This is a genomic window from Kitasatospora sp. NPDC096128, assembly GCF_040303105.1.
Lineage (GTDB): Bacteria > Actinomycetota > Actinomycetes > Streptomycetales > Streptomycetaceae > Kitasatospora.
This window is the reverse complement of the sequence record NZ_JBEOSP010000057.1, coordinates 1-42,969: the sequence shown is the minus strand read 5'-3', so window position 1 is coordinate 42,969 and position 42,969 is coordinate 1. Positions and strand designations below refer to the sequence as shown.

Annotated in this window: 41 protein-coding genes; 27 read left to right on the top strand and 14 right to left on the bottom strand. The window is 73.7% G+C overall.

Going from position 1 to position 42,969, the window contains the following annotated elements:
• The 3 genes from ABTY61_RS37345 to ABTY61_RS37335 all read left to right on the top strand — a co-directional run.
• The coding region (locus ABTY61_RS37345) for an acyl-CoA dehydrogenase family protein (protein WP_157849844.1) at window positions 1–96 on the top strand (96 nt) is incomplete at its 5' end.
• Between the two features lie 216 nt (window positions 97–312).
• Window positions 313–1,179: an oxidoreductase gene (locus tag ABTY61_RS37340; RefSeq protein WP_350509642.1), complete on the top strand. Its 867-nt coding sequence runs from the start codon at window positions 313–315 to the stop codon at window positions 1,177–1,179.
• 69 nt (window positions 1,180–1,248) lie between these two features.
• A complete protein-coding gene (locus ABTY61_RS37335) occupies window positions 1,249–1,728 on the top strand; it encodes a GNAT family N-acetyltransferase (RefSeq protein WP_350509641.1) in 480 nt (159 codons plus the stop codon).
• A gap of 47 nt (window positions 1,729–1,775) precedes the next feature.
• Here ABTY61_RS37335 and ABTY61_RS37330 read toward each other — a convergent pair whose 3' ends face one another.
• Entirely contained in the window at window positions 1,776–2,372 is a 597-nt protein-coding gene (locus tag ABTY61_RS37330; RefSeq protein WP_350509640.1) for an NAD(P)H-dependent oxidoreductase, read from the bottom strand.
• 137 nt (window positions 2,373–2,509) lie between these two features.
• On the opposite strand from ABTY61_RS37330, the gene ABTY61_RS37325 reads away from it, so the two are divergent.
• A complete protein-coding gene (locus tag ABTY61_RS37325; RefSeq protein ID WP_350509639.1) occupies window positions 2,510–2,959 on the top strand; it encodes a MarR family winged helix-turn-helix transcriptional regulator in 450 nt (149 codons plus the stop codon).
• A gap of 43 nt (window positions 2,960–3,002) precedes the next feature.
• Here the strand turns inward: ABTY61_RS37325 and ABTY61_RS37320 are convergent, their stop codons facing one another.
• Entirely contained in the window at window positions 3,003–3,419 is a 417-nt protein-coding gene (locus tag ABTY61_RS37320) for a MerR family transcriptional regulator (protein ID WP_350509638.1), read from the bottom strand.
• 67 nt (window positions 3,420–3,486) lie between these two features.
• Between ABTY61_RS37320 and ABTY61_RS37315 the strand changes: the two genes are divergently transcribed.
• The 3 genes from ABTY61_RS37315 (at window position 3,487) to ABTY61_RS37305 (ending at window position 5,297) form a co-directional block, all read left to right on the top strand.
• Window positions 3,487–3,735: a hypothetical protein gene (locus ABTY61_RS37315; RefSeq protein WP_350509637.1), complete on the top strand. Its 249-nt coding sequence runs from the start codon at window positions 3,487–3,489 to the stop codon at window positions 3,733–3,735.
• Between the two features lie 70 nt (window positions 3,736–3,805).
• Entirely contained in the window at window positions 3,806–4,306 is a 501-nt protein-coding gene (locus tag ABTY61_RS37310; protein ID WP_350509636.1) for a peptidylprolyl isomerase, read from the top strand.
• Window positions 4,307–4,475: 169 nt separating this feature from the next.
• The gene (locus tag ABTY61_RS37305; protein WP_350509635.1) at window positions 4,476–5,297 is read left to right on the top strand and encodes an arylamine N-acetyltransferase family protein; all 822 of its coding nucleotides are present in this window, start codon (window positions 4,476–4,478) and stop codon (window positions 5,295–5,297) included.
• A gap of 39 nt (window positions 5,298–5,336) precedes the next feature.
• On the opposite strand, the gene ABTY61_RS37300 is transcribed toward ABTY61_RS37305, so the two are convergent.
• The gene (locus ABTY61_RS37300) at window positions 5,337–6,617 is read right to left on the bottom strand and encodes an LCP family protein (protein WP_350509634.1); all 1,281 of its coding nucleotides are present in this window, start codon (window positions 6,615–6,617) and stop codon (window positions 5,337–5,339) included.
• Between the two features lie 179 nt (window positions 6,618–6,796).
• On the opposite strand from ABTY61_RS37300, the gene ABTY61_RS37295 reads away from it, so the two are divergent.
• From ABTY61_RS37295 to ABTY61_RS37265, 7 genes are all read left to right on the top strand, one after another.
• A complete protein-coding gene (locus ABTY61_RS37295; protein ID WP_350509645.1) occupies window positions 6,797–6,874 on the top strand; it encodes a putative leader peptide in 78 nt (25 codons plus the stop codon).
• Window positions 6,875–6,986: 112 nt separating this feature from the next.
• Complete coding sequence (ssuE, locus tag ABTY61_RS37290; protein ID WP_350509633.1) at window positions 6,987–7,541, top strand: NADPH-dependent FMN reductase; 555 nt, start codon at window positions 6,987–6,989, stop codon at window positions 7,539–7,541.
• Window positions 7,542–7,797: 256 nt separating this feature from the next.
• Window positions 7,798–8,583, top strand: coding sequence for an ABC transporter ATP-binding protein (locus tag ABTY61_RS37285; RefSeq protein ID WP_350509632.1), 786 nt, complete (start codon window positions 7,798–7,800; stop codon window positions 8,581–8,583).
• Between the two features lie 19 nt (window positions 8,584–8,602).
• Window positions 8,603–11,173, top strand: a complete 2,571-nt coding sequence (locus ABTY61_RS37280; protein WP_350509631.1) for an ABC transporter permease — start codon at window positions 8,603–8,605, stop codon at window positions 11,171–11,173.
• A gap of 132 nt (window positions 11,174–11,305) precedes the next feature.
• Complete coding sequence (locus ABTY61_RS37275) at window positions 11,306–13,291, top strand: hypothetical protein (protein ID WP_350509630.1); 1,986 nt, start codon at window positions 11,306–11,308, stop codon at window positions 13,289–13,291.
• A 171-nt stretch (window positions 13,292–13,462) separates the two neighbouring features.
• Window positions 13,463–14,503: a glycosyltransferase family 2 protein gene (locus tag ABTY61_RS37270; RefSeq protein WP_350509629.1), complete on the top strand. Its 1,041-nt coding sequence runs from the start codon at window positions 13,463–13,465 to the stop codon at window positions 14,501–14,503.
• Between the two features lie 27 nt (window positions 14,504–14,530).
• Window positions 14,531–15,145, top strand: a complete 615-nt coding sequence (locus ABTY61_RS37265) for an acyltransferase (protein ID WP_350509628.1) — start codon at window positions 14,531–14,533, stop codon at window positions 15,143–15,145.
• Here ABTY61_RS37265 and ABTY61_RS37260 read toward each other — a convergent pair whose 3' ends face one another.
• The 3 genes from ABTY61_RS37260 to ABTY61_RS37250 all read right to left on the bottom strand — a co-directional run bounded on the left by ABTY61_RS37260 (window position 15,146) and on the right by ABTY61_RS37250 (window position 18,847).
• The gene (locus ABTY61_RS37260; RefSeq protein WP_350509627.1) at window positions 15,146–16,663 is read right to left on the bottom strand and encodes an LCP family protein; all 1,518 of its coding nucleotides are present in this window, start codon (window positions 16,661–16,663) and stop codon (window positions 15,146–15,148) included. It abuts the gene before it with no gap.
• Window positions 16,664–16,802: 139 nt separating this feature from the next.
• Window positions 16,803–18,020 carry an LCP family protein gene (locus tag ABTY61_RS37255; RefSeq protein ID WP_350509626.1) on the bottom strand — a complete coding sequence of 406 codons (1,218 nt, stop codon included), beginning with the start codon at window positions 18,018–18,020 and terminating at the stop codon, window positions 16,803–16,805.
• Window positions 18,021–18,055: 35 nt separating this feature from the next.
• Window positions 18,056–18,847 carry a TIGR03089 family protein gene (locus tag ABTY61_RS37250; RefSeq protein ID WP_350509625.1) on the bottom strand — a complete coding sequence of 264 codons (792 nt, stop codon included), beginning with the start codon at window positions 18,845–18,847 and terminating at the stop codon, window positions 18,056–18,058.
• A gap of 104 nt (window positions 18,848–18,951) precedes the next feature.
• Between ABTY61_RS37250 and ABTY61_RS37245 the strand changes: the two genes are divergently transcribed.
• Both ABTY61_RS37245 and ABTY61_RS37240 read left to right on the top strand, forming a co-directional pair.
• Window positions 18,952–20,079 carry a peptidoglycan recognition protein family protein gene (locus tag ABTY61_RS37245; protein ID WP_350509624.1) on the top strand — a complete coding sequence of 376 codons (1,128 nt, stop codon included), beginning with the start codon at window positions 18,952–18,954 and terminating at the stop codon, window positions 20,077–20,079.
• A 46-nt stretch (window positions 20,080–20,125) separates the two neighbouring features.
• Window positions 20,126–21,046 (top strand): DNA-3-methyladenine glycosylase family protein, encoded by a 921-nt coding sequence (locus ABTY61_RS37240; protein ID WP_502895496.1) that lies wholly within the window; start codon window positions 20,126–20,128, stop codon window positions 21,044–21,046.
• Between the two features lie 72 nt (window positions 21,047–21,118).
• On the opposite strand, the gene ABTY61_RS37235 is transcribed toward ABTY61_RS37240, so the two are convergent.
• From ABTY61_RS37235 to ABTY61_RS37225, 3 genes are read right to left on the bottom strand one after another with little or no spacing between them, the layout of a single operon-like run.
• Window positions 21,119–22,426: a coenzyme F420-0:L-glutamate ligase gene (locus ABTY61_RS37235; RefSeq protein WP_350509623.1), complete on the bottom strand. Its 1,308-nt coding sequence runs from the start codon at window positions 22,424–22,426 to the stop codon at window positions 21,119–21,121.
• The gene (gene cofD, locus ABTY61_RS37230) at window positions 22,423–23,382 is read right to left on the bottom strand and encodes a 2-phospho-L-lactate transferase (RefSeq protein WP_350509622.1); all 960 of its coding nucleotides are present in this window, start codon (window positions 23,380–23,382) and stop codon (window positions 22,423–22,425) included. The genes ABTY61_RS37235 and cofD overlap by 4 nt, the downstream gene beginning before the upstream one ends.
• 41 nt (window positions 23,383–23,423) lie before the next feature.
• Window positions 23,424–24,056 carry a cysteine dioxygenase gene (locus ABTY61_RS37225; RefSeq protein ID WP_350509621.1) on the bottom strand — a complete coding sequence of 211 codons (633 nt, stop codon included), beginning with the start codon at window positions 24,054–24,056 and terminating at the stop codon, window positions 23,424–23,426.
• A 621-nt stretch (window positions 24,057–24,677) separates the two neighbouring features.
• Between ABTY61_RS37225 and ABTY61_RS37220 the strand changes: the two genes are divergently transcribed.
• The 3 genes from ABTY61_RS37220 (at window position 24,678) to ABTY61_RS37210 (ending at window position 30,820) form a co-directional block, all read left to right on the top strand.
• Window positions 24,678–24,950 carry a WhiB family transcriptional regulator gene (locus tag ABTY61_RS37220; protein ID WP_350509620.1) on the top strand — a complete coding sequence of 91 codons (273 nt, stop codon included), beginning with the start codon at window positions 24,678–24,680 and terminating at the stop codon, window positions 24,948–24,950.
• Between the two features lie 248 nt (window positions 24,951–25,198).
• Entirely contained in the window at window positions 25,199–29,110 is a 3,912-nt protein-coding gene (locus tag ABTY61_RS37215) for a glycosyltransferase (RefSeq protein WP_350509619.1), read from the top strand.
• Window positions 29,111–29,116: 6 nt separating this feature from the next.
• On the top strand, window positions 29,117–30,820 hold the full coding sequence (locus ABTY61_RS37210; RefSeq protein WP_350509618.1) for a DUF5719 family protein: 1,704 nt from the start codon (window positions 29,117–29,119) through the stop codon (window positions 30,818–30,820).
• Window positions 30,821–30,856: 36 nt separating this feature from the next.
• Here the strand turns inward: ABTY61_RS37210 and ABTY61_RS37205 are convergent, their stop codons facing one another.
• On the bottom strand, window positions 30,857–31,309 hold the full coding sequence (locus ABTY61_RS37205) for a metallopeptidase family protein (RefSeq protein ID WP_350509617.1): 453 nt from the start codon (window positions 31,307–31,309) through the stop codon (window positions 30,857–30,859).
• 164 nt (window positions 31,310–31,473) lie between these two features.
• Here ABTY61_RS37205 and ABTY61_RS37200 point away from each other — a divergent pair, with 164 nt between their 5' ends.
• From ABTY61_RS37200 to ahcY, 6 genes are all read left to right on the top strand, one after another.
• Complete coding sequence (locus ABTY61_RS37200) at window positions 31,474–31,917, top strand: DUF3499 domain-containing protein (RefSeq protein WP_350509643.1); 444 nt, start codon at window positions 31,474–31,476, stop codon at window positions 31,915–31,917.
• Window positions 31,918–32,056: 139 nt separating this feature from the next.
• Window positions 32,057–33,442, top strand: coding sequence for a phosphomannomutase/phosphoglucomutase (locus ABTY61_RS37195; protein ID WP_350509616.1), 1,386 nt, complete (start codon window positions 32,057–32,059; stop codon window positions 33,440–33,442).
• A 97-nt stretch (window positions 33,443–33,539) separates the two neighbouring features.
• Complete coding sequence (locus ABTY61_RS37190; protein ID WP_350509615.1) at window positions 33,540–33,722, top strand: Trm112 family protein; 183 nt, start codon at window positions 33,540–33,542, stop codon at window positions 33,720–33,722.
• 74 nt (window positions 33,723–33,796) lie between these two features.
• Window positions 33,797–35,050, top strand: coding sequence for an SIS domain-containing protein (locus tag ABTY61_RS37185; protein WP_350509614.1), 1,254 nt, complete (start codon window positions 33,797–33,799; stop codon window positions 35,048–35,050).
• Between the two features lie 18 nt (window positions 35,051–35,068).
• Window positions 35,069–36,046, top strand: coding sequence for a cation diffusion facilitator family transporter (locus tag ABTY61_RS37180; protein ID WP_350509613.1), 978 nt, complete (start codon window positions 35,069–35,071; stop codon window positions 36,044–36,046).
• Between the two features lie 374 nt (window positions 36,047–36,420).
• Window positions 36,421–37,869 carry an adenosylhomocysteinase gene (gene ahcY / locus ABTY61_RS37175; protein WP_350509612.1) on the top strand — a complete coding sequence of 483 codons (1,449 nt, stop codon included), beginning with the start codon at window positions 36,421–36,423 and terminating at the stop codon, window positions 37,867–37,869.
• A 71-nt stretch (window positions 37,870–37,940) separates the two neighbouring features.
• Here ahcY and ABTY61_RS37170 read toward each other — a convergent pair whose 3' ends face one another.
• Window positions 37,941–38,972, bottom strand: coding sequence for a hypothetical protein (locus ABTY61_RS37170; protein WP_350509611.1), 1,032 nt, complete (start codon window positions 38,970–38,972; stop codon window positions 37,941–37,943).
• Complete coding sequence (locus ABTY61_RS37165; protein WP_350509610.1) at window positions 38,969–39,481, bottom strand: SigE family RNA polymerase sigma factor; 513 nt, start codon at window positions 39,479–39,481, stop codon at window positions 38,969–38,971. The genes ABTY61_RS37170 and ABTY61_RS37165 overlap by 4 nt, the downstream gene beginning before the upstream one ends.
• A gap of 131 nt (window positions 39,482–39,612) precedes the next feature.
• Between ABTY61_RS37165 and ABTY61_RS37160 the strand changes: the two genes are divergently transcribed.
• On the top strand, window positions 39,613–40,242 hold the full coding sequence (locus ABTY61_RS37160) for a hypothetical protein (protein ID WP_350509609.1): 630 nt from the start codon (window positions 39,613–39,615) through the stop codon (window positions 40,240–40,242).
• Between the two features lie 81 nt (window positions 40,243–40,323).
• Here the strand turns inward: ABTY61_RS37160 and ABTY61_RS37155 are convergent, their stop codons facing one another.
• Complete coding sequence (locus ABTY61_RS37155) at window positions 40,324–41,334, bottom strand: RDD family protein (protein WP_350509608.1); 1,011 nt, start codon at window positions 41,332–41,334, stop codon at window positions 40,324–40,326.
• 243 nt (window positions 41,335–41,577) lie between these two features.
• Here ABTY61_RS37155 and ABTY61_RS37150 point away from each other — a divergent pair, with 243 nt between their 5' ends.
• Entirely contained in the window at window positions 41,578–42,582 is a 1,005-nt protein-coding gene (locus ABTY61_RS37150) for a stage II sporulation protein M (protein WP_350509607.1), read from the top strand.
• A gap of 166 nt (window positions 42,583–42,748) precedes the next feature.
• Here ABTY61_RS37150 and ABTY61_RS37145 read toward each other — a convergent pair.
• Window positions 42,749–42,969: hypothetical protein (locus ABTY61_RS37145; RefSeq protein WP_350509606.1), on the bottom strand; the 221-nt coding region annotated here is incomplete at its 5' end.

The window sequence follows — 42,969 nt, the reverse complement described above, 5'->3', positions numbered from 1 at the left end:
CCGGTGGAGCGGATGATGCGGGACGCGAAGATCACCCAGATCTACGAGGGCACCAACCAGGTCCAGCGGATCGTGATGGCCCGCAACCTGCCGTAGTCGACCGGCCCTTCGCAACGGCCCCTGACCGCCTCCGCGCGGTCGGGGGCCGTTCGCCGTCCGGCCACCCGTCCGGGCACCCGTCCGGCCACCCCTCCGCCCCTTCGGCCAGCTGTTCGTCCGGTGTCCAACTCTCCTGGACGAACGGGCTGTCGAATGTCATAAATGATCGTCAACTCGTTTGCCGAGCACGATCATTGCGGGAGACCACGGATCATGAGCAGCACCCCCGAGCAGCGCGCCGACGGCAAGGTCTGGCTGATCACCGGCGCCAACTCCGGCTTCGGCCAGGCCATCGCCGAGGCCGCGCTGGCGGCCGGCGACACCGTCGTCGCGGCCGCCCGCCGCCCCGAGACGCTGGCGGACCTGGCGGCCGCCCACCCCGGTCGGCTGGTGCCGGTGCGGCTGGACGTCACCGACCAGGAGGGGATCCCCGCCGTGGTCGCCGAGACCGTGCGGCAGCACGGCCGGATCGACGTCCTGGTCAACAATGCCGGGCGCGGCGTGATCGGTGCCGTCGAGGAGACCACCGACGGCGAGCTGCGCGAGCTCATGGAGCTGCACTTCTTCGGCCCGGCCGCGCTCACCCGGGCCGTGCTGCCGCACATGCGCGCCCAGGGCAGCGGCGCCGTGGTGCAGATGAGCAGCATGGGCGGCCGCTTCTCCTTCCCCGGCGTCGGCGCCTACTCGGCCACCAAGTTCGCCCTGGAGGGGCTGTCCGAGGCACTGGCCCAGGAGGTGGCCGGCTTCGGGATCAAGGTGCTGATCGTCGAGCCCGGGTCGTTCCGGACCGGCTTCGCGGGTGGCGGCGCGCTCGCCCAGTCCGCCCCGATCGAGGCCTACGAGCCGCTCGTCGGCCCGGTCCGCACCGGTCTGCCGGACTCCGACGGCAAGCAGCCGGGCGACCCGGTGAAGGCCGCCGAGGCGATCCTGGCCGCGCTGGCCGCCGAGCGGACCCCGCTGCGGCTGGCGCTCGGCACCGACGCCGTGGACGCGGTGCTCGGCAACCTGGACGGCGCCCGCCGGGAGGCCGAGGCCTGGGCGGCGGTCGGCCGCGGCACCGACTTCCCGGCCGGGGCCTGATCCCGCCCCGGCCGCGCACGGGGGAAAAGCGCGCGACGGCGGGCAGTCCGGCTCTCTAGGCTGCCCGCCGTGTCCGACAAGATCACCCTCGCCCGGCTCACCCCCGACAACATCGACGCCGCTCTCGCCCTGCGGGTCCGCCCCGACCAGGAGGGCCTGGTCGCACCGGTGGCGAAGTCGCTGGCCGAGGCGTACGTCCACGGGGACACGGCCTGGCCACGGCTGATCCTGGACGGCGGGCGGCCGGTCGGCTTCGTGATGGCCTTCTTCGACATCCGCTTCGACCCCGAGCGGCCCGGCGACCGCCCCCGCTCCGGCCTGTGGCGTCTGCTGGTCGACGCCGGGCAGCAGGGCGGCGGCTACGGCCGGTTCGCGGTCGAGCAGGTCTGCGCGGAGATCCGCCGCCGCGGCGGCGCCCGGGCGACGGTCACCTACCACCCTGGCCCGGACGGCCCGGCCGGGTTCTACGCCCGGCTGGGCTTCCGCCCGACCGGCGAGCTGAGCGGCGGCCAGGAGGTGGCGGAGGTCGAGCTCTCGGACGCGCCTTAGGGGGCGTCTGTTCGTCCGTTCGTCCGCTCGTCCGTTCGTCCGGCGGCTCAGTCGAGCAGCGCGGCCGCCTGCTCCCGGGCCTGCCGCAGCCAGCCGGTGCGTTCGGTGGCGTTGGAGTCGGTGACGGTGCGGAAGACCGTCCGCCGGACGTCGGTGACGCCGACGTACGGCAGCACGCAGGCCGCCCAGATCCGCTCCAGCGGGTCGCCGAACTCCTCGCGCTCCCGGATCCCGGGGGTGTCCGAGGTGTTCAGCACCAGGGCCCGCCCGGCGCGCAGCAGCCCGGCCGGCTCGCCGTCGGCGGTGCCGAGCTTGTACGCGACGCCGGGGACCAGCACCCGCTGCACCCAGCCGGTCAGGACGGCGGGCGGCATGCCCCACCAGTTGGGGTGGATCAGCACCAGGGCGTCCAGGGTGGCCACCTCGGCGCGGTGTGCGGCGAGTTGGGGGTCGGTGGTGGTCCCGGCGTCGGCGACCGTGCCGGTCTCCTCGGCGGTGAGCAGCGGGCCGAAGCCGTCGGCGTACAGGTCGTGCGCCCGGACCTCGCAGCCGCGCCCGCGCAGCTCGTCCACCACGGCCTCGTACAGGGCGTGGTTGAAGCTGCCCGGCCGCGGATGTGCCAGGTAGACCCCGATCCGGTTCATGTTCCGTCCCCCTCAGGCTGGTTGGAGGCCGATGCTACTGGCCCGCCGCTCCCGGGTGCGGCCTGCGGGCCGCGCGGTCCGCAGTGCCGTGCCCGGCACTGTGTGCACACGCACGCACCCTCGGTACGATGAACGGCATGGACCGCGCCGATCTCTCCCTGGGCCCCCTGTCGGAGCAGGACCACGCCTTCTACGGCCTGGTCTGGGCCGGCACCACCCTGGCCGCCCGGGTGGACCGGGAGCTCGCCCGGGTGCACGGGCTGCCGCTGTCCTGGTTCGAGGTGATGCTCTGGCTGGCCGGCCAGCAGGAGCCGGTGGCCGCCTCCGACCTCGGCGCCAAGACCATGCTCAGCCGCAGCCAGGTCTCCCGGGTGGTGGACGCCCTGGCCGGGCGCGGGCTGGTGGCCCGTACGCCCTCGGCCTCGGACGCGCGCTCGGTGCGGATCGAGCTGACCGAGCAGGGCCGCGCCCTGTTCGCGGAGGCGGACGCCACCCGGCGGGCCGCCCTGGCCCCGGTGTTCACCGACCGGCTGGACGCGGCGGACATCGCCGCCCTGGAGACGGTCTGGCGCAAGCTCAAGGCCTGAGTACGGCCACCCAGGCGGAGTGGCCCTGCCGGGGGCCGAGCCGCTACGCGGCGGCCGGTCGCTCGGTGGCCGACCGCTCGGTGGCCGGCTGCCCGGTGGCCGGCTGCCCGGTGGCGCCGGCGATCACCTCGTCCAGCACCTCGCGCGAGCGCAGCAGATCGGAGATCATCCGGTCGATCCGCTCCCGCTCCGAGGTGAGCTCCTCGACCAGCAGCGGGGTGGCGGTCTCGCTCGGGCCGCCGTCGGAGTCCCGCATGCAGGGGAGGATCTTGTAGATCGTGCGGCTGTTCAGCCCGGCGGCGAACAGCTCCTGGATGTGCACCACCCGGTCCACCGCCATCTCCGGGTACTCCCGGTGGCCGCCCTGGGTGCGCCGGGCGAGCAGCAGGCCCTGCTGCTCGTAGTACCGCAGCGAGCGCTCGCTCACGCCCGTGCGCCGGGCCAGTTCACCGATCCGCATGCCGTCACCCCGCCGTTCCGACCGAAGGCTTGAACCTGACACTGATGTTAGCTTCTACCGTTCCGGCATGACGACGAACGCGGAACCCGGCAGCCTCTTCCAGTCCACCCGACTCGGCCCGCTCGTGGCCACCTACTACCGGCAGCGCGCCGGCGCCGACCTGATCTCCTTCGGGCGCGGCTTCCTCGCCAATCCCGACCTGGTCGAGCGCCTGCGCGCCGGGGCCGCGCTCAATCCCGTCCGCGACGGGCCGGTGTACGCCGACGGTCCCGAGGGATACACCGACTGCCCGACGCTCGCCGGGCAACACGCCTAACACGCCGCCGTGACCTCGCGCCCTACGGGGGTGGCGCGCGACGTCCGGCCGCTCGTGCCATGATCCCTGCATGGGTTCCAACGTTTTCTTCGACATCACCATCAACGACGAGCCGGCCGGCCGCATCGTCTTCAAGCTGTACGACGACGTCGTGCCGAAGACCGCGCGCAACTTCCGTGAGCTGGCCACCGGCCAGAACGGCTTCGGCTACGAGGGCTCCGGCTTCCACCGCGTGATCCCCGCCTTCATGCTGCAGGGCGGTGACTTCACCAACCACAACGGCACCGGTGGCAAGAGCATCTACGGCGAGAAGTTCGCGGACGAGAACTTCCAGATCAAGCACACCCGCCCGGGCCTGCTGTCGATGGCCAACGCCGGCAAGAACACCAACGGCTCGCAGTTCTTCATCACCACCATCGTCACCGACTGGCTGGACGGCAAGCACGTCGTCTTCGGCGAGGTCGTCGAGGGCATGGACATCGTGAAGAAGATCGAGGGCCTCGGCTCGCAGAGCGGCCGCACCTCGGCCGCCATCAAGATCGCCAAGTCCGGCGTGGTCGAGACCGTCTGACCGCTGCCCTCCTGGGCCCCTGACGCACGCCACCGCCCCGGAGCGGGGAGTCGGATCCGCCGATCTCCCGCTCCGGGGCGGTGGTGTCTCCCGGGGTGTGCCCCAGGGCCGGAGTCCTAGGCCGAAGGACCGATGCCGGACGCCTGCCCGCCGGGTGGAGCATGGGCGGGTGGATGATGAAAAGGCGGACGATGAAAAGGCGTACGAGGGGCTGACCCCGGCCGTGCGGGCGGCCTACCTGGAGCGGATCGGGGTGCCGGATCCCGGGGCGCCGTCGGCTGCGGGCCTGGCCCGGCTACAGGAGGCCCATCTGCGGGCCGTCCCGTTCGAGAACCTGAGTGTCCACCTCGGCGAGCCGATCGTGCTGGACCCGGCGGCGCTGGTGGCGAAGGTCGTGGACCGGCGGCGCGGCGGCTTCTGCTACGAACTCAACGGCGCCTTCGCCGAGTTGCTGAGCTCGCTGGGGTACCGGGTGAGCCTGCTGGCCGCCCGGGGCCTCGGCGGGGAGCGGCCGGGCCCGCCCTTCGACCACCTGGCGCTGCGGGTCGACCTGGACGAACCCTGGCTGGTCGACGTGGGGTTCGGCCGGTTCACCCGGCTCCCGGTGCGCCTGGACGGGCGCGACGAGCAGTCCGACCCGCACGGCACGGTGCTGCTCCGGCCGCACGGCGGGCACGGCGACCTGGACGTCCTGCTGGACGGGGTGCCGCAGTACCGGATCGGCCGACGCCCGCACCCGCTGGCCGACTTCGTGCCGACCTGCTGGTGGCACGCCACCTCGCCGGAGTCCCACTTCGCCCGGGGCGCCACCTGCTCGGTGCTCACCGCGGACGGCGGCCGCACCACCCTCAGCGGCGGCACCCGCCTGGTCCGCACCGCCCCCGACGGCACCCGCACCGAGGAGCAACTCACCGACGCCGCCGCGCTGTCCGCGTACCGCGAGCACTTCGGCATCGCGCTCGACCGGCTGCCGGGGTCCGCCTCCGCCTGACGGGCGTAGGGGCCGGTCCGACGGACCGGCCTCGACGGCTTACTTGAACTCCGGCACCGCGGAGTCGTTCTTGAAGGCCTCGAAGACCTGCTTGGACTTGGTGGCGTCCCACTGCACCGCCGACTCGCCGGTCTTGGTGTGGTAGTCGGCGTTGCCGATCGGGACGGTCATGGTCTTGCCGCCGCCGCCGTTGACGTCCTTCATGGCGAGGAAGAGCGAGCCCAGGTCGGTCAGCCCGCAGTCGTCGTCGACGATCAGGGTGCCGAGCGCCGAGTCGACCAGCGGGTAGAAGGTGAACGGGTTGAGCACGGTGCCCGGGGAGGCGGCCTGGTGGGCGAGGGCGCCGAGGAACTTCTGCTGGTTGCGCATCCGGCCGAGGTCCTGGTCGGCCATCTGGTGGCGCTGGCGGACGAAGGCCAGGGCCTGGACGCCGTTGAGGGTCTGGTCGCCGGCCTTGAGGTCGAGGCCGGAGTCCCGGTCCTTGATGTCCTGGTCGATGTGCATCTGGACGCCGCCGACGGAGTCGACGATGCCGGCGAACCCGGCGAAGCCGATCTCGGCGTAGTGGTCGATGCGGATGCCGGTGTTCAGCTCGACGGTCTGCACCAGGAGCCGGCCGTTGCCGTTGGCGAAGGCCGAGTTGATCTTCGAGGTGGTGGCCTTGACGGTCTTTCCGGCGCCGGTCTTGAACTCGGGGATCGGCACCCAGGAGTCGCGCGGGATGCTCATCAGGGTGTTCCCGTTGTCCCCGATGTGCAGGATCATCATCGAGTCGCTGCGCTTGCCCTCGACGTCGTGGCCGGTGTGCATGGTGTCCATCTGGGACTCGCTGAGGCCCTCGCGGCTGTCGGAGCCGACGATCAGCCAGTTGGTGCCCTTGCCGGCGGCCGGGCGGCCCGGGTAGTCGGCCAGCACGTTCTCGTGGTTGAGCTTGGAGTCCGCCCAGAACCAGGTGGAGACGGCGGTCACCATGACGGCGATCAGCAGGCCGAAGACCGTCCACTTCACGATCCGCCGCCGCGGCCAGCGCCGGGCCTGCGCCCCGGTCGGCCGGGCACCGCCGGGTCCGCCCGGGCCGCCGGGCCGGCCCGGTCCGCCCGTCCCGCCGGGACCACCGGGGCCCGGTCGCCCGGGACCGCCGGGGGAAGCCTGCGGCGGGACGCCGCCGAGGCGGGACGGCTCCGGCTGCCGGGGGCCCGGTGCGCCGGCCCCGCGCGGGTTGAGGGAGGACGGCAGCGGCGGCTCGGACGCCGCACCGCCGCCGTTGCCTCCGTACGGGTTCCCGCCGCCGCCCGGGCGGCCCTCCTGCCACGTGTTCATGCCGTCGAGGATGCCCGACCCCGGTCGGGCTGACTCCCCCCGGGGGGCCTGCCGGGCCTCTTGTAGCAGTTTTGATGCACGTACCGGATCGTTCCGGCGTGAAACGCGCCGGTCACCTCCGTACCAGTTGCTGAAACGATTCTTGACCGGTCCGAACGCACCGTGTTTGCATTTCGGGCATGGATCAGAGTTGGGCACTCACGCGTCGGCGCCACGTCGACCTGCAGCGTGTGTCCGGTTCGCTCTGTCGCCGCTGAAGCGCGCCCGCCGAGACCGTCGATTCCCGTCGACACTCCGTCGACCCCCGTCGCAGCAGCCGAGCAGGGCCGCTGCGGAGCGTCGCCCCCGCTTCCAGCCAGAGGTGAACCCATGGCCACCGTCCTGTCCGTTTCCGGCTCCCCGTCCGCCACCTCCCGCACCACCCGGCTGCTGCGCCACATCGACGCGCGCCTGGTCGACCGCGGCCACCAGGTCATCCCCTTCGAGGCCCGCAGCCTGCCCGCGCAGGCCCTGCTGTCCGGCGACTTCGACCACCCCGGGATCGTCGCCGCCACCGAGCTGTTCGCCCGCGCCGACGGCATCGTCATCGGCACCCCGGTCTACAAGGCCGCCTACTCCGGCCTGCTCAAGGCCCTGCTCGACGTGCTCCCGCAGTACGCGCTGGCCGGCAAGGCCGTCCTGCCGCTGGCCACCGGCGGCTCGCCCGCGCACGTCCTCGCCGTGGACTACGCGCTGCGCCCGGTGCTCAGCTCGATGGGCGCCGGCCACATCACCCAGGGCTGGTTCGTGCTCGACCGCCACATCACCGTCGGGGAGGACGGCCGGACCCTCGTCGAGTGCGAGACCGACGCCCAGCTCGTCCCCGTGGTGGAGGGGTTCGCCGACGCCCTCGAACGGCTGGCCGCACCGGTGCTGACCGGCTGAGCCGCCGGCCGCCCGCCCCCGTACGGGGCGTCCCCGAGAAGACCCGCGGCGCCCCCTAGGGGGGAGGGGGTGCCGCACCCGTAGAACCTTGGTTGCAGCGCTTCATTCCGACGGAGGACGAGCCCGGCGGCACCGGCTCCTAACGTGGTTCCTACATCCCCGCCCCACAGAGCGCGGCCCGGCACGGTCGGGTCCGTGACCCGGCCGTGCCGGGAGGGTGGGGGTCGACGGGTGAGCCACTTCTTAGGAGACTCCAGTGACGACGGCAGCAGCCGTGTACGACCCCCAGCTTCCCGGCGGACCGTCCGCCGTCGCCGCCTCGGCCCGCCAGGTGACCAAGGCCTACGGTTCCGGCGAGACCAGGGTCACCGCGCTCGACGCGGTCGACGTGGACATCCAGCGCGGCCGCTTCACCGCGATCATGGGCCCCTCCGGCTCCGGCAAGTCCACCCTGATGCACTGCCTGGCCGGGCTGGACACGGTCACCAGCGGACAGATCCGGATCGGCGACACCGAGATCACCGGCCTCAAGGACAAGCAGCTGACCAGGCTGCGCCGGGACAAGATCGGCTTCATCTTCCAGGCGTTCAACCTGCTCCCGACCCTGAACGCGCTGGAGAACATCACGCTGCCGATGGACATCGCCGGACGCAGGCCCGACCAGGCCTGGCTGGACCAGGTGGTGGAGACCGTCGGCCTGGCCGGCCGGCTCAAGCACCGCCCGACCCAGCTCTCCGGCGGCCAGCAGCAGCGCGTCGCGGTGGCCCGGGCGCTGGCCGCCCGCCCCGAGATCATCTTCGGCGACGAGCCCACCGGGAACCTGGACTCCCGGGCCGGCGCCGAGGTGCTGACCTTCCTGCGCCGCTCGGTGGACGAGCTGGGCCAGACCATGGTCATGGTCACCCACGACCCGGTCGCCGCCGGCTACGCGGACCGCGTGCTCTTCCTGGCCGACGGCGTGATCGTCGACGAGATGCACGCGCCGACCGCCGACTCCGTCCTCGAACGCATGCGCCGTTTCGACGGCAAGCGCACCAGCTGAGCGGCGGGACGACGAAACCATGCTGCTCAAGACCTCACTGCGGAGCTTCTTCGCCCACAAGGGCCGGATGGCGCTCTCGCTCATCGCCGTCGTGCTGTCGGTCGCCTTCGTCTCCGGCACCCTGGTGTTCTCCAACACCGCCACCAGCACCTTCTCCAAACTGTTCGCCGCGACCGCCTCCGACGTCTCGGTCCAGCCGCCCAAGCCGGCCGAGGACGAGGAGCCGCAGGCCGGCGACAAGCCCGCCACCGTGCCGGCCGCGCTCGCCCAGCAGGTCGCCGCGCTGCCCGGCGTGAAGACCGCCGTCGGCCAGGTCATGGTCGGCAACGCGATCCTGGTCGACCCGGCCACCAACAAGCTGGTCGGCCCGACCAGCGGCGCGCCGACCCTGGTCGGCAACTGGACCGACACCCCGCGCAACGCGGTGCGGATCACCTCCGGGCACGTCCCGCAGAACTCCGGCGAACTGGTGCTGGACGCGGACACCGCCAAGAAGGCCAAGCTCGGCGTCGGCGACCGGATCCGGGTCGACAACGCGGGCGGCCGGCACCCGTACACGATCGTCGGCATCGCCACCTTCACCACCACCAACCCCGGTGCGGCGCTGGCCTTCCTGGACACCGCGACCGCCCAGCAGGTGCTGCTCGGCACGCAGGCCTACACCTCCGTCGAGGCCTTCGGCGACGGCAGCCGCGGCAACGACCAGCTCAAGGCCGACGCCCTCGCCAAGGTCGGCGGCGGCTACCAGGTCAAGACCGCGGCCGAGCAGAAGGACGAGAACACCAAGTCGATCGGCAGCGGCCTCGACTTCATGAAGTACGCGATGCTCGGGTTCGCCGGGATCTCGCTGATCGTCGGCGGCTTCCTGATCATCAACACCTTCTCGATGCTGGTCGCCCAGCGCACCCGCGAGATCGGCCTGCTGCGGGCCATCGGCGGCAGCCGGGCGCAGGTCAACGGCTCGGTGCTGGTCGAGGCGCTGATCCTGGGCGTGCTCGGCTCGACCCTCGGCGTGGCGGTCGGCCTGGGCGTCGCCGTCGGCCTGATCAAGCTGATGAACGCGATCGGCATGGACCTCAACGCGAGCGACCTGGTGATCGGGCCCGACGTCTTCGCCGCCGGGTACGCGGTCGGCATCCTGATCACCGTCGTCGCGGCCTGGATCCCGGCCCGCCGGGCCAGCCGGATCGCCCCGATGGCCGCCCTGCGCGACCACGGCACCCCGGCCGAGGCCCGCTCCAACCTCGTCCGGACGATCCTCGGCGTGCTGCTCACCGGCGCCGGCGCCGGCCTGCTGGTGCTCGCCGGCACGGCGGACCAGGCGGGCACCGGCGGGCAGCTCCTGGGCCTGGGCCTGCTGCTCACCCTGATCGGCTTCGTGGTGCTCGGCCCGCTGCTGGCCACCGTCGTCATCAAGGTGCTCGGCGCCCTGCTCCCGGCCCTGTTCGGGCCCTCCGGCAAGCTCGCCCAGCGCAACGCGATGCGCAACCCGCGCCGGACCGGCGCCACCGCCGCCGCCCTGATGATCGGGCTGGCGCTGGTGATCGGCTCCTCGGTGTTCAGCTCCTCGGCGGTCAGCTCGGCCAGCGCGCAGATCGACAAGTCGGTGGGCGTGGACTACATCATCTCGGGCGGCCGGACCCCGGTCACCGCCGAGATGATGGACGCGGTGCGCCGCACCCCGGGCATCGACCACGTCACCATCCAGGAGAACTTCCTGCGGGCCAAGGTCCAGCTGCCCGGCGGGCAGAGCGCCAAGACGGACCTGACGGCGGTGCCGGCCGACTTCTTCGGCACCGACTTCCACCCCACGGTCACCTCCGGCGCGGTGGACTCGGTCACCGGCGGCTCGCTCGGGATCGGCGAGAACTTCGCCAAGGACCACGGTCTCAAGGTCGGCGACCAGGTGACCGTCGACTACGGCAAGGGCCGCACCCAGACCCTGCCGGTGGGGGTGGTCTTCCAGAAGGGCGGGCTGCTGGGCGACGGCTCCTTCGTCGGCCTGGACACCATGACCAAGGTCGTTCCGGCCGCCGAGCAGCCGCCGGTCTGGACCTTCTTCGCCAAGGCCTCCTCCGGCACCGACGTCGCCAAGACGCTCACCGCCCTGGAGAGTGCGCTCCAGCAGTACCCGCAGCTGATGGTCAAGGACCAGGCGGGCTACAAGGAGCTGATGCAGTCCCAGATCAACACCCTGCTCTACCTGATCTACGGCCTGGTCGGCCTGTCGATCACCGTCGCGGTGCTCGGCGTGGTCAACACCCTGGCCCTGTCGGTGGTGGAGCGCACCCGCGAGATCGGCCTGCTGCGGGCGATCGGGATCTCCCGCCGCCAGCTGCGCCGGATGATCCGGCTGGAGTCCGTGGTGATCGCCCTGTTCGGCGCGGTGCTCGGCACCGGGCTGGGCCTGGCCTGGGGCGTCACCGCCCAGCGGGTGCTGCGGGACCAGGGCCTCGGGATGCTCTCCGTCCCGACCACCACGATCGTGGTGACGCTGGTCTCCTCGGTGGTGATCGGTCTGGTCGCCGCCCTCGTCCCGGCCTTCCGGGCCGGACGGATGAACGTCCTCGCGGCCATCGCGACGGACTGACCCGGCGACGGGGGACGTCGGGTCGACCCACGGGGGGAACGGGGGAACCGGGGGGGAACGGGGGAGGCGGGGGCCGGGTGCGCACGAGCACCCGGCCCCCGCCGTGCGCGAAGCCGCTGAGATGATCGTGCGATGTTCCCCTCGGACGCTCCGCCGTTGCCCAGCGCCGCGCCCCTCACCGCCGCGGCGGCCGCCAACTGGCGCGCCGCCCGCACGGCTTGGCGGCTGGACAGCCGCTGGCTCGCCCTCGCCCCGCTCGCCTTCCTGATCCTGGCCGCCGCCGTGGAGCCGGAGAACGCCGGCCGGTGCAACGACCAGGGCATCTGCCGGGATCCCTGGGGCGAGACCCTGGCGATCTGGACCGTACTGGCCGAGGCCGTCCTGCTGGCGGCGCGGATCCGCCCCCGGCTGCTGGTCCCGCCGGTCGCCCTGGCCCTGCTCTGGTACGTCCCGGACGGCCTGGTCACCCCGACCGCCCGCTGGTCGGCCGTCCTGCTGCACCTGCTGCTCACCGCCGTCCTGCTCCGGGCCGAGACCGGCCGCCGCAACGCCCGCCGGCAGCTGGACGAGCTGATGGCCCCGCCCGTCCCCTTCCCGTGGACGGCCGCCGGCGCGCCCTCGCCCGTCCGGAGCAACCCGCCGGTGGGGCGCCGCGTCCTCGGCGGCGGGCTGCTGCTGGTCGCCCTGGTGCTCCCGCTGTACGGCCTCTGGGCCCAGGCCCGGCAGGACGCCGCCTTCGAGCAGGCCGCCCGGGTCACCGCCACGGCGGGCGCCACCGACCAGGACGGGGTGCTGACCGTCCGCTTCCAGCCGCCCGGCGGCGGCCCGGAGCGCACCGCCGCCCTGGACGTCCGGTGGGCCCGGCAGCCGCAGCCCGGCGAGCCCGTCCCGCTGCAGGTCGACGGCGACTCCGTGCGCGCCGTCGGCGACGGGTACGACCTCTCCGACCAGCTGACCCTCGGCGGCCTGCTCGCCCTGTTCGGCGTCCTGCTGCTCGCCTCGGCCGCCGCCGCCGAGGCCCGCCGCACCCGGCCCGCCTTCGAGGGCTCGGCGCCCGCACTGGCCGTCCGGGTCCGCGCCGACGTCCGCGGCGACCTGCTGGTGCTGCCGCTGGACGGCCCGCCGGACGGGCCCGCGCTCTGGCGGGTGGTCGAGCGCGACCGCTACCGGTGGTCCCCGCACGGCCCGGACGACGAGGGTCCGGGCTGGGTGCCCGACGAGACGGAGGACGAGGACGAGGAGGACTGCCCCGGCCCGGCCCAGCTGTACGACGGGAGGGAGGAGGAGCACGGGGAGCTCTACTACCGCGCCACCCCCGCCCGGGCCGCCGAGCGGCCGGCCGGGCCCGGCGAACCCGTCCCCGCGGTGCTCTACCGGGGCCCGGACGGGCCCGACCGGCAGCTCCTGGTGCGCCCCGCCCTGCTGGACGGCGACCCGCAGTGGGGGGCCGCCGTGGCCGTGCCCGCCGCCAAGGCCCCGCGGCCGCACCGCAAGGCCACCCGCCTCCGCCAGGACGAGCTCGCCGTCGCCGCGCTCACCGCCGAGACGGTGGCCGCCGCCCCGGCCCCCGGACCGGAGGCCCGGCGGCTGGCCGCCCGCCGCTGGGAGATCCCGTCGGCCCTGCGGGTGCTGCCCGCCCCGGCGATGGCGCTGCTGCTCGCCGCCGCCGTGGTGTACCTGAGCGGGGACGACTGGTGGGAGGGGCTGGTGCGCCCGCTCTGGCTCGGCTCGTCGGCGATCCTCGCCGGCGCCCACGTGCTGTCCTGGCAGCTGGTCGCCGACCGGGACGGCCTGCGGGTGGCCACCGCGCTGCGCACCCGCAGCTACCGGTGGCAGCAGATCAGCGCGGCCGCCGTGCACCGCCACCGGCTGACCATCCGGCTGCGCGGCGGGGACGACCTGGCCATCGGCGGTCGGGCGCTGTTCCGGCTGGCCCGCCACCTCGACGAGCGGTACGACCCGGCGGAGCTGGCCCGCGCGGTCGCCACCGCCGCCCACCGCCCCGACCTGCGCCCGGACCGGGCGCTGCCGGACCGGCTGGGCAGCCCCCAGCACCTGGTGAACACCCTGTCGCTGGCCGGCTTCGTGCTGTTCACCGTCGTTCACCACGTGCTCTGAATCCGCCGTGAATCCATGCCGAACCTGCACCGTTCCCCCGCCGATTCGGGCCCGGGGGAACGGGGCGGTACGGTGAGCGTGATCACGGCGCCGGTGCCGCCCTCCGGGGAGCCGGGAGCCGCCGGACCGGGACAAGACGGATATGCGTCGACACCGGTACGGTTGGCCCCGATGAACACCAAGGCTGCTGAGGAGCTGCCGGCTGTTTCCGTGATCATGCCGGTGCTCAACGAGGAACGACACCTGCGCACGGCGGTCCGGCGCATCCTGGACCAGGACTACCCCGGACCGATGGAAGTGGTGCTCGCCCTCGGCCCCTCCACCGACCGCACCGCCGAGATCGCGGCCGAGCTGGTCGCCGAGGATCCGCGGGTGCGCACGGTGGCGAACCCCACCGGCCGCACCCCCGCGGGACTGAACGCCGCGATCCGGGCCTCGCGGTACCCGATAGTCGTACGGGTGGACGGCCACGGGCTGCTCACGCCCGGCTACATCGCCACCGCGGTCCGGCTGCTCGGCGAGATGGACGCCGCCAACGTCGGCGGCATCATGCACGCCGAGGGCGAGACCGAGTGGGAGAACGCGGTCGCGGCCGCGATGACCTCCAAGATCGGCGTCGGCAACGCGGCCTTCCACACCGGCGGCCTGGCCGGTCCGGCGGACACCGTGTACCTCGGGGTGTTCCGGCGCGAGGTGCTGGAGCGGCTCGGCGGCTACAACGAGGAGTTCATCCGCGCCCAGGACTGGGAGCTCAACTACCGGATCCGCCAGGGCGGCGGGCTGGTCTGGTTCACCCCGCAGCTGAAGGTGACGTACCGGCCGCGGCCGTCCGTCCGGGCGCTGGCCAAGCAGTACAAGGACTACGGCCGCTGGCGCCGGGTGGTCACCCGCTACCACCGCGGCTCGGTCAACCTGCGCTATCTGGCCCCGCCGAGCGCGCTGCTCGCGGTGGTCCTCGGCCTGGTGCTGGGCGCCGCCGTCCACCCGGCCTTCCTCGCGGTGCCCGGCGTCTACCTGCTGGGCATCCTCGGCGGCGCGGCGGTCGAGGGCCGCGGCCTGTCCTTCCGGGCCCGGGCGCTGCTCCCGGTGGCGCTCGCGACCATGCACCTCAGCTGGGGATTCGGCTTCATCACCTCGCCCCGCTCGCTGGCCCGCCGGGTGATAGGGAGCGTCGGCCCGTCCTCGAAGGACGTGCTCTCCCGGACCGGTTGACGCCCGGACCGGCTACCGTCGGTCCGCATGGGGACAGTTGAGGACGGTGCCGGCGCGGCCCGGATCGAGCCGGGCGCGGACGTCGACGAACGGGCCGCGATCGGCGCCGGGACGAGGGTCTGGCACCTCGCCCAGGTCCGCGAGGACGCGGTGGTCGGCGCGGACTGCGTGATCGGCCGCGGCGCGTACATCGGGCCGGGCGTGCGGATCGGGGACCGGGTCAAGGTCCAGAACCACGCGCTGGTGTACGAGCCGGCGGTGGTCGAGGACGGGGTGTTCATCGGCCCGGCCGCCGTGCTGACCAATGACCGCCACCCGCGCGCGGTCACCCCCGACGGCCGGCTCAAGGGCCGACTCGACTGGCACGCCGAACCGGTGACGCTCCGTCGGGGCTGCTCGATCGGCGGCCGCGCGGTGCTGGTCGCCGGGGTCACGGTCGGCCGTTGGGCGCTGGTCGCGGCCGGCGCCGTGGTGCACCGGGACGTCCCGGACTTCGCCCTGGTCGCCGGAGTGCCGGCCCGCCGGATCGGTTGGGTCGGCCGGGCCGGCGAGCCGCTCGACCCGGCGGGCCCGGGCCTGTGGAGCTGCCCCCGGACCGGCGAGCACTACCGCGAGACGGACGGAACCCTCAACCGGACGTAGCTACTTGGCGCACACGTCGACGTCGTCCGCCTGCACCCGCTGGAGGTCCTTCGGAGCCTCGGTGGCCTGCTGCGCCGGGGCCGCGAGGGCGTCCTTGCCGAGCACCAGCAGCAGCGGGTCCTTCGGGCCCGCCTTCGGGTCGGGCTTCACGGCGTCGGCGGGCAGCCCGAGGGCGGCGGCCAGCGCGGCCGCCTCGGCCTGCCGGCCGGCCGGGTGGGACACCGTGGTCGTCCCGGCGGGCGGTGCGTCGGATCCGACCGCTGCCTTGGCGAAGCCCCTGCCCTTGAGCTTCTCCACCGTCGGCCCGGACTGTCCGCGGGTCCCGCTGCCGTTGCGCACCGTCACCTGGACGTCCTTGACGTCCACCGCCGGGGTGGTGGCGCTCGGTGCCGCCGACGCCTCCGGAGCCGCCGAGGGAGCCGCCGAGGGGGTCGCCGGCGGGGTGGCCGGCCCGGTCAGCGAGCGGTCGCCCGCGATCATCGAGAACACCTGCCCGGCGTCCGGCTGGTTCAGGATCAGCCGGTCCTTGTCCTTGGGGTCGTCCAGCACCGGCACGGTGGTGAAGGTGATGTTCTTGGTGTCCACCTTGCTGATGTCCTGCGCCAGGTCCTTCAGCTTGTCGACGCTGCCGATGCCGGAGTCCACGGTGAGCGCCTTGGTGGCGGCGTCCGCGAGCCGGTAGAGCTTGCTCGGGCTGGTCAGGGTCCCGTCGCTCTTGATCTTGCGGATCATCGAGCTGATGAACTGCTGCTGGAGCGGTATCCGGGTGAGATCGCCGCCGAAGCCGACCGCGTGCCGGGTGCGGACGAAGGCCAGCGCCTCCTCGCCCTGGACGACGTGGCGGCCCTTGGGCATCTTCAGGTGCGAGTCCTTGTCGTCGATGTCCTTGGCGGCGCAGACCTCGACCCCGCCGACGGCGGTGGAGAGCGTCTTCACCGCCTCGAAGTCGACCTGCACGAAGTGGTCGACCCGGATGCCGGTCACCTTCTCCACGGTCTTCCAGGTGCAGCCCGCGTCGCGCCCGTCCTGGCCGAGGCTGTTGTTGAACATGTCCCGCGCCGAGCCCGGGATCTTCCCGCCCTTGTCGCTCCGGCACTCCGGTATCGGCACCATCAGGTCGCGCGGGATGCTGACCACGGTCGCGTTGGAGCGGTCCTTGGCGACGTGGAACAGCAGGGTGGTGTCGGCGTGCCCGGTGCTGCCCGCGTCGCCGTACTCGCGCCCGAGGCCCTGCCGGCTGTCCGTGCCGATCACCAGGATGTTCAGGGCGTCCCCGGCGGCCTTGGGCCGCTCCTCCTCGTTGCCCAGCTGGACCTTGACGGAGGTCAGGTTGCTGTTGAAGTGCTGGTACAGGTAGTACGCCCCGCCGCAGCCCGCGACCATCACCAGGGCGCCCGTCCCCGCCGTCCACTTGACCGCCCGGCGGCGGCGCTGCCGCTTGGCGGCCGCCGCCAGACGCTTGGCCTCCCGCCGGCTCCCCCCGCTGAACCGACCGGTGTTCGTTTCGTCCTGCTGCACGGGATTCCCCTACGTCCGGCCGGTCACGGAGGCCGACCCGTCGGACGACGGGTCGATCCGGACACACTAGACGAGCCGAACGGGGGAATTGTTCCGAGTGTGATCCCAGTCATGTTTCAGCAATGAAAAGGCAAAGCCGTCAATGCTGCGCGCAGGCGTCCACATCGGCCGTGCGTCCCTCGAAGGTGGGCGAGGCGCCGGCCGAGGGCGACGCCGTCACCCCGTCGGAGCCGGCCCCCGGGCTCGCCCCCGCGCCCGGCGGCCGGACGGCCGGCGGCCGGACGGCCGGCGGCCGGTCGGCCCGCAGCGCGTCGAACAGCTGGGTGGTCTGCGGCTGGACGAACTCGTCCCGGTCCGAGTCGTAGCGGTACGGGCGGCGCGGCGCGGTCAGGAACACCACGTCCCGGGAGGGGATGCCGCGCAGGTCCTGGGTGAGGTCGTACAGCGCGCCGAGCGAGGACAGTCCGCCGTCCGCCTTCACCGATGAGGTGGCCGCGTCCAGCACCGGCCACAGCTTGGCCGGGTTCAGCAGCACCCCCTGCGACTGCACCTTGCGGATCAGTGAGGCCAGGAACTGCTGCTGACGGCCCATCCGCTGGGTGTCGCTGCCGTCGCCCAGGCTCTCCCGGGCGCGGACGTAGCCGAGCGCCTGCTCGCCGTGCAGCACCTGGCGGCCGGCCGGCAGGTCCAGCTTGGCGTCCTTGTCGTGGATCGCCTGCGGCACGCACACCTCGACCCCGCCGATCGCGTCCACCATCGTCTTGAAGCCGCTGAAGTCGAGGATCACGTAGTGGTCGATCCGGATGCCGCTCAGCTGCTCGACGGTGCGGATCGAGCAGGCCGGACCGCCCAGCTCGAACGCCCAGTTGAACTGCATCGTCCCCGGCTTGCTCCGGCTGCCGTCCGGCTTCTCGCAGGAGGGCACGGTGACCATGACGTCGCGCGGGATGGAGACCGCCGTCGCGTGCTTCCGGTCGGCGGCCAGGTGCAGCAGGATCGTGGTGTCCGAGCGCTGGGTGCCGGCCTCGCCGCCGTACGACGAGTTCGCGCCGGAGCGGTCGTCACTGCCGATCAGCAGGATGTTCTCGGCGCCGTCGGCCCCCGCCGAACGGCTCGGGCGCTCGGCCTCCAGCTTGGCCAGCAGCCGGTCGGTGGCCGAGTCCGTCCTGATGTTGCCGTCCAGCTTGCGATACGCGATCCAGAGCAGCACGCCGGTGGCGACCAGCAGGAACGCGACGACGCCGGCGGTGATCATCAGCCACCGCCGGCGCCTGCGCGGGCGTCCCGGTCTGCCCGGGGGAGCGTTCTCCGGGGGAGTCCGGTCGGTCGGGGGGTGCTCGGTGTCGTCCTCGGCCATGGCGGGGATCCCTACCCGCCGGGGCCGTCCCGGGGTCAGCCGAGGCGCACAGTCACCCGTTCGGATTCGGTCCGCTTCTCCCACTGCCCGTCGTCCAGGCCGTCGGAGTTGCGGCACAGCACCACCGAGGCACCGGCCGCCAGCGGGGCCAACAGGCCGGCCTCCAGGCCCGTCCAGTCGTCGAAGGAGAGGGTGGACAGCACCCGGTCCCCGGGCTTGAGGCCGAGCCGCGCGGCGCCCTCCCGGGCCAGCGCGACGGTCTGCTCGCCGGTCAGCTTCAGCGGCAGCCCGTCCACCGAGGTCTCCAGGGCCGGCCCGTCCGGGGCGACGGGGGAGTACGGCGCGAAGCGGTCGCCCTGCCCGGGCACCTCGGCGGCGTAGTCGAGGAAACCGTCCGGACGGTGCGGGAAGCGGCCGCCGAGCGGACGCAGGGCGAGCGCCACCCGCTCGCCCTCGCAGGCCTGGGCAGCCTCCAGGCCGTCCGGGCCGCTCACCACCAGGTCGGCGGCGGCCGGGTCGCCGGCCGGCACCGCCGTCACGCCGACCGACCAGCAGGCCAGCAGCCAGACGGCGCTCTGCCAGTGGGCGGGCAGCAGCAGCGCGGCACGGTCGTCCGGGCCGGCGTTCAGCTCGTCCTGGAGGAGGTTGGCGGTCTTGGCGACCCAGTTGTCGAAGGTCCGGGCGGACAGTTCCACCCGTTCGCCGGTGGCGTCGTCGTAGAAAGTGACCAGCGGGGCCGCGGGATCGACCGAAGGGGTGCCGCCGCGCAGGTAGGCGTGCAGCAGCTCGACGGGGGTGCGGGCATCGGCAGCGAATGGCGCAGTCATGGTGCGCCCCAGCCTACGGCCTTCGAGTGGCAGGCCGGGAGGGGCGGCCGAACGGGCGCGGGGCGGCGTGGCAGCCCGCCCGATTTGCGGCGACGATCCCCTTCATGCGCCTTACAAACCAGGCTGCGCGCCTCTCCACCAGGGCTGTGAGCCTCCCACTGCTCGCCGGCTGCACCGCCGCCCTGCTGCTCCAGCCCGCACCCGCCGCCACCGCCGTGCCCCTTGCCACCGGCGGCGGCCGCACCGTCTCGCTCCGGCTGCCCGACGGACACGGCCTCGCGCCGCGCACCACCCCACCCTTCGACCTCCTCGGCCTCAGCTGGGACGGCTCCCCGGACGCCCTCGCCGGCGGAACCGCCCGGGTCCGCACCCGGGACGCGGCCACCGGCCGCTGGAGCGACTGGCACACCCTGGAGGCCGACACCGACGACGGCCCCGACCACGCCCCGCACGGCGCCAGCGCCCCGCTGTGGACCGGCCGCAGCGACGGCGTCGCCGTCGAGGTCCGGCCCGGCCCGGCCGGACCCCCGCCCGGACTGCGCGTCGAACTCGTCGACCCCGGCTCCGCCGCACCCGCCACCGCCGCCACCCGCACGATGCCCGCCGCACCCGCCGAGGGCGACCACCGGGCGCCGCGCCCGGCGATCGTCACCCGGGCCGGCTGGGGCGCCGACGAGTCCCTGCGCGACCCGGGCTCCGAGTACACCGGCCCGGTCCGCGAGGTCTTCGTCCACCACACCGCGACCGCCACCGAGTACGCCTGCGCGGACGCCCCCCGGGTGATCCGGTCGATCTACCAGTACCACGTCAGGACCAGCGGCTGGCGGGACATCGGCTACAACTTCCTGGTCGACCGCTGCGGCACGGTCTACGAGGGCCGGGCCGGCGGCGTCGGCCGGCCCGTCCACGGCGCCCACACCCTCGGCTTCAACACCGACTCCACCGGCGTCGCCGCGATCGGCACCTACGTCGACGCCGCCCCGCCCCAGCCCCTCCTCGACGGCCTCGCCGCGATCGCCGCCTGGAAGCTCGGCCTCGCCGACCGGCCCGCCGACGGCCGCACCAGGCTCACCTCCGCCTCCGACGCCAGCCGCTACCCCAAGGGCACGGTCGTCGACTTCGACGCCGTCTCCGGCCACCGCGACGCCTTCCGCACCGAATGCCCCGGCAGCGCCCTCCACGCCCGGCTCCCCGACCTGCGCGCGGCCGCGGCCAGACTCCAGACCTCCTAGGGCCGCGTATCCTTCATGGCCCCAGGCACCCCAGGAGGCGACAGCAGTGACCGGCGGCGAGGCGGTACGGCGTTGGCGGCCGGGCTTCCCGCTCGACCCGGTCCGGACCCTGCTCCCGCTGCGCCGGGGCCCCGCCGACCCCTCCTACCGCACCACCGGCGACGGCGCCGTCTGGCGCGCCTCCCGCACCCCGGCCGGCGTCGGCACCCTGCGGGTGCTGCCGCACCCCGCCGCCGCCGAGGTCGAGGCCACCGCCTGGGGCCCGGGCGCCCAGTGGCTGCTCGACCGGCTGCCCGCCCTGCTCGGCGCGGAGGACCACCCGGAGGCGCTGGTCCTTCCCCCCGGCCCGCTCCGGGACGCCCAGCGCCGCACCATCGGGGTGCGGCTCACCCGGACCGGCCTGGTCCTGGAGTCCCTCGTCCCCGCGATCCTGGAACAGAAGGTCACCACCGACGAGGCCTACCGCGCCTGGCGCACCCTGCTACGCGACTTCGGCACGCCCGCCCCCGGCCCCGCCGAGGGCATGCGGGTGGCGCCGTCGGCCCGCGAGTGGGCGATGATCCCGAGCTGGGAGTGGCACCGGGCGGGCGTCGACCCCAAACGCTCGGCCACCGTCCAGCGCGCGGTCCGGCTGGCCCCCCGCCTGGAAGAGGCCTCCGCCATGGCCCACGAGGAGTCCTTCGCCCGCCTGACGGCCGTCCCGGGCATCGGCCCCTGGACCGCCGCCGAAACCCTCCAGCGCAGCAACGGCGACCCGGACGCCGTCTCGGTCGGCGACTTCCACCTCCCCAACCTGGTCGGCTGGGCCCTGGCCGGCCGCCCCCGCAGCGACGACGCCCAGATGCTCGCCCTCCTGGAGCCCTACCGCCCCCACCGCCACCGCCTCTGCCGCCTCCTGACGGCCACCACCCCCCACGCCCCCCGCTACGGCCCCAGACTCACCCCCGACGACCACCGAACCCGCTGAGCGGGGCGTGCTGGTGATCCTCGTCGTGAAGGTGGGCAACCGCCGGGAGGTCTACCGGGGCCGCTGAGATCCCTATCGCACCTCGATGAAGGCGTCCGCGCTGCGGTCCGGGCGGGGCCGGGGCGGTTCGGCGGGCCGGCCGACGGCGACGGCGCCCATCGGGTCCCATCCTTCCGGCAGGTCCAGGACCTGCCGCACGGTGTCGCGGCAGAACATGGTCGAGGAGACCCACGCCGTGCCGTACCCCTCCCCGGTCAACGCCACCAGCAGGTTCTGCACGGCGGCCCCCACGGCCACCGTGAACATCTCCCGTTCGGCCGCAGCCCGCCGCGCGTCCGGGTAGTCGTGCGAGCCGTCCATCACCAGGCACGGCACCACCAGGTACGGCGCGTCCCGCAGCACGTTTCCACGGGCGGTGCGCCGGGCGATCTTGGCCTCGTCCCAGCTGTCCAGCTCCCGCAGGTCCCGCTGCCACGCGCCGAGCATCGCGTCCAGCAGCCGCACCCGCGTCTCGGCGGACTCCAGCAGCACGAACCGCCACGGCGTGGTGTGGTGCGGGGCCGGCGCGGTGACGGCGGCGGCCACCGCGCGCCGCACCGCGGCCGGGTCGACCGGCTCGGCGGTGAAGGAGCGGACGGTGCGCCGCAGGGTGACGGCCTGGCGCAGCGCCTCCGAGGTGCCGAGCCGGAACATGTCGTCCGCGGCGGGCCGCACCAGTGGCCGGGTGCCGGCGCCGTCCTCGGCGGTGACGAGCCGGCCGAGTCCCCGCACGACGGCGACCGGGATGCCGCTGGCCTTGCCCTTGACCAGGTCGGCGGCGGCGGCGAGTTCGTCGGCGGTCGCGGTGACGGTGAGCACCAGCTCATTGCCGTGGCTGTCGGTGCGCCCCCGGTGGTCCTCCAGGACGGACAGCCCGGCGGCGCCGATCGCGACGTCGGTGAGCCCGTTGCGCCAGGGCCGGCCGAAGGTGTCGGTGACGACGACGGCGAGCCGGCGGCCGGTGAGCTGCTGGAGCCGGGCGCGCAGGGCGCGGGCCGAGGCGTCCGGGTCCTCGGGCAGCAGCAGCACGGTGCCGGGGGCGGTGTTGGAGGCGTCGACCCCGGCGGCGGCCATGACGAAGCCGTTGCGGTTCTCGACGATCCGGGCCGGTCCGCGCCGGGCGACCACCCGGACGGTCTCGGCGTCGATCGCGGCGTCGCGGTCGGCGGCGTGCAGCAGTCGGCCCTCGGCCTTGCTGACGATCTTCGAGGTGACCAGCAGGATGTCGCCGTCCCGGTACGTCCCGGCCTTGGCGATCAGCCCGGCCAGGTCGGCCCCGGCCCCGACCTCGGGGATGCCCTCGACCGGAAGGATCTCGACCGGGAGGCGCTCGGCCGTCACGTGCGGACCTGCTCCGCCAGCGCCAGCGCCGCCCGGGCCATCCCGGCGGTGGCCTCGACGTCGGTCATCAGCAGCGGGACGGCCCGGCAGGCGATCCCGGCGGCCTCGACGGCGGCCACGGCGTCCTGGTCCGCACTGTCCACCAACCAGCCGTCGATCAGGGAAGAGCCGTAGTTCAGCGCGACCGCCGCCGCGGTGGCCTCGACGCCGACGGCGGCGAGCACCTTGTCGGCCATGCCCCGCACCGGCGCCCCGCCGATGATCGGGGAGAGTCCGACCACCGGCGCCGGCGCGGCGGCGACGGCCTCCCGGATGCCGGGGACGGCCAGGATGGTGCCGATCGAGACGACCGGGTTGGACGGCGGGAAGAGGATGACGTCGGCCTCGGCGAGCGCCTCCAGCACGCCGGGCGCGGGCTTGGCGGTGTCCGCGCCGACCGGGATGATCGCCTCGGCGTCGACGGCGGCGTGCAGCCGGACCCAGTACTCCTGGAAGTGGACGGCCCGGGTGCCCTGCTCGTCGGTGATCCGCACGTGGGTCTCGACCCGGTCGTCGCTCATCGGCAGCAGCCGCACGCCGGGGTTCCAGCGCACGCACAGCGCCTCGGTGACCTGGCTGAGGCTGTACCCGGCGGTGAGCATCTGGCTGCGGACGAGGTGGGTGGCGAAGTCCCGGTCGCCGAGCCCGAACCACTCGGGGCCGACGCCGTACTCCTTCATCTCGGCCTTGATCGACCAGGTCTCGTCGGTCCGGCCCCAGCCCTGTTCCTCGTTGATGCCGCCGCCGAGGGTGTACATCACCGTGTCGAGGTCGGGGCAGACCTTGAGCCCGTAGAGGTGGATGTCGTCGCCGGTGTTGCCGATGACGGTGATCTCGTCCTGCGGTCCGACCGCCGCGAGGAGTCCGCGCAGGAAGCGCGCCCCGCCGATTCCGCCTGCCAGTGCCACGATGCGCATGGGGTCATCCTGCCACGGTCGGACTGCCCGTCAGGCTGCGGTCAGTGGGTCTCGGACTCGGCTGCGTGGGCGTGCTGCTCCGGGACGGCGGTGGCGGCGCCGTACTGGTTCATCTCGGTCAGGCCGGGGGTGTAGAGGTGGATGGAGACGGCGGGTTCGAGCGCGCCGTTGACCACCTCGTGCAGGTAGCCGGAGGAGAACACGCGCTGTCCGCCGGGGCGCAGGGTGCGGGCGCCTTCTCCGGCGTGCGTGAGGGAGCGTTCGATCAGCTCTCCCCGGACGACGGTCATCACGCCGGAGGACTCGCCGTGGTCGTGGAAGCCGCTGCTCTGGCCGGGCAGCCAGCTGAGCAGCCAGACCTCGTAGCCGGGGCCGGTCTCCAGCCGGGCGTACCAGCGGGTGAGCGCGTCGTAGCGGACCAGCGGTTCCCAGCGGGAGCGGTCGGCGGCGATCTCGCGGACCAGCCGGGCGTACCCGGCGACGGTGGTGGGGTGGCCGGGCAGGTCGGTGCGGGCGAGGTGGGGGAAGGCGAGCGGGTCGCCGGCGATGGAGACGTCGCTGAGGCCGTCGTTCCAGCGAACGGCGTCGACCTGGCGGGAGGTCTGGGCGGTGCGGCCACGGCGGGCGGGCTTGTTGCGGTCGCGGTTCCGCTTGCGGATGCGGATCATGCGCACGGGAGTCGTCCTCGGATGGGTCGGCTGGTCTGGGGGAGCAGCCGGATCCGGGATGTCCTGGGGCGGGATGTCGCGGGCGGCCTCTGTGCTTCCTGGGCGGCGCGCGGTGGGACGCGGGCGCCTAGATACAGCAGGAACAGAGGCGACAACAGGAGTTCACGGCACGGCGGAGCGTGGAACCGCTCCGGGGGCTGGCGAACTCTGACATGGGGGAAAGGACACCGCATCCGTGGGGTCGGTGTCAAACGGAACGATGCGGCATTCGAGTGGGTTAGGTCTGGATCTTGCCCGGATGGGGTGATTCATCACTCTCTATGTTTCGATGGGAAGATCGCCGGGAAGGCAGGCCGATGACCGGCCTGTGATGGTGACCGAGCGTCATTCCGCGAGTGGTAGCGGGCGTTTCGATGCCCTCCAGGCCTTTCAGGCCGAAGGCCCGATGTGTCCGAATATGTACACTATTCGTAACGGCTTGGTGCCAGGGAGTGAATCCCGGCCTCAATACCAGAGCTCGGCTTGACTGGGCCAGAGTGACGCAACTGTAATTTCACTCGTGTCGTCAGCCGCACGAGGCAACGGCAACCACGGGGACGCCAAGTAGGGGCAGAGGAGGCGCGCCACATGAGCGAGCTCTTTGAGCTGTTGATCGGGGACGGCATCACGGAGGAAGAGGAGGAATTCGGTTGGCAGGAGCGCGCGTTGTGCGCCCAGACCGACCCGGAGTCCTTCTTCCCCGAGAAGGGCGGCTCGACCCGCGAGGCCAAGAAGGTCTGCCTCGCCTGCGAGGTCCGCTCGGAATGCCTGGAGTACGCGCTCGCCAATGACGAGCGCTTCGGCATCTGGGGCGGCCTCTCCGAGCGCGAGCGCCGTCGGCTCAAGAAGAGCGCGGTCTGACCGGGCCGACCCCGGCCCCGCTGACCCTCCGCCACCGGCGGACGGTCGCACAGCTGTACGAGCGCCTCACCGCGACGGTGGGGCGCTTTCGTGTTCCCGGACCGCTTCCTGCCGGTCCCGGGCCCGCTTCTTCACCGCCTCCGCACCGGCACCGGGCACGAGGAGGCCATCCGGAGCCGTTAGTGTGGTGCGCCATCCGGTTGCCGTTCACCGGCTGTGTCCACCGAGAACTGGGGCCCGCGCACTCGATGACCGTCTACAGCCACCAGAGCGGCTTCACCGCTTCCAGGCCGCCCGCCTACCCGCGCCACCTGGTCACCGCGGTGATCGTCTCGCACGACGGCGCCCGCTGGCTGCCGCAGGCCCTGGCCGGTCTGCTCGGCCAGGACCGTCAGGTCCAGCGGATCCTCGCGGTCGACACCGGATCCACCGACAACTCCCCGCAACTGCTCGCCGACACCCTCGAGGACTGGCTGCCCGAGAGCGGCCCGCTGGTGCTCGGCCGCCGGGCCGGCTTCGGCGCCGCCGTCGCCGAGGCCGTCTTCAACAGCCCGCCGCTGCGCCCGGAGGACCTGCCCTACCGGCTCGACCCCTCCGGCTACGACCCGGTCACCGGCGGCTGGGACGACTACGGCGACCCGCTCGCCCAGGAGGACGACCTCGGCCGCGGCGGCCCGCGCGAGACCCAGCCGGTCGAGTGGCTCTGGCTGCTGCACGACGACTGCGAGCCGCAGACCGACGCACTGCGCCGCCTCCTCCAGGTCGCCGACTCCACCCCGAGCGCCGGCGTGGTCGGCCCCAAGCTGCGCAGCTGGTACGACCGCCGCCAGCTGCTGGAGATCGGCGTCACCATCGCCCGCTCCGGCCGCCGCTGGACCGGCCTGGACCGCCGCGAGCAGGACCAGGGCCAGCACGACCAGGTCCGCCCGGTGCTCGCCGTCTCCAGTGCGGGCATGCTGGTGCGCCGGGACGTCTTCGAGGAGCTCGGCGGCTTCGACAAGGCCCTCCCGCTGATGCGGGACGACACCGACTTCTGCTGGCGGGTCAACGCCGCCGGCCACCGCGTGGTGGTCGCCCCCGACGCCGTGCTGCGGCACGCCGAGGCGGCCAGCCGCGAGCGCCGCGCGATCGACTGCGGCCCCGCCCACCCGCACCGGGTGGACAAGGCCGGGGCCGTCTACACCCTGCTGGCCAACTGCAAGGGCGCGCTCTTCCCGTACGTGCTGCTGCGCCTGGTGCTCGGCACCCTGGTGCGGGCCGTCACCAACCTGCTCGGCAAGGACCCGCGCCAGGCGGTCGACGAGCTGGCCGGACTCGGCCACGAACTCGTCCGCTTCCCGCGGCTGTTGGCCGCACGCAAACACCGCGCCCGGACCCGCGCCGCGGACCCCCTGGACGACCGCACGCTGTTCCCGGCGCCCGGTGCCACCACCCGGCTGGCCGTCGAGGGCGTCATCGGCTCGCTCGGGATAGGGGGCGCCGACGACACCGGCAGCCGGCACGGCTCGGTCGAGGCGGGCGGTGACGAGGACGGCGAGGACCTCGTCATCGAGCAGTTCGCACTGATCAAGAAGCTGGCCCGGCGCCCCGCGCCGGTGCTGTTCGCCGCCCTGCTGGTGTTCGCCCTGGTCGCCTGCCGCGGCCTGTTCGGCAGCGGCGAGCTGTTCGGCGGCGCCCTGCTGCCCGCCTCCGACGGCGCGGGCGGACTGTGGGCGATGTACGCGGACGCCTGGCACCCGGTCGGCACCGGCTCCACCGCCGCCGCCCCGCCGTACCTCGGCGTGCTCGCGGTGCTCTCCTGGCTGCTGTTCGGCCACGCCGACCTCGCGCTCACCCTGCTGGTCGTGCTCACCGTCCCGCTCGCCGCGGTCAGCGCCTACCTGGTGTCCCGGCCGCTGCTGGACTCCAAGCTGGTCCGCGCCTGGGCCAGCGCCACCTACGCCCTGCTGCCCGCCGCCACCGGCGCGCTCGCCCAGGGCCGGATCGGCACCGCCGTCCTCGCCGTGCTGCTGCCGCCGCTGGCCCGCGCCGCGGCGATCGCGGCCGGCCTCGGCATCCGCCAGGAGAGCGCCGCCAAGGGCGCCCGCCCCGGCTGGCGGCCGGTCTGGATGACCGTCCTGCTGCTCACCCTGGCCACCGCCTTCGTCCCGCTGACCTGGGCGCTCGCCGTACCGCTGTGCCTGGCCATGCTGGTCTTCGCGGTGCTGCGCGGCGGGGCCCTCGGCTCCGGCGGCACGGCGCTGCGGCTGCTCGGCCTGCGCGTCCTGGTGATCCTCGCGGTGCCCGTCGCGGTGCTCGCCCCCTGGTCGCTGAAGGTGCTGTCGCACCCGCAGTGGCTGCTGCTGGAGGCCGGACTGCCCGGTCTGCACGGCGCCGGGGCGAGCGCGGCCGGCCTGCTGCTGGTCAACCCCGGCGGCGCCGGGGTGCCGCCGGTCTGGCTCTCCACCGGTGTCGTCCTCGCCGCGCTGGCAGCGCTGCTGCGTGCCGACCGGCGCCGCGCGGTGCTCGCCGCCTGGGGCGCGGCCGGGGCCGGGCTGGTCTTCGCGGTCGCGGTGGCGGGCGCCTCCGTCACCCCGGCCTCCGGCGGCCAGCCGGTGCCCGCCTGGGCCGGGCCGGCCACCCTGATCGCCGGGATCGCCCTGCTCGCCGCCGCCGCGATCGGCGCCGACGGCGCCAACGCCCGCGTCGCCGGGATCGCCTTCGGCTGGCGCCAGCCGGTGGCCGCGCTGGTGGTGGCCACCGCCGTGCTGGCCCCGCTGGGCACCGGACTGTGGTGGGCGCTGACCGGTGCCGGCGGTCCGCTGCACCGCGCCGCGGCCGGCCAGGTGCCCGCCTTCATCGCCGAGGAGGCCGGCACCAGCGACCGGGCCCGCACCCTCGTCGTCACCGGCCAGAAGGGCGCCGTCCGCTACACCGTGGTGCGCGGCGCCGGCCTGACTCTCGGCCAGGCGGAGTCCACCGTCGACCCGGCCACCGGAACCCAGGACGGCCTGAACAAGATGGTCGGCAGCCTGCTGGCCGGCTCCGGCGCCGACCAGGCGAACGCCCTGGCCGGCTACGGCATCGCCTACGTGCTGGTCGAGCGGCAGGCCGTCGACGCCTTCAAGGACGTCCTGGACACCACCCCCGGCCTGGTCAAGGCCAACCAGGACGGCGACGCCGCGCTCTGGCAGGTCAACGGCGCCCCCGCGGTGCGCGCGGTGATCACCGCCCCGGGAGCCACCCCGGTGGCCGTCCCGGCCGGGGTCCGCGACCTCGCCGCCACCGTCCCGGCCGGTCCGGACGGCCGGGTGCTGCGGCTCGCCGAGACCGCCGCCCCCGAGTGGAAGGCCACCGTGGACGGCACCGCCCTGGAGCCCACCACGGTCGACGGCTGGGCGCAGGGCTTCAAGCTCCCGGCCGCCGGCGGCAAGCTGAGCGTCACCCGGGAGGGCAGCCTCGCCCACACCGGCTGGATCTGGGCCCAGGTGCTGATCGGCCTCACCATCCTGGTGCTGGCCCTGCCCGGCCGCCGCAGCCACAAGGACGACGACCTGCCCGAGGAGGTGGTCGCCGCCGCCGCGCTGGCCGCCGCCCAGGCGCAGACCCCCGCCCCCGGCAGCCGCCGGGCCCGGCGGATGGCCGAGCGCGGCGAGGGCGGCGAGCCCGGCGCCGAGGAGCCCGGGGTGTACGACGGCCGGCCGGGCCCGATCCCGACGCAGCCCGTCGGCGAGCCGGTGGCCGGGGCGGTCCAGGCGGCCGCCGCCGTCCAGGAGGCCGAGCCGTACACCGACCCGTACCAGACGTACCAGCAGGCCGACCCGTACAGCTACGACCAGTACGCGGCCCAGCAGCCGGCAGCCGCGCCGTACGCCGGCCAGGGGTACGAGGGTCAGGGCTACGAGGGCCAGGGGTACGACGGCCACCAGCAGCAGGCCTACCCCCAGCAGGGGTACGAGCAGCAGGGCTACGACCAGCAGGGGTACGAGCAGCAGGGGTACGAGCCGTACCCGCAGGAGCAGTACGGCTACGACCCCTACCAGCAGCAGGGCGGTCAGCCCCAGCAGACCTGGCTGCCGGGCCAGCAGCAGGGCGAGCCGTACTACGACCCCAATGAACCCGGCGGCACCGGTCATCCCTCCGGGAACCACGGTCCCCACCAGCACGGATCGGGGAGCTGACCCGCGATGAAGAAGCCCGCATTCAGGAAGAAGTCCGACGCCGGGGCCGAGCCGTCCTTCGTGCCCGCCGCTGCCGCCGAGTCGGCGGGGGCCGCGGAGAAGGCCCCCGGCCGGGCGGGGAAGACCACCCAGTCCCTGCTGGCCGCGGCCGTGGTGCTGGCGGCCGTGTTCGGGATCGCCGAGGCACGCCCGCCGGCGAGCCCGGCCAAGGCGGACGGCGGGGCCGCCCCGAGCACCGCGCAGGTCGAGCGGACGGCTGCGGTCTGCCCGCAGCCCTTCCAGAGCCTGACCGGCTCGACCACCCTCACCGCCTACACCCCGCCCGGCACCGGCTCGGCCCCCGGCGGCGCCGGCTGGATCTCCGAGCAGGCCGCCCCGGCCATCCCGCCGACCGCGGCCCCCTCGGCTCCGGCACCGAGCGGATCGCCGACCGCCGCGCCCTCCACCACCCCGAGCGGCTCCGGCGCCCCGGCCACCCCGGTCCCGGACAAGAACGCCGCGCCCGCCGACGCCAAGCTGACCCTCACCAAGCCCGGCACCCCGGCGACCGGCCCGGCCTCCAACGGCGACGCCGCGCCCGGCACCGGGGCCGTCGCCACCGGCGCCCTCGCCCCCGGCTTCACCGTCACCCAGACCACCGTGGTCACCGAGCAGCGCGGCATGGGCCTGTCCGGCCTCACCTGCACCCCGGAGAGCACCAGCTTCTGGTTCGCCGGGGCCAGTACGGCCGGCGACCGGGTCGACTACGTCAGCCTGGTCAACCCCGAGTCCTCCGCCGCCGTGGTCGACATCAAGCTGTACGGCGACAAGGGCCTGATCGACAACGACGCCGCCAACGGCATCACCGTGGCCCCCGGCAGCTCGCAGTCCGTCCTGCTGTCGACCATCAGCAAGGGCGCCGTCACCGACCTCGCCGTGCACGTGGTGGTGCGCTCCGGGCGGCTCGGCGCCGCGCTGCACGCCGCCGACGGGGCCAAGGGCGCCGACTGGATCCCCGCCTCGACCGAGCCCGCCCCCACCCAGGTGCTGCCCGGCCTGCCCGCCGACACGGCCTCGGCCCGACTGGTGGTCTGGGCACCGCCGGAGGACGACGCCGACCTCAAGATCCAGCTGTCCGGCAAGAACGGCTGGTTCACCCCGGCCGGCAACGAGTCGATCCACGTCAAGGCGGGCATGGTGGCCGCCGTCGACCTCGGCAAGGTCACCCGGGACGAGGTCGCCGGGCTGCGGCTGTCGCCCAGCGACGACAAGCACCCCACCCCGGTCGTGGCGGGCCTGCGGGTCGACCGGGTGGGCGGCAACGGCAAGAGCGACGCGGCCTGGCTCACCGGCAGCGGCCCGGTCGGCGCCCGCGCCACCGTCGCCGACAACCGGGCCGGCGCCTCCACGGTGTTCCTGACCTCCACCGGCGACGCCGCCACCGTCAAGGTCACCGGCTCGGCCGGCAGCGGCGGCGGCACCCCGGTGACCAAGGAGGTCCAGCTCCCGGCCGGCGGTACGGTCGCCATCCCGGCGCCCGAGCCCGCCGGGCTGAACGGCGTCTTCGCGGTCACCGTGGAGACCGAGTCCGGCGGACCGGTGGTCGCCGCCCGGATGCTGGCCGTCCCCACCAAGGACGTGCCGATGTTCACCGTCCAGGCGCTGCGCGACGACCACAGCACCGTCCAGGTCCCGCAGGCCACCCAGGACCCCGGCGTCGTGCTGCGCTGACCCGGGCCTTCCGGGGCCCCGCGGGGCCCCGGAAGGTCACTCCTCGTCGTAGCGCGGGTCGATCGCGTCCGGCGACAGCCCCAGCAGCTCGGCCACCTGCTCGATCAGGATCTCGTGCACCAGCGCCGCCCGGTCCTCCCGGGTCTTCGCCCGGATCTCCACCGGCCGCCGGTAGACCACGATCTGGCTCTTGTGCCCCTTCTGACCCGGTGACACCCGGCCCAGCGGCACGCCGTCCTCGGTGTCGGCGCCGTCCGGCTCGTGCAGCGGTACCTCCTGCACGGCGAACTCCACCTCGATCAGCTGCGGCCACCGCCGCTCCAACCGCTCCACCGACTCGCGCACGTAGTCGTCGAACAGTTCGGAGCGGGTGAGCGAGATCGGCACCTGGGGCGGGGCCAGCGGGCCGCGCAGCCCCCTGCCGTGCCGGTCGCGGTGCCGGGGGCGGCGCGAGGGGCCTGTCGATGACTGCGGTGCGGAGCTGTCCATATCACTGCCGAGAGTAGTCCTTGGCGGGTCGGAAGTGGACCACTCCGACGGGGGAATCGCCGGTGCGACGGCGCGTGCCGGAACAGCCGGAGCGAGCCGGACGGCAGGAGCCGGACGGCGCGCCCGGGGGCGCCCCCGGGCCCCGGCGACGGGCTGCCCGGGGGCTGCCGGTCCGCGACACGGCACCCCGCCGGGCAGGCGGTCTTCGCTCCCCGGCGGGGAGTGCGGTACCGTCCACCCTCGTGAGCTCTGTACGTCGTTGTTCGCGGACCGCGTGCGGCCGACCGGCCGTCGCGACGCTGACGTACGTCTACGCGGACTCCACCGCTGTGCTGGGCCCGCTCGCCACCTACGCCGAGCCGCACTGCTACGACCTGTGCGCCGAGCACGCCGAGCGGCTCACCGCCCCGCGCGGCTGGGAGGTCGTCCGGCTCGCCGCCGAGGCCGGGCCGCTGCGCCGCAGCAGCGACGACCTGGAAGCCCTCGCCAACGCCGTCCGCGAGGCCGCCCGCCCGCAGACCCCCCGTCAGGGCCGCGGCCCCGACGGCGATTCCACCGAGGGCGGCCGCCGCGGCCACCTCCGGGTCCTGCGCTCGCCCGACAACTAGGGCGTGCCCTGACCCCGTCCCGGCACGGTGCGTTCGCCCGGCCCGGGTACGCTGCCCGTCTGACATCCCCCGCGATCCGTCGACCGGACGCGCGGGTGGCCCGACGTATCGATCAGCACAGAACCAGGGTGGAGCCGCAGTGCGCGACCTCAAGCAGCTCGTGAAGGCGTACGACGTCCGAGGTGTCGTCCCGGACCAGTGGGACGAGAGCCTGTCCCGGGCCTTCGGCGCCGCATTCGTGCAGGTCACCGGGGCGACCGCGATCGTGGTCGGGCACGACATGCGCCCCTCCTCGCCGTCGCTCAGCCGGGCCTTCGCCGAGGGCGCGGCGGCCTACGGCGCCGACGTGGTCGAGATCGGCCTCTGCTCGACCGACCAGCTCTACTACGCCAGCGGCAAGCTCGACCTGCCCGGCGCGATGTTCACCGCCAGTCACAACCCGGCCCAGTACAACGGCATCAAGCTCTGCCGGGCCGGCGCCGCCCCGGTCGGCCAGGACACCGGCCTGTCCGAGATCCGCGAGCTGGTCGAGTCCTGGACCGCCGAGGACGACACCGTCACCGTCCCGGCCCGGGACGTGAAGCCCGGCGCGCTCTCCGCCGAGGAGACCCTGCGCGGCTACGCCGACCACCTGCTGGGCCTGGTCGACCTCACCGCGATCCGCCCGCTGAAGGTCGCCGTGGACGCCGGCAACGGCATGGGCGGCCACACCGTGCCGACCGTCTTCGACGGCCTGCCGCTCGAACTCGTCCCGATGTACTTCGAGCTGGACGGCACCTTCCCCAACCACGAGGCCAACCCGCTCGACCCGAAGAACCTGGTCGACCTCCAGGCCAAGGTCCGCGAGGTCGGCGCCGACATCGGCCTGGCCTTCGACGGCGACGCCGACCGCTGCTTCGTCGTCGACGAGCGCGGCGAGCCGGTCTCCCCGTCCGCGATCACCGCCCTGGTCGCCGCCCGCGAGATCGCCCGCGCCCAGGCCGCCGGCGAGGCCGAGCCGACGATCATCCACAACCTGATCACCTCCTGGACCGTCCCCGAGGTGGTCCGCGAGCTCGGCGCCACCCCGGTGCGCACCCGGGTCGGCCACTCCTTCATCAAGCAGGAGATGGCCGTCACCGACGCCGTCTTCGGCGGCGAGCACTCGGCCCACTACTACTTCCGCGACTTCTGGCGTGCCGACACCGGCATGCTGGCCGCGCTGCACGTGCTGGCCGCGCTCGGCGGCCAGCCGGGCACCCTCTCCGAGCTGACCGCCGAGTACGACCGCTACGCCGCCTCCGGCGAGATCAACAGCACCGTCGCCGACCAGGCCGCCAGCACCGCCGCCGTCCGCGCCGCGTACGCCGGCCTGGAGGGCACCACGGTGGACGAGCTGGACGGCCTCACCGTGGCCGGCCCGGACTGGTGGTTCAACCTGCGCGCCTCCAACACCGAGCCGCTGCTGCGCCTCAACGTCGAGGCCAAGGACCCGGCGCGGATGGCCGAACTGCGCGACGGCGTGCTCGCCATCGTCCGCGCCTGACCGGACCGCGCCTGACCGAAGCGCGCGGTGCCCCGGCCGGTAGGGTTGCCTATCGGCCGGGGCACCTCCGTGCCACCACCGAACTTTGGAGAGCCCCATGAAGCTCGAATCCTTCCTGCTGGAGATCCTGGTCTGCCCGCAGTGCCGGGCCGCGCTCGTCGAGGGCGGCACCGAGGAGCAGCCCGAGCTGCTCTGCACCGGCGCGGACTGCGGCCTCGCGTACCCGGTCCGCGAGGGCATTCCGGTCCTCCTGGTGGACGAGGCCCGCCGCCCGGCCTGATCCTGTTGGGGCCGACCAGTCGACCAGCCCCACCCGCGCCCGCCGCCCACACAGGACAGCCGGAGGCCCGCCGCATGCTCGACGACACCCTGCTCGACGACCCGGCCGCCCTCCAGCGCGCCGACCACGACCGAGCCCTGCTGGCCCTGGCCGGCGCCGGTGCCCGGGTCCGCACCGCGCTGCGGCAGGCCGACGCGGCCGGCCTCGACCGGCTGCGCCCGGACGGTCGCCCGCGCGCCGTCCTGGTCGCCGGGCACGGCAGCGCCCTGACCGCGGCCGAGATCCTCGCCGCGCTGGCCGGGTCCGCCACCCTGATCGCCCCGCTGCCGCCGACCGAGGCCGCCGCCCCGCGCGCCGACCGGGCCGGCGCCCCGCCCGCCTTCACCGCCGGACTCGGCTGGCAGCTGCCCGGCTGGGCCGGCCCGCTCGACCTGCTGGTGGTCAGCTCCGCCGCCGGCGGCGAGCAGGGCCTGATCGGCCTCGCCGAGCAGGCCTACGCCCGCGGCTGCGCCGTCGTCGTCACCGCCCCGCCCGGCAGCCCGCTGGCCGAGGCCGCGCTGCAGGTGCGCGCGCTGCCGCTGCCGTACGTCGGCACGGTGCTGCCCGACGAGGACCCGACCGCCGCGCCCGCCGCCGAGCCGGACCTGCCGGCCGAGGACCCGGCCGCGCTGTGGTCCCACCTGACCCCGCTGCTGGCGCTCGCCCAGAAGCTCGGCCTCACCCAGCTGCCCTATGACGCGCTGCCGGCCGTCGCCGACCTGCTGGACACCGCCGCCGTGCGCTGCCGCCCGGACGCCGCCGCGTACACCAACCCGGCCAAGGGTCTGGCCGCGCGGCTCGCCGGAACCGTCCCGCTGCTCTGGGCCGAGGGCCCGGTCGCCGGTGCCGCCGCCGCCCGCTTCGCCGCCCAGCTGGCCGACCGGGCCGGCCGCCCGGCCCTGGCCGGCGCGCTGCCCCAGGTGCTCACCGCCCACCGCGGCATGTTCACCGGCCAGTTGGGCGCGGGCGCCGACCCGGACGACTTCTTCCGCGACCGGGTCGAGGAGCCCGACCCGCTGCACCTCCAGGTGCTGCTGCTGCGGCACCTCCCCGGGACGGACGGGCCGGAGGCCGCGCCGGAGCAGGACGGCCCCGTCGAGGTCACCGAGGACGACGAGCGGCCGCGCAGCTTCGGCGTGCGCCGCGCCCACCGGTTGGCCGCCGCCCACGACGTACGGCTCACCGAGTACGCGAGCACCCTCGCGGACCCGCTGCACGCGCTGGCCGACCTGATCGCGCTGACCGACTTCGCCGCGGTCTACCTGGGGCTCGCCGCCGCGCAGTCCTGATGCCGCTAGGTTGTGCGCATGAGCACTGAGGGCGGGACGAAGGCACTGGTCGCGGCGCTGTCCGCCAACCTGGCGATCGCGGCGGCCAAGTTCACCGCCTTCGGCTTCACCGGCTCCTCCTCGATGCTGGCCGAGGGCGTGCACTCGGTGGCCGACTCCGGCAACCAGGTGCTGTTGCTGATCGGCGGCAAGCGGGCGCGCCGGGAGGCGGACGAGGAGCACCCCTTCGGGTACGGGCGTGAGCGCTACGTCTACGGCTTTCTGGTGGCGATCGTGCTGTTCAGCGTCGGCGGGCTGTTCGCGGTCTACGAGGGCTGGCACAAGGTCAACCACCCCGAGACGCTGGACTCCTGGGGCTGGGCGGTGGGCGTGCTGCTCTTCGCCGTCGCGATGGAGGGCTGGTCCTTCCTGACCGCGGTGCGCGAATCCGCCAAGGCCAAGGGCGGCCAGGGCTGGGTGCAGTACATCCGCACCGCCAAGGCGCCGGAGCTGCCGGTGGTGCTGCTGGAGGACACCGGCGCGCTGATCGGCCTGGTGCTCGCGCTGCTCGGCGTCTCGCTCACCGTGATCACCGGCGACGGCGTCTGGGACGGCGTCGGCACCCTGTGCATCGGCGTGCTGCTGGTGGTGATCGCGGTGGTGCTCGCGCTGGAGACCAAGTCGCTGCTGCTCGGCGAGTCCGCCGACAAGGAGTCGGTGCGGCGGATCCGTGCCGCGCTGGTGGACGGCGAGGCGGTCACCGGGGTGATCCACATGCGCACCCTGCACCTCGGTCCGGAGGAGCTGCTGGTCGCCGCCAAGGTCGCCGTCAACGCGGAGGACAGCGCCGACCGGGTGGCACGGGCCATCGACGCGGCCGAGGAGAGGGTCCGCGCCGCCGTTCCGATCGCCCGGGCGATCTACCTGGAACCGGACGTCTACAGCGCCGAGAAGGCCGCCGCGGGCGAGGACCCGGCGGCCACCCCGGGCGGCCCGGGGCCGGAAGCGGCGCACTGACGGACCGTCCGCCCGGGACCGGAGGCCGGCCCCCGGTCCCGGGCTCCCGGCGGCTCGGGCCCCGGTCGAGCGGTGGTCGGATCCGACCGCCCAAATCACTCATCTGCGGACGCCCGACGGGGCCATCGGTGTAGATTCGTCACCAGAGCCAGAACGTCGCTGCTGATGGCGGTCGATCGGCGGTCCGCGCCCGTAGGGTGTGCGCCGGTCGAGGGAGAGAGGTCCTCCGACGGTTTGTGCTGCGCAGCAGGGAGCCGGTCCGCCACCACGGGATCCGGCGGCCCCGGCGTAGCCGTGCGTCCGTACGGCCCGCCATGCGCATCGCACATCCGTACCTTGGCCGTGCCCCACCCCCATCAGCGAGGAGCAGACGCATGTCGACCGACATCACCGGTGACTTCAAGGTCGCCGACCTTTCCCTGGCGCCGTTCGGCCGCAAGGAGATCCAGCTGGCCGAGCACGAGATGCCCGGCCTCATGTCCATCCGCGCCGAGTACGCCGCGTCGCAGCCGCTGGCCGGCGCCCGGATCACCGGCTCGCTGCACATGACCATCCAGACCGCCGTGCTGATCGAGACCCTGACGGCGCTCGGTGCCGAGGTCCGCTGGTGCTCCTGCAACATCTTCTCCACTCAGGACCACGCGGCCGCGGCCATCGCCGTCGGCCCGGAGGGCACCCCGGAGAACCCGAAGGGCGTGCCGGTCTTCGCCTGGAAGGGCGAGACCCTGGAGGAGTACTGGTGGTGCACCGAGCAGGCGCTGACCTGGCCTGACGGCCAGACCCCGAACATGATCCTGGACGACGGCGGCGACGCCACCCTGCTGATCCACAAGGGCGTCGAGTTCGAGAAGGCCGGTGCCGCTCCGGATCCGTCCACCGCGGACAACGACGAGTTCCGGATCATCCTGGAGCTGCTCAACCGCACGCTCAAGGAGACCCCGAACAAGTGGACCGAGGTCGCCGCCACCATCAAGGGCGTGACCGAGGAGACCACCACCGGTGTCCACCGCCTGTACGAGATGCACCGTGACGGCCAGCTGCTGTTCCCGGCGATCAACGTCAACGACTCGGTCACCAAGTCGAAGTTCGACAACAAGTACGGCTGCCGCCACTCGCTCATCGACGGCATCAACCGCGCCACCGACGTCCTGATCGGCGGCAAGGTCGCCGTCGTCTGCGGCTACGGCGACGTCGGCAAGGGCTGCGCGGAGTCGCTGCGCGGCCAGGGCGCCCGCGTCATCGTCACCGAGATCGACCCGATCTGCGCGCTCCAGGCGGCGATGGACGGCTACCAGGTCGCCACCCTGGACGACGTGGTCGAGATCGCCGACATCTTCATCACCACCACGGGCAACAAGGACATCATCATGGCCTCCCACATGGCCCGGATGAAGCACCAGGCCATCGTGGGCAACATCGGCCACTTCGACAACGAGATCGACATGGCCGGCCTGGCCAAGCTCGACGGCATCGTGAAGACCGAGATCAAGCCGCAGGTCCACGAGTGGCGCAAGGCCGACGGTCGCACCATCATCGTCCTCTCCGAGGGCCGCCTGCTGAACCTGGGCAACGCGACCGGCCACCCGTCGTTCGTGATGTCCAACTCCTTCGCGAACCAGACGATCGCCCAGATCGAGCTGTTCACGAAGACCGACGAGTACCCGATCGGCGTCTACGTGCTGCCGAAGCACCTGGACGAGAAGGTCGCCCGCCTGCACCTCGACGCGCTGGGCGTGAAGCTGACCACCCTGAGCCAGGAGCAGGCCGACTACATCGGCGTCCCGGTCGAGGGCCCGTACAAGTCGGAGCAGTACCGCTACTGATGCGGTGAGTTCCTGCTGACGCCGGTGGCCGGCACCCCTGGGCGGGGTGCCGGCCACCGGCGCGCCCGGGCTCAGCGCAGGTTGCCGGTCGTCCAGGTGCTCTCGTCCGCACCGGTGACGTGCGCCAGCTTCAGCAGGCCCGCCAGGCCGCCGACCCGGTCGAGTCGGGGCAGGACGTCGGGCATCGTGGACGCGCAGAGCTGCAGGCCGCCCTCGTGCCGACACTGCGAGACGGGCGCGAGGCCCTTCAGGTCTCCCTCCGGGGCCGCGGTGACGGTGACGATCTTGCCGTCGACCGCGAGGGCGATCCGCGCCTCCCAGGGCACCGTTCCGGTGTAGCGGGCCATGGAGGCGGAGTCCGGCCGGATCGACGCCGGAACCCCGCTCAGCCAGAGCGGCATCGGGACGTCCCGGCTGCCGCCCGTGACGGACTCCGCGATCCGGATCAGGTCCCCGTCGGGGATGGCCTGGTCCTCGAAGTGCGTCGCCCTGATCACCGCCCACCGGCCGTCGGCGGTCTGCCACCGGAGGACCCGGTCGCTGCTGTCGTAGCGCGGCTCGGACGGATGCTCGACCCAGTACGCCGTCCGGCCGTTGACCGGGGGAGCCGGGACCTTGGCCTCGTCCGGACCGGTCCCGAGGACCGGCTCGGGGCCGGGGGCGAGGAGGGCGATGAAGAGGCGCCGGTAGGCCGGCTTCGGTTCGACGGCGGTGAGATTGGAACCGAAGGTGCCCGTGGTGTAGCTGACACCGTGCTCGCGGTCCACCCAGTCGGGCAGCCAGCCGACCTTGAGCTCGGAGGTCAGCGCGGGGGTGCCGTCGACCGCCTTGTCGGCGGGGGAGGGCGTCGGGGTGACCGCGGCCGGGGCGGAGGCCGGCGACGTTGCGGGCGTCGCGCTCCCGGTCCGGGGCGACAGCGCGGTGAAGCCGACCGTGAGCGCCGTCGCGACGGCCACCGCAGCGATCGCCGCCCCCTGCCGGGCACGCAGCCGGGTGCGGCCCCGGGCGATGGACACGGTGGCGTCGAAGGCCGGAGGCGGGGCCGGCTCTTCGGCCAAGTCGCGCAGCTGGAAGGCAAGTTCAGCATTCTCGAGGTTGATCATGAGGTCCTCTCCACGATCGTGGGAACGGGAACGAGACTGCCGCGCAGGGTGTCCAGGGCCCGGGAGCTCTGGCTCTTGACGTTGCCCGTCGAGCAGCCCAGCGCCTCGGCGGCCTGGTCGATCGACAGGTCGCAGTAGTAGCGCAGGACGACGGTGGCCCGTTGTCGGGGCGGCAGGGCCGCGAGTGCCCGGCGCAGGTCGAGCGAGGCGTCCAGGTCGAGGACCGCGGCCGCGGATTCCGGGTCGACGTCCGTCCGTACCGTGCGGCGCCACCAGGAGGTGCGCTGCTCGGCGAGGAAGGTGTTGACCAGCGTGCGCCGGGCGTAGCCGTCCAGGTTGTCCGCCCGGCTCGCCTTGGACCAGTGCACGTACAGCTTGGTGATGGTCTCCTGCACCAGGTCGTCGGCCCGGTGCCAGTCCCCGCACAGCAGATAGGCGACCTTCCGCAGCCAGCCGCCCCTGGAGGCCACGTACTCCGTGAACTCCGCGTCGCGCGTCTGCTTCGCCATCCGCACCCCCTCTCGTCGTCCTGCTCGTGGTTCTGCTCTGTGGTCGGGGCGGCGTCTCCCGCGCCGTCCGCCCCTCTGATGCGGGCGGCTCCGCGGAATGTTGCACGGGGTGCGCACGTAGGCTTTCCGGCATGCCCAACGGCCGGTACTCACTGCACGACAGCCACGACCACCTCCTGCTCGGCGAGGAGCGCTTCAGCTGTGCGCCCGGGGCGGCCGGCTGGCGCTACGTCTCCAAGACCTACGCGCCGGACGGGCGGGTGATCGGCAGCGTCGACCTGACGCTGGACTCGCGGGCCCGGCCGCTGCGGATGGAGCTGCGGGCGGGCGGCTGGCAGGTGCGCGGCGGCGCGGTGGACGGGGTGGCCTGGGTCCGCACCGACGCGGCCGACCCGGGCGGCGAGCACGCGGCGGAGGGGCACGACCGGGCGCACGGCTTCGCCGGGCGCTCGCCGGGTTTCCTGGTCGCCACGGCCCGGATGCTGCGGCTGCGGGAGGGGGCGAGTGCGCGGGTGCGGCTGGTGGCGTTCACCGAGCCGGTGCTGGCGCCGCGCACCTTCGACCAGGGGTGGCTGCTGGAGGGCGTGGACACCCACGAGACGGACTCGGGGCCGCTGTTGGTCGAGCGGTACCAGGTGGGGGACCTGGAGACGGGGGAGCAGCAGGTCGTGCACCTGGCGGGGGACGTGGTGCTGGCGGCGGAGGGGATCGAGCTGGAGGAACTGCAGTCGCCGCCGAACGCCTGGCCGGTCGGGGAGTAGGGCGGACGGTCCGGCGGGCGGTTCAGCCGGGCGGTTCAGGCACGTGGTTCAGGCGGGGGTCGGGCGGGGGCGGGCGGGGGTTCAGGCGGGCGGGGCGAAGCCGGCGTCGGGGGCGGGGGCGGGGGCGGCGGGTCGCGGGGGCTGCACGGGCTGCGCGGGCTTGACGAAGGACGGGACGGCGGGCGCCGGGGCGTACGGGCCGGGCAGCGGTGCGGGCGCGGGTGCCGCGGGAACGCCGAGGACGCGGTGGGGGCGGCCGTCGGCCGTGGGGACCGGGGCGGCAGCCGGGTGCGGGACGGGCGGCTGGACGGGTGCCGAGGCCGCGAACCGCTGCTGGGCGCGCATCCACTCCCGGCGCTGGCGCTCGGTGAGCACCGCGCCCAGGTACGCGGCCGGGTGCAGCCCCGGCGGCACCGGGTTGCCGATCCGGGCGGCCAGGTCCTCGGCCAGCCCGGTGGACATCCGGAACGTCACAGCCGGGTCCAACTGACCGATCCGGCCGAGCAGTTGGCGGATCGCCAGCCAGAGCGGCTCGGGCACCGCGGAGAAATCCATCGCGACCAGCTCGCGGCCCATGTCGTGCAGCAGTTGCGGGTGCACCGGGGGCAGCGGGCTGACCGCGCCGGCGCCGGCCGGGGTGCGCTCGCGGACCACGACCGTCCCGGCGAAGATGTCGCCGAGTCGCTTGCCGTCCGAGTTCAGCGCGGAGGTGATCACGGCCGGGGCGCCGGTTATCGCGATCAGCTCGAAGAAGCCCACCAGCCCGCGCACCAGCGAGTGCCGGAACCGGACCGGCCCGCCGTCGGTGCGCACCACCCGCAGGCCGAGCGCGGCCTTGCCGACCGAGCGCCCGTGGCTGAAGGTCTCGATCATCACCGGCACGGCGACCAGGTAGAAGACCGTCATCCCGAGCATCGTCGCCGCCAGCGCCGCGGTGTCCAGGTCGGTCAGGGCGACGCTCATCACCAGTGTCGACACGAACAGCGCGGCGAACTCGATGAGGAGGTCGAGCACGATCGCCAACGCCCTGCTCGGAAGCTTCGCCGTCTGCAGGTCGAGGACGACCGCCTCACCCGTCACCAGGTCGCTCAAGACACCTGTCCGTTCACGCTCATGCGAGCAGGTGGGAGCGGCGCTCGGATCCGCCCCCACTGCTCGCTCTCCGCAGTCTGATCCGCAGCCGCAAACATACGGCGCCCGGTGGGCGCACGGGAAGTGAGATCCCGGCGGTCGGGGCGGCGACGGCTCCTGGCATGCTGGGCCCGCACGTGTCCGCACGTACCTGCCCGACCGCGCACGCGCGCCTCGCGCCATCGCCGACCATGGAGCCGCCGAATGGACCTGGACGTCTTCGTCGCCACCCACCAGGGGGAGTGGGCCCGGCTGGACGCCCTGGCCCGTAGGCGCCGGCTCAGCGGCGAGGAGGCCGACGAGCTGGTCACCCTCTACCAGCGCGTCACCGGCCACCTCGCCAAGGTGCAGGCCGCCGCGCCGGACCCGGCACTGGTCAGCCGGCTGACCAGCCTGGTCTCGCGGTCCCGCAGTGCGGTGACCGGCGCCCGCAGCAACGGTTGGCAGGACGTCGCCCGCTACTACACGGTGAGCTTCCCGGCCGCGCTGTACCGCGCCCGCCGCTGGTGGGTGCCGGTCGCGGTGGTCTCGATGGTCTTCACCGTGCTGATCGCCTGGTGGATCGCCACCCACCCCGAGGTCCGGAACAGCCTCATCGCGCCCGACGACCTGCGGGAGATGACCCGCCCCGGCGGACAGTACGAGGCGTACTACTCGGACCGGCCGGCCAGTTCCTTCGCCGCCCAGGTCTGGACGAACAACGCCTGGATCGCCGTGCAGTGCCTGCTCTTCGGGATCGCCCTGGGTATCCCGGTGCTCATCGTGATGTGGACCAACGTGGTCAACCTCGCTGTCGGTATCGGACTGATGGCCTCCGCCGGGCGGCTCGACATCTTCCTCGGCCTGCTGATCCCGCACGGTCTGCTGGAGCTGACCACGGTCTTCGTGGCCGGAGGCCTGGGCCTGCGACTCGGCTGGACTGTCATCGACCCCGGCCCGCGCACCCGTGCGGTGGCGCTGGCGGAACAGGGCCGCTCGATCATCGGCATGGGAATCGGGCTGGCGACGGTGCTGGCGGTGGCCGGAACGCTGGAAGCCTTCGTGACCCCGTCCGGTCTGCCGACCTGGGCGCGCATTTCCATCGGAGTCGTGGCCGAGGCGGCGTTCCTCACCTATGCCCTGATCCTCGGCCGGAAGGCCGCGGCCAGCGGCGAGTTCGGCGATGTGGACGCGGCCGATCGGGCGGACCTCCAGCCTGTCGCCGCCTGAGCCGATGTGATCAACAGGCCCCTGACCTGCTACTCTTCTCGCATCCCGACCAAACCATTGACGTGGTGAGGGTGGGCTAGTAGGTTTCAACGGTTGGGACTGACTGGACAACGGTCAGCCCGGGCGTTAGTGTCTACGACACCGCCGAAATCGAGGCGAGCGTGTTTCACGAAATGCGCATCCTCTGATGAAGCAAATCCCACGGACAGAACACTCCGAAGGCTTTGATAGGCTTCGGGACGAAGTTCGCAGGAAATCCCGCCAGCGGGAATCGGATGAATGAAACTCCGGAAAACGGAGCGGAAAACATCTGGTAAGCTGGAAACACGAAAGAACGAAGCGCCCGGAGGGCCCGCTGGAAGGCGGTCCGAAGGAAGCGTCCGTTCC

Excerpts from the sequence above, each read along its gene's own strand:
- ABTY61_RS37210 (WP_350509618.1), top strand. The coding sequence starts at position 29,117 with ATGAAGAAGCCCGCATTCAGGAAGAAGTCCGACGCCGGGGCCGAGCCG.
- ABTY61_RS37185 (WP_350509614.1), top strand. The coding sequence starts at position 33,797 with ATGCTCGACGACACCCTGCTCGACGACCCGGCCGCCCTCCAGCGCGCC.
- ABTY61_RS37165 (WP_350509610.1), bottom strand. The coding sequence starts at position 39,481 with ATGGCGAAGCAGACGCGCGACGCGGAGTTCACGGAGTACGTGGCCTCC.
- ABTY61_RS37270 (WP_350509629.1), top strand. The coding sequence starts at position 13,463 with ATGAACACCAAGGCTGCTGAGGAGCTGCCGGCTGTTTCCGTGATCATG.
- ABTY61_RS37295 (WP_350509645.1), top strand. The coding sequence starts at position 6,797 with ATGGATCAGAGTTGGGCACTCACGCGTCGGCGCCACGTCGACCTGCAG.
- ABTY61_RS37215 (WP_350509619.1), top strand. The coding sequence starts at position 25,199 with ATGACCGTCTACAGCCACCAGAGCGGCTTCACCGCTTCCAGGCCGCCC.
- ABTY61_RS37250 (WP_350509625.1), bottom strand. The coding sequence starts at position 18,847 with ATGACTGCGCCATTCGCTGCCGATGCCCGCACCCCCGTCGAGCTGCTG.
- ABTY61_RS37170 (WP_350509611.1), bottom strand. The coding sequence starts at position 38,972 with ATGATCAACCTCGAGAATGCTGAACTTGCCTTCCAGCTGCGCGACTTG.
- ABTY61_RS37150 (WP_350509607.1), top strand. The coding sequence starts at position 41,578 with ATGGACCTGGACGTCTTCGTCGCCACCCACCAGGGGGAGTGGGCCCGG.
- ahcY (WP_350509612.1), top strand. The coding sequence starts at position 36,421 with ATGTCGACCGACATCACCGGTGACTTCAAGGTCGCCGACCTTTCCCTG.
- ABTY61_RS37325 (WP_350509639.1), top strand. The coding sequence starts at position 2,510 with ATGGACCGCGCCGATCTCTCCCTGGGCCCCCTGTCGGAGCAGGACCAC.
- ABTY61_RS37300 (WP_350509634.1), bottom strand. The coding sequence starts at position 6,617 with ATGAACACGTGGCAGGAGGGCCGCCCGGGCGGCGGCGGGAACCCGTAC.
- ABTY61_RS37255 (WP_350509626.1), bottom strand. The coding sequence starts at position 18,020 with ATGGCCGAGGACGACACCGAGCACCCCCCGACCGACCGGACTCCCCCG.
- ABTY61_RS37280 (WP_350509631.1), top strand. The coding sequence starts at position 8,603 with ATGCTGCTCAAGACCTCACTGCGGAGCTTCTTCGCCCACAAGGGCCGG.
- cofD (WP_350509622.1), bottom strand. The coding sequence starts at position 23,382 with ATGCGCATCGTGGCACTGGCAGGCGGAATCGGCGGGGCGCGCTTCCTG.
- ABTY61_RS37315 (WP_350509637.1), top strand. The coding sequence starts at position 3,487 with ATGACGACGAACGCGGAACCCGGCAGCCTCTTCCAGTCCACCCGACTC.
- ABTY61_RS37265 (WP_350509628.1), top strand. The coding sequence starts at position 14,531 with ATGGGGACAGTTGAGGACGGTGCCGGCGCGGCCCGGATCGAGCCGGGC.
- ABTY61_RS37160 (WP_350509609.1), top strand. The coding sequence starts at position 39,613 with ATGCCCAACGGCCGGTACTCACTGCACGACAGCCACGACCACCTCCTG.
- ssuE (WP_350509633.1), top strand. The coding sequence starts at position 6,987 with ATGGCCACCGTCCTGTCCGTTTCCGGCTCCCCGTCCGCCACCTCCCGC.
- ABTY61_RS37310 (WP_350509636.1), top strand. The coding sequence starts at position 3,806 with ATGGGTTCCAACGTTTTCTTCGACATCACCATCAACGACGAGCCGGCC.
- ABTY61_RS37205 (WP_350509617.1), bottom strand. The coding sequence starts at position 31,309 with ATGGACAGCTCCGCACCGCAGTCATCGACAGGCCCCTCGCGCCGCCCC.
- ABTY61_RS37275 (WP_350509630.1), top strand. The coding sequence starts at position 11,306 with ATGTTCCCCTCGGACGCTCCGCCGTTGCCCAGCGCCGCGCCCCTCACC.
- ABTY61_RS37330 (WP_350509640.1), bottom strand. The coding sequence starts at position 2,372 with ATGAACCGGATCGGGGTCTACCTGGCACATCCGCGGCCGGGCAGCTTC.
- ABTY61_RS37320 (WP_350509638.1), bottom strand. The coding sequence starts at position 3,419 with ATGCGGATCGGTGAACTGGCCCGGCGCACGGGCGTGAGCGAGCGCTCG.
- ABTY61_RS37180 (WP_350509613.1), top strand. The coding sequence starts at position 35,069 with ATGAGCACTGAGGGCGGGACGAAGGCACTGGTCGCGGCGCTGTCCGCC.
- ABTY61_RS37340 (WP_350509642.1), top strand. The coding sequence starts at position 313 with ATGAGCAGCACCCCCGAGCAGCGCGCCGACGGCAAGGTCTGGCTGATC.
- ABTY61_RS37220 (WP_350509620.1), top strand. The coding sequence starts at position 24,678 with ATGAGCGAGCTCTTTGAGCTGTTGATCGGGGACGGCATCACGGAGGAA.
- ABTY61_RS37245 (WP_350509624.1), top strand. The coding sequence starts at position 18,952 with ATGCGCCTTACAAACCAGGCTGCGCGCCTCTCCACCAGGGCTGTGAGC.
- ABTY61_RS37190 (WP_350509615.1), top strand. The coding sequence starts at position 33,540 with ATGAAGCTCGAATCCTTCCTGCTGGAGATCCTGGTCTGCCCGCAGTGC.